Origin of the sequence: Natronogracilivirga saccharolytica, from assembly GCF_017921895.1 — a bacterium.
In the GTDB taxonomy this organism is placed as follows: domain Bacteria; phylum Bacteroidota; class Rhodothermia; order Balneolales; family Natronogracilivirgulaceae; genus Natronogracilivirga; species Natronogracilivirga saccharolytica.
Map to the genome: position 1 here is coordinate 57,672 of NZ_JAFIDN010000011.1, position 57,671 is coordinate 115,342.

At 51.0% G+C, this 57,671-nt stretch carries 45 protein-coding genes and 1 pseudogene (2 of these 46 cut by a window edge); 21 read left to right on the top strand and 25 right to left on the bottom strand.

Features of this window, described 5'->3' with window-relative positions; all coding sequences use genetic code 11:
* A protein-coding gene (locus NATSA_RS12700; protein WP_210512978.1) for an FISUMP domain-containing protein crosses the window boundary here: on the top strand, positions 1-296 show its end. The gene continues 3,139 nt to the left of window position 1, outside the view; only the last 296 of its 3,435 coding nucleotides appear in the window; its start codon lies off the left edge, out of view; the stop codon is at positions 294-296.
* A gap of 44 nt (positions 297-340) precedes the next feature.
* Here NATSA_RS12700 and NATSA_RS12705 read toward each other — a convergent pair whose 3' ends face one another.
* The 3 genes from NATSA_RS12705 to NATSA_RS12715 all read right to left on the bottom strand — a co-directional run bounded on the left by NATSA_RS12705 (position 341) and on the right by NATSA_RS12715 (position 2,053).
* Positions 341-712, bottom strand: coding sequence for a co-chaperone GroES (locus NATSA_RS12705; protein WP_210512979.1), 372 nt, complete (start codon positions 710-712; stop codon positions 341-343).
* A gap of 66 nt (positions 713-778) precedes the next feature.
* On the bottom strand, positions 779-1,522 hold the full coding sequence (locus NATSA_RS12710; protein ID WP_210512980.1) for a sulfite exporter TauE/SafE family protein: 744 nt from the start codon (positions 1,520-1,522) through the stop codon (positions 779-781).
* Between the two features lie 198 nt (positions 1,523-1,720).
* Entirely contained in the window at positions 1,721-2,053 is a 333-nt protein-coding gene (locus tag NATSA_RS12715; RefSeq protein WP_246481821.1) for a rod shape-determining protein, read from the bottom strand.
* Between the two features lie 116 nt (positions 2,054-2,169).
* On the opposite strand from NATSA_RS12715, the gene NATSA_RS12720 reads away from it, so the two are divergent.
* Complete coding sequence (locus NATSA_RS12720; protein ID WP_210512982.1) at positions 2,170-4,131, top strand: fructose-1,6-bisphosphatase; 1,962 nt, start codon at positions 2,170-2,172, stop codon at positions 4,129-4,131.
* Positions 4,132-4,650: 519 nt separating this feature from the next.
* A complete protein-coding gene (locus tag NATSA_RS12725; protein WP_210512983.1) occupies positions 4,651-8,952 on the top strand; it encodes a T9SS type A sorting domain-containing protein in 4,302 nt (1,433 codons plus the stop codon).
* Positions 8,953-8,992: 40 nt separating this feature from the next.
* Here the strand turns inward: NATSA_RS12725 and NATSA_RS12730 are convergent, their stop codons facing one another.
* The 5 genes from NATSA_RS12730 to NATSA_RS12745 all read right to left on the bottom strand — a co-directional run bounded on the left by NATSA_RS12730 (position 8,993) and on the right by NATSA_RS12745 (position 14,637).
* Positions 8,993-9,760, bottom strand: coding sequence for an acyl-[acyl-carrier-protein] thioesterase (locus tag NATSA_RS12730; protein ID WP_210512984.1), 768 nt, complete (start codon positions 9,758-9,760; stop codon positions 8,993-8,995).
* 294 nt (positions 9,761-10,054) lie between these two features.
* Positions 10,055-12,562: a TonB-dependent receptor gene (locus NATSA_RS12735; protein ID WP_210512985.1), complete on the bottom strand. Its 2,508-nt coding sequence runs from the start codon at positions 12,560-12,562 to the stop codon at positions 10,055-10,057.
* A gap of 94 nt (positions 12,563-12,656) precedes the next feature.
* Positions 12,657-12,779, bottom strand: coding sequence for a hypothetical protein (locus tag NATSA_RS15615; RefSeq protein WP_272491782.1), 123 nt, complete (start codon positions 12,777-12,779; stop codon positions 12,657-12,659).
* Positions 12,780-13,011: 232 nt separating this feature from the next.
* A complete protein-coding gene (locus NATSA_RS12740) occupies positions 13,012-14,139 on the bottom strand; it encodes a helix-turn-helix domain-containing protein (RefSeq protein ID WP_210512986.1) in 1,128 nt (375 codons plus the stop codon).
* 279 nt (positions 14,140-14,418) lie between these two features.
* The gene (locus NATSA_RS12745; RefSeq protein ID WP_210512987.1) at positions 14,419-14,637 is read right to left on the bottom strand and encodes a type II toxin-antitoxin system Phd/YefM family antitoxin; all 219 of its coding nucleotides are present in this window, start codon (positions 14,635-14,637) and stop codon (positions 14,419-14,421) included.
* A 229-nt stretch (positions 14,638-14,866) separates the two neighbouring features.
* Here NATSA_RS12745 and NATSA_RS12750 point away from each other — a divergent pair, with 229 nt between their 5' ends.
* Positions 14,867-15,286: a CHRD domain-containing protein gene (locus NATSA_RS12750; RefSeq protein WP_210512988.1), complete on the top strand. Its 420-nt coding sequence runs from the start codon at positions 14,867-14,869 to the stop codon at positions 15,284-15,286.
* A gap of 715 nt (positions 15,287-16,001) precedes the next feature.
* Positions 16,002-17,123, top strand: coding sequence for a hypothetical protein (locus NATSA_RS12755; RefSeq protein WP_210512989.1), 1,122 nt, complete (start codon positions 16,002-16,004; stop codon positions 17,121-17,123).
* A 115-nt stretch (positions 17,124-17,238) separates the two neighbouring features.
* Here the strand turns inward: NATSA_RS12755 and NATSA_RS12760 are convergent, their stop codons facing one another.
* On the bottom strand, positions 17,239-18,366 hold the full coding sequence (locus tag NATSA_RS12760; RefSeq protein WP_210512990.1) for a fatty acid desaturase family protein: 1,128 nt from the start codon (positions 18,364-18,366) through the stop codon (positions 17,239-17,241).
* Between the two features lie 633 nt (positions 18,367-18,999).
* Between NATSA_RS12760 and NATSA_RS12765 the strand changes: the two genes are divergently transcribed.
* The gene (locus NATSA_RS12765; RefSeq protein WP_210512991.1) at positions 19,000-21,225 is read left to right on the top strand and encodes a glycosyltransferase family 4 protein; all 2,226 of its coding nucleotides are present in this window, start codon (positions 19,000-19,002) and stop codon (positions 21,223-21,225) included.
* A gap of 117 nt (positions 21,226-21,342) precedes the next feature.
* The gene (locus NATSA_RS12770) at positions 21,343-22,260 is read left to right on the top strand and encodes a glycoside hydrolase family 130 protein (protein WP_210512992.1); all 918 of its coding nucleotides are present in this window, start codon (positions 21,343-21,345) and stop codon (positions 22,258-22,260) included.
* Positions 22,261-22,308: 48 nt separating this feature from the next.
* On the opposite strand, the gene NATSA_RS12775 is transcribed toward NATSA_RS12770, so the two are convergent.
* Complete coding sequence (locus NATSA_RS12775) at positions 22,309-22,653, bottom strand: four helix bundle protein (protein ID WP_210512993.1); 345 nt, start codon at positions 22,651-22,653, stop codon at positions 22,309-22,311.
* 217 nt (positions 22,654-22,870) lie between these two features.
* Here NATSA_RS12775 and NATSA_RS12780 point away from each other — a divergent pair, with 217 nt between their 5' ends.
* A complete protein-coding gene (locus tag NATSA_RS12780; protein ID WP_210512994.1) occupies positions 22,871-23,887 on the top strand; it encodes a glycosyltransferase family 4 protein in 1,017 nt (338 codons plus the stop codon).
* Here NATSA_RS12780 and NATSA_RS15850 read toward each other — a convergent pair.
* Complete coding sequence (locus NATSA_RS15850; RefSeq protein WP_210513039.1) at positions 23,820-23,987, bottom strand: hypothetical protein; 168 nt, start codon at positions 23,985-23,987, stop codon at positions 23,820-23,822. The genes NATSA_RS12780 and NATSA_RS15850 overlap by 68 nt on opposite strands.
* A 78-nt stretch (positions 23,988-24,065) precedes the next feature.
* On the bottom strand, positions 24,066-25,538 hold the full coding sequence (locus NATSA_RS12790) for a glycoside hydrolase family 130 protein (protein WP_419539892.1): 1,473 nt from the start codon (positions 25,536-25,538) through the stop codon (positions 24,066-24,068).
* Positions 25,539-26,017: 479 nt separating this feature from the next.
* Between NATSA_RS12790 and NATSA_RS12795 the strand changes: the two genes are divergently transcribed.
* On the top strand, positions 26,018-26,380 hold the full coding sequence (locus tag NATSA_RS12795) for a DoxX family protein (protein WP_210512996.1): 363 nt from the start codon (positions 26,018-26,020) through the stop codon (positions 26,378-26,380).
* 25 nt (positions 26,381-26,405) lie between these two features.
* Here the strand turns inward: NATSA_RS12795 and NATSA_RS15500 are convergent, their stop codons facing one another.
* From NATSA_RS15500 to NATSA_RS12810, 3 genes and pseudogenes are all read right to left on the bottom strand, one after another.
* A complete protein-coding gene (locus NATSA_RS15500; protein ID WP_210512997.1) occupies positions 26,406-26,867 on the bottom strand; it encodes a DoxX family protein in 462 nt (153 codons plus the stop codon).
* Between the two features lie 70 nt (positions 26,868-26,937).
* Positions 26,938-27,066: pseudogene (locus NATSA_RS12805) on the bottom strand (DUF805 domain-containing protein); the annotation flags it as partial.
* A 161-nt stretch (positions 27,067-27,227) separates the two neighbouring features.
* On the bottom strand, positions 27,228-27,383 hold the full coding sequence (locus NATSA_RS12810; protein ID WP_210512999.1) for a hypothetical protein: 156 nt from the start codon (positions 27,381-27,383) through the stop codon (positions 27,228-27,230).
* 153 nt (positions 27,384-27,536) lie between these two features.
* On the opposite strand from NATSA_RS12810, the gene NATSA_RS12815 reads away from it, so the two are divergent.
* A complete protein-coding gene (locus NATSA_RS12815; RefSeq protein ID WP_210513000.1) occupies positions 27,537-28,712 on the top strand; it encodes a THUMP domain-containing protein in 1,176 nt (391 codons plus the stop codon).
* A gap of 170 nt (positions 28,713-28,882) precedes the next feature.
* Here NATSA_RS12815 and NATSA_RS12820 read toward each other — a convergent pair whose 3' ends face one another.
* Together NATSA_RS12820 and NATSA_RS12825 are read right to left on the bottom strand one after the other, a co-directional pair.
* Positions 28,883-32,377: a T9SS type A sorting domain-containing protein gene (locus NATSA_RS12820; RefSeq protein WP_210513001.1), complete on the bottom strand. Its 3,495-nt coding sequence runs from the start codon at positions 32,375-32,377 to the stop codon at positions 28,883-28,885.
* A 17-nt stretch (positions 32,378-32,394) separates the two neighbouring features.
* Positions 32,395-33,168, bottom strand: coding sequence for a hypothetical protein (locus tag NATSA_RS12825; RefSeq protein WP_210513002.1), 774 nt, complete (start codon positions 33,166-33,168; stop codon positions 32,395-32,397).
* Positions 33,169-33,729: 561 nt separating this feature from the next.
* Between NATSA_RS12825 and NATSA_RS12830 the strand changes: the two genes are divergently transcribed.
* Both NATSA_RS12830 and NATSA_RS12835 read left to right on the top strand, forming a co-directional pair.
* On the top strand, positions 33,730-34,401 hold the full coding sequence (locus NATSA_RS12830) for a cobalamin B12-binding domain-containing protein (protein ID WP_210513003.1): 672 nt from the start codon (positions 33,730-33,732) through the stop codon (positions 34,399-34,401).
* Positions 34,398-35,594, top strand: coding sequence for a sensor histidine kinase (locus NATSA_RS12835; protein WP_210513004.1), 1,197 nt, complete (start codon positions 34,398-34,400; stop codon positions 35,592-35,594). The genes NATSA_RS12830 and NATSA_RS12835 overlap by 4 nt, the downstream gene beginning before the upstream one ends.
* A 39-nt stretch (positions 35,595-35,633) precedes the next feature.
* Here NATSA_RS12835 and NATSA_RS12840 read toward each other — a convergent pair whose 3' ends face one another.
* From NATSA_RS12840 to NATSA_RS12850, 3 genes are all read right to left on the bottom strand, one after another.
* Entirely contained in the window at positions 35,634-36,122 is a 489-nt protein-coding gene (locus tag NATSA_RS12840) for a YajQ family cyclic di-GMP-binding protein (protein WP_210513005.1), read from the bottom strand.
* 118 nt (positions 36,123-36,240) lie between these two features.
* Positions 36,241-37,593: a serine hydrolase domain-containing protein gene (locus NATSA_RS12845; RefSeq protein ID WP_210513006.1), complete on the bottom strand. Its 1,353-nt coding sequence runs from the start codon at positions 37,591-37,593 to the stop codon at positions 36,241-36,243.
* 105 nt (positions 37,594-37,698) lie between these two features.
* Positions 37,699-40,056, bottom strand: a complete 2,358-nt coding sequence (locus tag NATSA_RS12850; RefSeq protein ID WP_210513007.1) for a beta-galactosidase — start codon at positions 40,054-40,056, stop codon at positions 37,699-37,701.
* 394 nt (positions 40,057-40,450) lie between these two features.
* Here NATSA_RS12850 and NATSA_RS12855 point away from each other — a divergent pair, with 394 nt between their 5' ends.
* Together NATSA_RS12855 and NATSA_RS12860 are read left to right on the top strand one after the other, a co-directional pair.
* The gene (locus NATSA_RS12855) at positions 40,451-43,381 is read left to right on the top strand and encodes a TonB-dependent receptor domain-containing protein (protein WP_210513008.1); all 2,931 of its coding nucleotides are present in this window, start codon (positions 40,451-40,453) and stop codon (positions 43,379-43,381) included.
* Between the two features lie 11 nt (positions 43,382-43,392).
* Positions 43,393-44,715 (top strand): RagB/SusD family nutrient uptake outer membrane protein, encoded by a 1,323-nt coding sequence (locus NATSA_RS12860; protein ID WP_210513009.1) that lies wholly within the window; start codon positions 43,393-43,395, stop codon positions 44,713-44,715.
* Positions 44,716-44,821: 106 nt separating this feature from the next.
* Here the strand turns inward: NATSA_RS12860 and NATSA_RS12865 are convergent, their stop codons facing one another.
* Complete coding sequence (locus tag NATSA_RS12865) at positions 44,822-46,243, bottom strand: SDR family oxidoreductase (RefSeq protein ID WP_210513010.1); 1,422 nt, start codon at positions 46,241-46,243, stop codon at positions 44,822-44,824.
* A gap of 229 nt (positions 46,244-46,472) precedes the next feature.
* Between NATSA_RS12865 and NATSA_RS12870 the strand changes: the two genes are divergently transcribed.
* From NATSA_RS12870 to NATSA_RS15695, 3 genes are read left to right on the top strand one after another with little or no spacing between them, the layout of a single operon-like run.
* Positions 46,473-47,120, top strand: a complete 648-nt coding sequence (locus NATSA_RS12870; RefSeq protein WP_210513011.1) for a porin family protein — start codon at positions 46,473-46,475, stop codon at positions 47,118-47,120.
* Between the two features lie 42 nt (positions 47,121-47,162).
* Positions 47,163-47,813: an outer membrane beta-barrel protein gene (locus NATSA_RS12875; RefSeq protein WP_210513012.1), complete on the top strand. Its 651-nt coding sequence runs from the start codon at positions 47,163-47,165 to the stop codon at positions 47,811-47,813.
* Positions 47,814-47,830: 17 nt separating this feature from the next.
* Positions 47,831-49,144: an MFS transporter gene (locus NATSA_RS15695; protein WP_210513013.1), complete on the top strand. Its 1,314-nt coding sequence runs from the start codon at positions 47,831-47,833 to the stop codon at positions 49,142-49,144.
* A gap of 8 nt (positions 49,145-49,152) precedes the next feature.
* Here NATSA_RS15695 and rimO read toward each other — a convergent pair whose 3' ends face one another.
* The 3 genes from rimO to NATSA_RS12895 form a co-directional block, all read right to left on the bottom strand.
* Positions 49,153-50,469 (bottom strand): 30S ribosomal protein S12 methylthiotransferase RimO, encoded by a 1,317-nt coding sequence (gene rimO, locus NATSA_RS12885; RefSeq protein WP_210513014.1) that lies wholly within the window; start codon positions 50,467-50,469, stop codon positions 49,153-49,155.
* Between the two features lie 146 nt (positions 50,470-50,615).
* On the bottom strand, positions 50,616-52,202 hold the full coding sequence (locus tag NATSA_RS12890) for a methyltransferase RsmF C-terminal domain-like protein (RefSeq protein ID WP_210513015.1): 1,587 nt from the start codon (positions 52,200-52,202) through the stop codon (positions 50,616-50,618).
* 57 nt (positions 52,203-52,259) lie between these two features.
* Positions 52,260-53,264 (bottom strand): mechanosensitive ion channel family protein, encoded by a 1,005-nt coding sequence (locus NATSA_RS12895; RefSeq protein ID WP_246481824.1) that lies wholly within the window; start codon positions 53,262-53,264, stop codon positions 52,260-52,262.
* Between the two features lie 108 nt (positions 53,265-53,372).
* Between NATSA_RS12895 and secG the strand changes: the two genes are divergently transcribed.
* Positions 53,373-53,780 (top strand): preprotein translocase subunit SecG, encoded by a 408-nt coding sequence (gene secG / locus NATSA_RS12900; RefSeq protein WP_210513016.1) that lies wholly within the window; start codon positions 53,373-53,375, stop codon positions 53,778-53,780.
* A 133-nt stretch (positions 53,781-53,913) separates the two neighbouring features.
* On the opposite strand, the gene NATSA_RS12905 is transcribed toward secG, so the two are convergent.
* Complete coding sequence (locus tag NATSA_RS12905) at positions 53,914-54,594, bottom strand: SOS response-associated peptidase (protein ID WP_210513017.1); 681 nt, start codon at positions 54,592-54,594, stop codon at positions 53,914-53,916.
* A 90-nt stretch (positions 54,595-54,684) separates the two neighbouring features.
* Here NATSA_RS12905 and NATSA_RS12910 point away from each other — a divergent pair, with 90 nt between their 5' ends.
* The 3 genes from NATSA_RS12910 to NATSA_RS12920 form a co-directional block, all read left to right on the top strand.
* Positions 54,685-55,611 carry a CPBP family intramembrane glutamic endopeptidase gene (locus tag NATSA_RS12910; protein WP_210513018.1) on the top strand — a complete coding sequence of 309 codons (927 nt, stop codon included), beginning with the start codon at positions 54,685-54,687 and terminating at the stop codon, positions 55,609-55,611.
* Between the two features lie 103 nt (positions 55,612-55,714).
* Complete coding sequence (locus NATSA_RS12915; protein ID WP_210513019.1) at positions 55,715-57,478, top strand: DEAD/DEAH box helicase; 1,764 nt, start codon at positions 55,715-55,717, stop codon at positions 57,476-57,478.
* A gap of 21 nt (positions 57,479-57,499) precedes the next feature.
* Positions 57,500-57,671, top strand: the start of a protein-coding gene (locus tag NATSA_RS12920; protein WP_210513020.1) for a M48 family metallopeptidase. It continues 1,067 nt past the right edge of the window; 172 of the gene's 1,239 nt are visible here — the first part of the coding sequence; its start codon is at positions 57,500-57,502; the stop codon falls past the right edge of the window.

Here is a 57,671-nt window from a genome sequence, read left to right on the forward strand (position 1 = left end):
TGGAACTCGGCGAAAGAGAGGTAGCCGGGGAAAAGATGAAAAGCACCCATGGCTGGATACATAACGGCAACGGCACCAACGAAAGCGGTTATAATGGTCTTCCGGGCGGACTCCGGCTCGCAAACGGCACCTTCAGCGGCAAGAGTTACTACGGCTTCTGGTGGACTGATACCGATGGTTTTGGTTCCCGGCCACACGAAGCCTGGTATTACCGGCTTTATTATGGAGATTCTGAGATTCTGGGAAGAGACGGGGACAAGACGGCCGGATTGTCGGTGCGGTGCGTCAGGCAGTAAGCCGGGCTTGGCCCGGTTCGTGTCGTGTTGTCCTGTGGATCACATCAGAACTCCTCACGGATGAACATCAGAATGGCTGAATGAGGCACAATAACATAGTTTTCCTTGCCGAATTCGATCTCGTGGGCATGATCCTGCAGATAAATGGCAAGGTCGCCTTCGTGCGCCTGCAGCGGGATATACTGCACCTTCTCGTTATTCTGCTTCCATGGCTCATTATCCTCCAGTCCGGCCATGGTCGGGTAGCCGGGGCCGGCTTTGATAACGTATCCGCTGTGAATTTTTTCCTTCTTCCCAACTCCCGGAGGCAGATACAGACCTGACTCGGTACGGCTGTCCATTTCGCGTGGCTTCAGCAGTACACGGTCGCCGACTATGACAAATTTATTTACATCGTTATGATAAGATTGAATCATATCCTCAAAACGTTCTGTTCGGAAAGTTGTTTTTTTCATCCCGAAAATAACGATTTGCAGAAGTAATTAAATGATCAGCAGCACGGCAAACAGAATCAGCACCGTACCGACAACTCTGCTGAACAGAACTTCATCAATTTTCAGGAAAACCCGGTTGCCGATATACAACCCTGCTAAGAGGCCCGGCATTCCGGCAGCAAAAAACGTCACCGCCTCGGTGGTAACCAGTCCGGCAACCGAAAATGATACAATTCGTGCAACAGCGGCAAAAACAAAAACCACAATAAGCAGATCCCGGAAAACGTGCATCTGAAAGCGCCGGCCGAGGTGCCAGATGATAGGCGGCCCGCTGATGCCGAAGAGTCCGCCTAATACACCCGAAGCACCTGCAAAACCAATATCCTTGCGGTCGCATTTTTCGGGAAGTTGCGCCTCAAGTTTTCCCGGGGACATTTTGGTACGGAAAACGGCGAACCACAGCCCAAGGATAAAAACCGCCAGGCCCAGCAGAACACGAAAAGTATCCGCCGGGAAATAACTGAGCAGGAATACGCCGGCAGCGGTTCCCGCGGCCATGGCTGCAATGATCCCGGCCAGGAACGGAAGGCTTTGCACGCTGCGGACCGTCCGCCACATCAAAAGCCCAGCTATCAGATCCAGAAACGAGCTTGCCACAATAACAGATTGCGGGGCAAAAAACAGCGCACCGACAGGAATAAAAATCAGTGCCGGACCAAATCCGGTCAGCCCCTTGATGAAGAAGGCAGCGGCGGCAATTGCAGTAATGATCAGGAAAAAAAGGCTGTCCAATGGCTTTTGTACCAGTGAGGAACCGGTACGTGTTTTATACGGATGTATTGGTGAAGGTGACTGTACGCACCCGGGAATATACGGCAATTCAGTCAGAATGGCGCTTTGATTGGGAAATTCCACAACTGCATGGTGGATAATGCGATTACCAAACAGGGCACAGTAAGCAAAACGCATTTGCCGGATGCCCTGTCTGAATCAAACGAGCACGGCTCTGTAGTACTCCAGGTCGTCCAGCACGGCGCCGGTTCCCCGAACCACGACCGCCAGCGCGTCTTCCGCTAGGTTAACTGGCAGGCCGGTCCGCTCTGCAACACGCTTGTCAAGATTTTTCAGCAGGGCTCCGCCTCCGGCAAGCACAATTCCTTCTTCCAGGATATCGCCGGCAAAACCAATATCCTTGCGGCTGCACTTGTCCGGAAGCTGCTCTTTTAGCCGGTCGAAGGATGTTTTGGTGCGAAACAGGGCATGGCAAAGTCCCGGGATGAAAAAGGTACCAGCCAGCAGGATACCGGGTAAGTATGCAACCAACGGTAATCTCGGCATCACTCTTCAGGCTGCAGGGATCTCGCCACAAACCGTTTGATATTTATGCAAATCAAACGTAATTAAGAGGGTACATATAACGCGAATAACAGAATCCTGTAATGAACAGCAGTAAAACAGACCTGCAATACCTGCAGCTTCTATCAAGGCAGTACCCGACCATCAGTGCGGCGTCCACAGAAATCATTACCCTCAGCCCGATTTTACAGCTTCCAAAGGGTACCGAGCATTTTGTATCGGATATCCACGGGGAGTATGAGTCGTTCATACATGTGCTGCGAAACGGTTCGGGTTCCATAAAAAGAAGAATCGATGAGATTTACGGGGCCACACTCACGGACCAGGAGAGGCGGAATCTTGCCACCATTATCTACTATCCGGAGCAGAAAATTCCTCTGATGATGAAAGATCTGGATGATCCGGCTGACTGGTGCCGGAGAATTTTGTTCCAGCTTGTCAGGCTGTGCCGCATATTCTCATCCAAGTATACCCGGAACCGGGTAAAGCAAATTCTGCCCGAAGATTTTCATTATATCATCGAAGAGCTGCTCCATGAACAGGAGAGTGCCAAAAACCGGCAGGATTATTTTAACTCCATCATCCGGACCATTATCGAAACGGGAAGGGCAGTGACATTCATGACTGCACTTGCACGGCTTATTCAGCGGCTGACCATTTCCCGGTTGCATGTGATAGGGGATGTGTACGACCGGGGACCCGGTGCCCACATTATCATGGATACGCTGCTTGAGCATCACGCCGTGGATTTCCAGTGGGGCAATCACGATATCGTGTGGATGGGGGCCGCGGCCGGCAGTGAGGCGTGCATGGCCAATGTGATCCGCGTTTCGCTGCGCTACTCCAATATGGAAACTCTTGAAAACGGCTATGCTATCTCCATGCTGCCGCTGGTCTCACTCGCTATGGATGAGTATGGTGACGACCCCTGTACGCAGTTTCGTCTAAAGAATGCCGGGAGCGAGCTTACCGAAAACGATCAGCTGCTGATGGCAAGGATGCACAAGGCGATCACTATCATCCAGCTGAAGCTCGAAGGGCAGGTCATAAAAAGACGATCGCAGTACAAGATGCAAGACCGGCTGCTGCTGGACAGGATTGACTTCGGCAAGGGAGTGATCAGCATCGACGGGAAAGAGCATGCACTGATCGATACCCATTTTCCCACCATTGATCCGGATAACCCTAACAGGCTTTCTGACCATGAAAAATCAGTGATGGATAAAATCGGCCAGTCTTTCACCAACAGTGAGCGGCTTAAAAAACATGTACGGTTTCTCTTTTCAAAGGGCAGCATGTACCTCACTTACAACAACAACCTGCTCTACCACGGCTGCATACCCATGACTTCAGACGGCAAATTGTTCCGTTTCAAGCTCAACGGGAAATATCTGAGTCCGAAAGCGTTCATGGACCACCTTGAACGGCTCGCGCGACAAGGTTTTTTTGCCAAACATGATCCGGAAAAAAAGCAGCATGGCCAGGATACCATGTGGTATCTCTGGAGCGGGGCGCAGTCTCCGCTGTTCGGAAAGGAAAAGATGGCCACATTTGAACGCTATTTCATCGATGATCCGGAAACCCACAAGGAAAAGATGAATCCCTATTATGAATTCAGAACCCGCAGGAATGTGGCCGAAGAGATTCTCAGGGAGTTCGGGCTGGATCCCCGAAAGGGGCATATCATCAACGGTCATGTCCCGGTAAAGGTGAAGAAAGGGGAGAACCCGGTGAAGGCCGGCGGCAAGCTGATTGTGATTGACGGCGGGTTTGCCAAAGCTTATCAGGAGAAAACCGGGATAGCCGGTTACACGTTGATTTTCAATTCATACGGACTCCTGTTGGCAGCACACCAGCCGTTTGAGTCAACCCGCAAGGCAATCCAGTCGGAAGAAGACATCCACTCCACGACGAAAATCCTGGAGCAGAACACGAAAAGAATCCGCATGCGCGACACCGACGACGGTAAAGAGATACAAAAACGCATCGACGATCTTAAAAAGCTGATGGAGGCGTACCGCTCGGGCCTGATCAAGGAATCTTGAGCCGGAAAGCCAACTTGTTTATGTATGCGCTCCCGGGCGTACTGACAATGAAGCTTATGGTACTTACAATCATTTCGAACCATTACCGGTGTGACTTACATGCAGAGCGTTCACCAGAGACCCCACGGCTTTCCATTTTTATTTGCAGGCATTTATTCAGAAATTAATTCCGGAATGCCGCTTAGAAGGAAGCTCAGAGCGGCTCATCCGAATGACCTGTTCAGATTATTATTTTCCTGACTCTCCTTAATCTTTATTCCACCATGTACATCGGGCTGCAGCACCTGCACTCTTTTTTATCCTACCTTGTGATAGCCGGACTGATACTGACCCGCATCCCCTGGGCAGCCTGGCCGTAAGTACGCTTTATCAGTCTGAAGCATGTGCAGTTGCAGATATTTATGACGAAGCAGCAGACAGGCAGCGGGATACACGCAAATAAATAAAATTGTTGACTTTTGTTTGCGCGAACACGAGATTTGGAGCTTGTTTTAAAAGAGAGCACCAAACACAATGACTATGCGCAAACGATACAACTGGTTATCTTTTCTTTCCCTTCTTTTTTTCTTCTTTCTGCATACTTCCGCGGACGCACAGACGCAATGGCAAGGCGAATTCGGCCTGGGGCTTTCGAATGAAGGTTATGCCATGGTGGAAGGACCTGACGGGGATATTTACGTCGGTGGTGAATTTGATCAGGCAGGACCATATACCACATCCGGACTTGCCCGCTGGGACGGAGAACACTGGCATCCGGTCGCCGATTTTGACGGGGATCTGCGGGCGCTGCACATCCACGGAGACATGCTCTATGCGGGCGGAAATTTTGACTCTGTAACACCGCACGGCGATGCCGAAATAACAACTTCGAATATTGTCCGGAAAAACCTTGATACAGGCAGCTGGTCCGAAATGGACGGCGGACTCCAAGGCGGCAGTGTGGAAACCTTTGCAGATGATGCCGATAACAGCTTGTATGCCGGCGGATGTTTTCGTGAAAATGATGGCCGTTCTCTTGACCGTATTGCCCGCTGGGACGGAAACAACTGGCGCCCGCTTAAGGCCGGTACGGATGATCGGAACGGTGTCAGTGCCTGTGTTTATGACATGCAGTATGATGAAGATAATGGACGGCTGTATCTCGGCGGCAACTTTCGGGCGGCCGTGAATTATGATGCCATAGAGGATGAGAATCAGACCATAGTTATTGGCGGAGTGGCCTACTACGATGGGCGCTGGCGACAAATCGGCGGTGGAATCAGTGATGAGTATCCCGGGCTTCCCAATCCGCGGGTCAGCTCCATTCATCTGCATGATAACGGTAATCTCTATGTAGGCGGAACGCTCTGGAAAGCATATAACGATGCAGACCGGGAGGTGGAAGTGGAAATCCGCACCTTCGCCCGCTGGGACGGATCAGAATGGCAGAGTATTTTCGATCAAAACTATGGCACCATGCATGTTATTGTCGCATCAGGTGACATACTTCATCTCGGCGGTTACTTTGAAAATGCCGGAACGGACGGACAAGAGACTTTCAAGGTCAATTCATATGCGCAGTATAACACACAAACCGGCGAACTGCTGACCAATGAGGTTGACGAGAGTCCTTTTGGCGAAGGATTCACCGATGCCGACGGAACGATTCGGCGGCAGGGCTTGATCCGCGACATTCTTATACCGGAGAACGGGGATGATGTCTTTGTAACCGGACGTTTCGATCGTGCTCATATTGATGACGGTCTCACGGATCAGCGTGAAATTGACCGGATCGCCCGCTGGGACGGCGATACCTGGCATGCGCTTGGCACCGGTTTCTCCGACGAGGTCACCAGTCTGGATGCCGTGGGTGACACCTTGTTCATAGCCGGCGGGTTCCATCATATCGCGAACCGCGGTGAGATGTTTGCATCCCCGCACCTTGCGGTTTTCGACCGGAGTACAGGGCTGTTTGTGCCTTCTGAAACGGCTGCAACCCCTTACGACGGCGGACGCGGTTATGAGGTGACTACCGATCCGGTCACCGGAACAGCTTATGCCGCCCTCAGCACCCGCACGATCACCCTGCCGGACGGCGAGACCGAAAGCGGGAATATCCTGAAGTGGAATCCTGTCGCCGAACGATGGGACCCGCTTGGCCGCGTTCGGCAAAGCCAGCAGCAGGACCACTGGATACGCGATATGGAGTTTGCCGGCGGACAGCTCTATGTCGCCGGACGATTTGCCACACTATTCGGACAAGATACACCCGCCGGCCGTGCCGACCTGGTTCGTTACAACCCGGATACAGATGCGCTTGACTGGCCGGATACACGTGGTCTGATTGCACCTGATCACCGCCGGGCCGATGCGCTTGCCCATGATGAAGAGTGTCTGTATGCGCTGTTCTGGGTAAACTCAAATTTCAGAGAACATACCACAGGCAATATCATGTGCCTGGATTTTGAGACCGATGAACCGCATTGGTATCCGGGATACCTGTCATCTTCGCAGGGCGGCTCCGTAGACCTCCTGAAAAGCAATGAATTCCTGTATATCGCCCACAGCGCCAGCGGCTGGGTTCGCTTTTTTGATGATGACGGTGAAGTTACCTCTGAAAAGGATTTGTCCAACAATATCTCGTTGCTGCATCCGCAAACCGAAAGCTGGCTTTCATGGCCGGGCGAATACGGTGCCTGGGTCAGTAGTTTGGCCAAACATGAAAATGCTCTCTATGTGGCCGGAAGAAACACGGAGATTGACGACATTGAGTTTGACGGAATATCACTTTATGATAAAGGTAGCGCTCAATGGGTGGCAGTAGGGGACGCCCTGCAGCAATCCTTTACTTCACGGAATGACAGAAGCGGGGTTGCGGTAATTGATGATGAAATCTGGACCTGGGGTGATTTCCGGTTTACCGGAAGCTCAGGAAGCGCCTTCCTGGCACGCTATCCGGAAGTATCTGAGGGCACGCCGGGACCGGCAGCGGCCTATCATACGCCTGATCTCACCCTCGCTCTTCAACAGGATCAGTCCGTTGAGATCCCCGTATATATTCCCAACATCGGAAATGAAAATCTGGACTGGTCACTCACAGTAGATCAGTCCGGGGAGTCTATTCATGGCAAAGCCGGCATAACCGGTACTTCAGAGAGCAGTTCAATGAGCGGGTCAGTTACCGATGAACCATGGATAACCACTGATGCGACCTCCGGAACAGCTCCGGCAGGATCAGTCGACTCCGTCGTCGTAACTCTGGATCCGTCATCATTGCAAACAGGCGAGTATGAGGGTGTTATCGAAATCACGGGAAGTGATGCCGTATCTGAAACCAACGAAATCCCCGTCTCGCTGACGGTCAATCCGCTGCAGCCGGCTACCGGTCCTTATCCTGAAGATGATCAGAACAATGTTCCGGCCATTCCGTCACTTACCTGGGAAAACCAGCGCTTTCCTGATGAAGTGACCGTGTATCTCGGGACATCGGAAATGCTGGATGAAGATGACATTCTTTATCAGGGAGCGCCGGTCGATTCCCTGCCGGCAGATTCAGTTGCTGCTTTGCTTGACGCCCCGCTGGAAGCTTTCGGAACATATTACTGGCGGGTTGATCAGTCCAACGCCGTTTCTGAAGCCGAAGGCGAGGTTTGGAGCTTCAGAACAGCCGCAGGAGAAAATAAAATTGCCATTGGTGACCAGGAGTACGGTATAGATTACTATCCGGTATACCCCTCAAACAATCCGGCCTGGATTCAGACGCTCTTCCCGGGTAACGAAATTGGCCGCTCGGGCACCATAACCTCACTGGCCTATTATTATCTCGGTGAAGCGGACGCCACTCTGGATGTATCAATCTACATGGAAACTACTGCGGACGAGTCCTTCGAGGATAACGAATCATGGGTCCCGGAACCCGAGCTGACTCTGGTTTATGAGGGCGAGCTGGAAATGGAGGAGACCGGAGAAGCTTATTGGCTGGACCTTGAACTGGAGCAACCGTTTGAATATGATGCCGGTGAAAATCTCGTCATTGGTGTGTTCAGCGATGATGACCGTGACCTTGGCGATGCCATGCCGGGTATTCGTTTCTACAGCACAGACCGGGATGAGCCACTTTCGCTCTTCTGGTATGGCGAAGAAGAGGTGGATCCGGAAAATGCGGCCGGCAACGGGTATAACTGGCGGGAGCTGCCGGATATCCGACTGACATTTGGTGAGGCCGATGATGATCCTGGAGTTGTGGAGCCCGGTATAGCGTCGCTGACTAATCCGGAAAACGGTGCGGAAAACCTGACGGCCGGAGATGTCGTGCTTGAATGGGAACACCCGGCAGAAGCCGACAGTGTCGAACTGCAGGTGGCGGAACACTCTGAATTTGAAGGAGACCTCGCCGTTTCGGCTGTTCTGGAAGGCGGATCGGAATCGGGTACGTACGAGCCTGATGATTTGCAGGATGAAATGACATACTACTGGCGGATTCGTGTCTGGGAAGAAGATACGGTCGGCGAGTGGTCGGATACCTGGTCATTTTCAACGGGCATCCCAACCGCTGCAGATGCAACCGCAGATGTTCCGGATAAAGTGGAGCTCAGGCAGAACTATCCGAATCCATTCAATCCGGATACCCGGATCCGCTATGGAGTTCCGGAGTCCGGGCAGGTCCGGCTAACCGTCTATAACGCGCTCGGACAGCATGTGGCCACGCTGGTGAACGAAAATCAGTCAGAGGGCTGGCATGAGGTGCGATTTGATGCCGGAAGCTTGTCCAGCGGTGTATACATTTATGAGATCACCGCAGGTGATGTGGTAGAGACACGTGCGATGATGCTGGTGAAATAATTTCACCAGCATTTGCCGGAGTGCATTCTTCTGCCGGAGGCTATTCTTCTACGGGCTGTGTCCGCGGTTTCCACAGGGTTTCGGCAGATGCACAGACATTGTCGTTTGACTCGGTTTTGATGGAGTGCGAATAAGCGTGTTCATCGGAGGGGTGCCGGCGGGTAAAAGAGACCAGCGAGTCACCGTACTGTGCTTCGCTCACAAAACGGCCGTCGATGGAGTGCAGATAGCAGCTGTTCTTCACATCCTCCGGCATTGACTCCATCAGCCAGGCCAGATAGCGGATATTGTTCACGTGGCCGTAGGCATCCACGTCATACTTGTTGATGGTGAAGCGGCGTGACATATCGGATGAAAGCACCGGTTTGATTTTCCGGGTGATGTTATGGTCGATACACATCTCATCGCGGAACGACCACTTCTGCATGATGTCCTCAAAAATATTGGCCGGGCGCCTTTTTTCGATATCGAAGAAAAGCCAGAGACCGCGGGCGCGGCCGATGATATTGCGGTTTCCGTCATAGATGATATTTTCGCGGTACCCCCGGATGGATGTGTACGTGGAGAGCCAGGTGCGAATGGTGATGTTCTCCTTGTAGACGGGATAACGCTCCATCTGCATGTAACCGGAAAGCAGTATCCATCCGATGTTCTTTCGTTTCAGTTCGTACAAACTGTGGCCGATGGAATGACAGTGATCCGCGGCGGCCTCCTCCAGCAGTGTTAATATTGTGGTGGGAGAAGCTTCGCCAAAGTCATTCATCTCAAAATATCTTAATTGAAATGACCGGTCAAAATAAGTATTCATGATATTGCCGATAATGCATTATTGGATAATCTGATGATACCTGTACAAAAAATAAAATAATCACATATCAGATATATTTTTTTTATCAGAATACTGGAAATGTAATGAATTATGTGTTCCGGTCACAAAGAATGCCAGAGCAGCAAATGGTCTGCGGAGACCAGCCTGACCTTCCCGATGGCACGGATCTGCATGGTCAAAGCCGGCTATCGTATCTCCGACCGCAGTGAGCTGGGATTCGGCACCGCCTGTATTTCATCGAAAAAAAGTGTACGGCTTTTCCAGGCCCGGGACCTAAAACTCGATCTTGTAGCTGATGCTCGGGACCACGATCACGCTCTTGTCCAGCTCCACGCTTTCGGTTTTGTAGTTGTAATTGTACCCCTCCGCCGTGGCCCTGCCGAGCATGTTTTTCACCTGCAGGGCCCAGATGCTCGAATACCCCGGACGGTTCATGCGCCAGGTGACCGAAAGGTCGGCGTACACGGTGGAGGCCAGCTGGTTGCTGAACGCCCGAGTCTCATCAAAGAACACCAGTTCGCGTTCCCTGGACTTCTCCTCCAGCACCGGACTGACCCGCTCGCCGCCTATGAAATTGAGCCGGGTGTTCACGCCCAGTATCCTGCGGCTGTCCCGGAAGGCAAACTCCCTTCCGACCAGCGCATTGGCCACGTAACCCTTGTTGAAACGGGTGTTGCGCCATACGCCGTCACCGCCTTTGTAGCGCGAGGAGAACACCGATCCGGTAACCAGGAAGTAGTAGCCCCGGTGCAGGAACCGCTCGAAGGTCACATCCAGCCCCACGTTCCTGCCGATACTGTTGTTTTCAAGGACGTCGCTGAAGGCCCAGTCCTGCTGGTAGTTGATCATGGAGAAGGAGCTGTCCGCGATGCCGGGAGCGTCGAAAAGGAACTGGGCATAGGGCTCGATCTTGAGGCGCATGTTGTCGCTGACCTGCCAGTCCCAGGCCAGCACAAAATGGTGCGCCCCGGAAAGCCGGAGGTCCACGTTCGGGAGCGTGCTGGAGTTCAGCTGGATATCGGCGTTCGCAAGTGCAGATGGGTTCGAGTGGATATCGGTGTCCGCGAGCGCAGATGAGTTCGAGTGGATATCGGTGTCCGCGAGCGCATCGGATCTGTTCGCTTCGGCTCTGACCAGATAAACCTTGAGCTCTTCACGCTGGCTGTGCCTGCCATACCCGAGGCTCACGGAATGGCTTCCGGAAAGGTTCAGGCGCAGCGCGATCCTCGGATCCACCCAGAAGGCCTCGTTCAGGGCAAAGTATCCGGTGTTCACCCCGGCGTTCAGCAACAGGTTTTGTGACAGGCTCCAGCGCGACTGCGTATAAAACTCCACCACGTGACTGTGGTCGCGTTCATCAACCAAATTGCGGTACGTTGACGGATCGCTTTCGAGGGTGCTGTTGATGTCGAGGTTGTATTGCAGCCTTTTGACGGTCAGCCCGGTCTGTGTGGTGAACCTCGGGCTGAACGTGTGGCTGATGTAGGAGCCGATACTCAGATTGCCCGAGTTGTCGATCGCAGACAGGTCATCGTGGGCCACCAGGTCATCATCCTGCCGCACGGTCTCCATTCGGTTGCGGATGCCCGTTGCGGCCAGCGTGGTGTTGACATACGTCCTTTTTCCGGTCAGGATGCGGTGCGAGAGTCCGACCGCGCCCATTTCAATGCCCCAGTCGAAGGAGACCCGGTCCCAGTCGTTATCCCACATCTGCGGATCGGTCTGGAGCGGCTCGAAGGCCTTGTCGATGCCGCCGACCCCCCACAAGGAGAAGGTGCCGGCATTCCGGGTGGGCATGTTGAACTTGAAGGAGAGGTCCTGGTACCGGAACTCCTGATCGGTCGGAATCAAATTGAGGTCGGTGAGCAGCCCCAGCGTCGAATACCGGTAATTGAACAGGTAGGATGCGCTGGATCCGGGCACGACGGGTCCCTCGGATGCGATGTCCAGCCCCATGGTTCCGGCCTGGAAAGTGTGCTGGTGGACCGTGCTGTTTCCGGTGCGCAGGTTCATGTCGAACACCCCGGCCAGCGCATTGCCGTACTCGGCGGGGAAGGCACTGGTATGGAAATCGGAGTTGTCCAGCATCTGACTGCTGAAGAGCGTCACAATTCCTCCGCCGGCCACGTTGCCCCCGGCAAAATGGTGCGGTGTCGGGATTTCCACGCCTTCCACCCGCCAGGATATACCCTTCGGACTGTTTCCCCGCACGATGATGGCATTGTTCTGGACGTTTCCCACCGCAACGCCGGCGTAGGCGGACACCAGCCGGGCCGGATCGTCCATGCCGCCCGCATACCGCCGCGTCTCCTCGACACTGAACGACCGGGAGCTCACCGTGGCCATGGAATTCAACGGCTTGTTTTTCACGATTTCCGGGGTGATGATGACCTCGCCCAATTCGGATATGGATTGCCGCAGTCCGATATCCACCACAACCTCCCTGCCGGATGTGGCCATCACCTCGGGGATGATTACCGGTTCGTAGCCGATGTAATTTACCTGAAGCGAATGCCGGCCCAGCGGAACCCTGGAAATGTGGAAGTTGCCCCGGGCATCGGTCGATGCTCCCAACAGGGGCTCACTATCGCGAATAATGACGGTAGCACCGATGAGAGGCTCCATGGTCTGGGCGTCGTAGACGTTGCCCTTGATGGTTTGAGTGATCGGGGTGGTTTGGGTCTGTGTGCTTTGGGCGACCGGTTGCGAATTGGACTTCGGGACAATGAAGAGCATCAGTATTGCCGCCAGCAGGAAGTTGAAGAGCTGTATTCGATTCATGATATTTCGTGACATGATTTTGGGTGATGGAAAAGGTATGAAGGATAGGGTTGGAAAAAGGTCGATGGACATCGGTCGATGCACAAATGGAGGATCAGCCAAAGCTGTTGCTGAGGTGTATCCAGAGGATGAATGCCATGATCGCAATGCTGATCAGGCAGAGGACTCCGTACAGCAGGGACGGGATGATTTTTTTGAGGATATTTTGTCGTTTCATAGTGCAGGTTTCCGGTTTGTGTTCCACGGATGGTGTGGTAACTGCGATAAATATCGGAAGGCGGGCTCTCCTGGTCGTCCGGACCTGCAGGTGTGTACTACCGGACCGGCCCACTCCTGCAGGATTGGACGCTGCCCTGTGCACGACGGAAGGGAATGAATGGCACGATCAGGGCTTATGCTTCCGCACCATGGCTGGTATCCGACTCATGCCTGAGTTTCCGGTGCATTTCCTAAGCATCCGACACATACTGGGTCGGAGTTTTGCCCGTGATCTTTTTGAACACCTGGTTGAAGGATGACTTGGAGTTGAATCCGGAATCCAGTGCAATGGCAAGGATGCTGTAATTGCTGTTGTCCGGATCGGCGACCCTCTGCTTGAACTCCTCCACACGGTATGTGTTGACAAAATCGAAGAAGTTCTTGTCCTCGTATTGATTGATGATCTGCGAAAGGTGGTTGGCGGTGATCCCCAGTTCATCGGCCAAGTTGCCGAGGGACAATTTCGGCTCAAGGTAGGGCTTCTTCGTGTTCATCAGCGCAATCAGTTTCCCGTGGTACTGCTGCGCGAGTTCCGCCTTGAGTCCCGACCTGAGGTACTCCCCGGAAGGTTTCGGTTCCACTATCTGCTGGATCTGGCTGGTTCCATCAGCGAAAACATTCCTGTGCCTGATGCCGGAGTATCCCAGAAACAGGATGAAGCCGACGAGCGGCACGTACAGGACCAGGTCGGTGTTGAATCCGAAGTGTACCCCCAGCCCCCACTCCAGCATGACCACAATACCGGAAATCAGGAAAATCATCCCGATGCCCCAGATGAAATATTTCAGCCAGCTCAGGTCGATTGATTCCTTGTAGGCGAAATTCTGGTTCCTCAGGTCTTCGTACCAGCCCAGCAGCCGGTAGGAAGCAATGGCATAGCCGATGCCGGAGGCGAAGAACGCGAACAGCGAAAAGATGATGAAGGCGGTATAGTCATCCAACTCCCCGTGATTTACCATCAGTTTTTCTTCCGCGGAGTAGAAAAAAAAGAACGGGATCATGTAGATATAGAAAAGCGCCGCCGGTCCGAAATGCAGATAGTTCTTCCAGTGGAAACGCTGGTCGCTTTTCATGGAAAAAAGCACGTAAAGGTACAGAAATGGGCCGTGCAGAAGGGGGAAAGGGTGGTGGATGCCGGACATGTGCGGATATTTCTCCCAGAATCCCAGATAGTAGAGATAGTAGCTGAACAGATGGAGGCCGATCACGAACATCCACACGGCCAGGATCCGGTCGGATGTGGGCGCCTTCTTTTTGGTCAGCAGCAGAAACTGAAGGAAGAAACAGAGGAAGATCCCGATAGTGAAAACGGTGTTCATTGGGGTGGTTTCAAACAGCTGGTTTTAATGCCATTACTGGACTGGATTATTTCTGCGACAATGTGAAAAAGTAGCTATATGAGGTGTATTAACCAATCGCTAATTGGCAGCGCGACCGGTGTCATTCCAACAACTTTTTAAATTGATTTTCCGGTGTTGTGGTGGGATTTTTTCACCATAGAGTGCGCACGTGCCTGTACATCCTGATCCGATCGTCGGTGGTAACCAGGGTGGCTCCGAGCGAAATAGCGCTCACGGCCAGCTCGTCGGCCGATGCGATTACCTCGCGGGCGGCTTCGGAGAGATGAGATCACCCTCATTGACCACAGAGCCTTTCAGCGGATTTTCATGCCCCTGCGCCTTTTCAACGGGCTGCAGGATCGCAACGATTTCATCGCGCTTTGTTATGGTGTAGGAAACCTCCTCATCGTGCACCCGGCGCTCAATATCCAGGCATTTTGCCTTGAATTCGGTGACGGATATGGTATGGTTTTTCATATAATGACTATTATAAAATAATAATGGTCATTTAAAATAGATCATAATGATCTTTGTGTGCAATAAGCCCGGGGGGATGCGGTACTTATTCGAATCTTGAATCGTGGGAAAAAAGCCTTGTTAATGTTGCATCTTCCTGTTCAAAATTTTCCAGAAACGCGGCCGCACACGCGAGACCATCGTTCCGATTCATTGGGATCCGCCCATCACCGGCTCGCAACGTTATCTGATGCCTGACCTCATCATCGAGCGGGACGAGGTCAGCTGTATTGTGGATGCCAAGTATAAGGACCACTGGGAGGATCTGAATGTGGATAGCTGGATGCGACTCGAAGAGGAGATTCGCAATCGGCATCGACATGATGTGCACCAGATTTTGGCTTATGCGGTGACGCACGAGGCGGGAGTGATCGGTGCAATTAACTCTTCTGGCGAATATTTATTCGATACATCAGACAGAAAATCGATTATTTGTTGTCTCATGTACCCATGCACCCGTGAAACCTGGCTTTCGTTGGTCAGCCGCAATCGCCACATTCACGAAGCCGAATTGGGGCACTCCGGTCAAAATATCCGTTTAATGCTTACAGCCATGCCTTTTCAACTACCGGATGAGGAGCTGAAGCATTTGCTGAGGGTTTTGGGGTGATTGAGAAAAAAATTATAGGTGTAACTTTGTGATCCAGAACCTATGACTCCTGTCGGTGTTTTGTTACATTGTCCATCATGACACGTCTCGATACGCGCATAGTGACCAACTTGCTGTCTCCAGAGACAGCAAGATCGCTATGTGCAAGTTCGTCCTGCTATCCAGGGACAGCAAGGGATGCAACGTACAAGTTCGCCCTGCTGCGGGCAGGCAGTTTCTTCATACAAATAGTGTAAGCTTCCCGTTTCCTCAAGTTTATCGAGCCAGAAATTGGTGTGGCAACAAGTGCATTTGCTTAAAACAGGAACTGCCGGTTGTCGCCAATATTCTTATACTGCTCATGAAGCTGTTCCTGAAGCAACCTGACAGCAATTTGGTGCAATCTGAAGCAACATTAAATTTCATGAAGTAACACGAAGCAGCATAAAGCTGTTCCTGAAGCAACATGAAATAACTTGAAGTAACGCGAGATTAATCTGAAGCAACCAGAAGCAACCTCAAGTTCAAACTTGTGAGCAGCAAAAACGCGCCCGATTTGTTTTATGGTGATGGCGGATGGCTGCCCTGGCGTGTTTATTGGAAGGATGGACTGGAGCTGAGGTAGCGTTAATTGAGGTAACTATCACGTTTCGGTGGTTTCAGAGCAAGCGATGCGAGCCTTGTAAATGGTAAAAACAAGTTGTTATGAAAGACCTTACATCCAAAAACTGTCATAATGAAACTGACAAAAAATGAATTTATCCGACGCTTGAATCTGATATCGTCAGCAACCAGCGTAACGGGAAAGACGTACAGAGCCATTCGTGTGGAAGGCCGGTACGTCACGTTTATCCGGCGGGGAAAATTTTCCCCGGAAGAAATCCATATAGATGAATTGTATGACCTGTATGTGCATGAAGATGTAAGAAACCCAACCATTGCCAAAAAGTACATCTCGGGCCGCAGCCAGTCACCTGCCGCCGCTATCCTGGATGTTTTGGATAAGCATATCGAGCAGGAGAGCATTCAGGGACCCGGCGAAGAAGCAACTGCGGATGGAACGGATATCCCAAAACCGAAGACTCTTGCCGGGACCAAAAAAAAGAGAACTAAAGATGAGGCCCGGTTTTTCCAAGCATTTTCAGCATTGGCAGGCAAGGAATTCATCGTTTCAAAAAGTATTGGCAAACCAATAACCCAATCAGATGTATTTCTGTCTGATAACTATCTGGACTACGACTTTGATCATCACGTTATCGACTGCTACAAGAGTATATTGCAAGCCCTGAACTCTGACGGATCTTTTTCGTCAGCAAGCTTGTCCCGCTATGTTGACGGACTTGTCATCGGTCATCCGGTTTTGGGAACAAGAATAGTGGAATTTGATGAGGAACAGCACTTTACCCCTGCCCGAAAAGACACCCTGAAGTTTTTGAAAACGATTCTTCCAGACATCTATGTATCGGAGTACCTTAACATATGCAATGATCCGGATTATCTGAATGATGCCGTCCTGAAAAAGAACCGAATTAAAAATCGATTGTCCATCCTGCCGGATACCCATAACGAGTTCATCCAGTGGCTTCAGGAATCCGACGAAAGAATATCCGGTTATATTGAACCCAAAAAAGGATTTGATTATCCGGGAGGCCGAATTGCCCAAAGAGCATATTACGACTCTCTCAGGGATACAGCTCACTTGTCCCCAAAAAACAAATCATTTCAAGCTCCTCTGAGATTCGCCAAAAAACAATTTGAGGACGTATATAACCAAAACTTCAAAGATCTATCTATCGATCAGCTCAGGTATGTCCTTATGAATCAGCTGAATGCGAGATATGAACTGAAGCTGTTTTAGTAACAGCCATCTGGTATTGTTTACCTGTCTGTTCATCGGTATTGTTGACAAGGTAATTTTTATGGCGGCAGCACGGTATTGAGAGTAAGTTGTACTATGAGTCAATGCTGCTCTGTTACCCGATCCCGTCGTTCAAGCTGGGCAGCTTTCCGATACGGATCATGTATCTGACATGTGATTTCAAAGCGGCGGCCAGTGATTCATGTTCCTGATAGGTGATATCAAACTCCCGGGCCGTCTCCCTGACGATTTCGGAAACCTCCGGATGGTGAACGTGGCATATTCCAGGGAAAAGGTGATGTTCCACCTGGAAATTCAATCCGCCAAGATACCAGGAAAGCCATCTGTTTTTTGGAGCGAAATTAACGGTGGTCTCCATCTGATGGATGGCCCAGGCATTCTGGATCTTGCCTTCATCATCCGGAACCGGAAACTCGGTCTCATCCACCGAATGGGCCAGCTGGAAAACGGTGGTGAGAATGATCCCGGCGACAAAGTGCATCAACAGAAAACCGAATATTACATGGGAAAAGGGGATGCCGATCAGAGTGGGAACTCCAAGAAGCACAATGAAATAGGCTGCCTTCATCGTGACGATTCCGAGCAGCAGCTTTATATTTTGGAAGCGTGTATTCGGATTCACTCCATCTCTGGTATACAGGACAAACTGTGCGAAATCCTTCAGGGTGACCCAGTAAAGGGTCAGGAGGCCGTAGAAAAAGAACGCATACACCGGCTGCAGTTTATGGTACCATTTCAAGGGTGTGTGCGGTGAAAAACGGAGTACCGTTTTGTCGGCAATGTCATCATCCATGTGGGTGATGTTGGTGTAGGTATGGTGCAGAATGTTGTGTTGCAGCCGCCAGTTGTGCTTTGATCCCCCCACCAGATTGAGCGTAAAACCCAGCATTTTGTTAACAACGCTGCTGGAGGAATACGCGCCGTGGATGGCATCGTGCATGATGGTCATACCCACACCGGCCATGCCTGTGCCCATGACAAGCCACAGCACCAGCGACGGCAGCAAGGGCGGTTGGAAGTAGAGGAGGTAGATGAAGGGGACGGTGTAGACGGCCAGTATGACAATGGTCTTCACCACCATCTGGGCATTGGCATGTCTGGAAATGCCGCGATCTTTGAAATGCCGGTCAACTCTCTTTTTCAGCGTTTTGAAAAAGATATTTTTGTCTTTTCCTGCAAATGTGACTCTTGGTCTTTGTTTCATGGTTTTGAGGTACTCCATCCGGATGTGTAACATGAAAGCCTGGAAACACCGGATGTCAGATGAGCATGGTCATGATGCGCACTTTTACTTACCGGGCTTTATCCAAAATTCATTCAAAAATAAAGATAATGTTTCCTGATCTGTAAGTTGTTACAAATGTATCAGGAAAATGTTATATGTTTTACGGTTTCTCAGCATCATAACTATCTTTTCCCATGTTACGTTCATTTACTCATATGTTTAAATCGTCATAAGCATTTCTGGATATCCTATTGCTGAAAATCTGTAACATGTGTAAGGGTGAAAATCTGTAACCTGTGTAACAAAAATGCAGAGAATTGTAACACTACTTTGCCGGGGTTTGTCCATATTCTGTTTTTATCGACAGTTATTTTCCGATTGTTTTCCAAATTATAGTCAGGTAACCGACGCCAATCCATGCTTTTACGGACAGGACCTCAAAGTAATTGAAAACATATGAATCTGCTCCTGTTTGAACTTGAACCGTCAAAAGCACTTCATGTCGTTCATAAATACATTTCAGGTTTCTGATCCGATAGTAATGAAACGCTGACGGAAAGTTGACGGGATACTGATTTTCGGGAATACTCGCGGTACGGCATGACGTAATAAATCAAAAACGGTAAGCAGATGAAACTGGCATACATCGGAACATATCCCCCAAGAGAGTGCGGTATTGGTACCTTTACCCAAAACCTTTTCAATTCCACGGTTACAAATTATGAATCAGAGACGCTCAATAAAGGGTTGGTGATTGCCCTGAACGACCATGAGCAAACATATACTTATCCCGAAGAAGTCAAACTGACCATTCGACAGGAGCATCAACGCGATTATCTGAAGGCGGCAAAGTTTATAAACATCAGCGGGGCGGATCTCTGTGTTCTTGAACATGAATTCGGAATCTATGGCGGACAAAATGGAGCTTATATCCTTCCCTTGCTTTACCGGCTGGAAATCCCCCTTGTCGTAACGCTTCATACCATCCTGAAAACGCCCTCTTACAACGAAAAGGCGGTATTGCAGGAAATATGCAAAATGGCGCACAAAGTAGTTGTAATGAGCCACAAAGCCATTGAGTTTCTTACAACGATATACGACGTGGATGAAGAAAAAATCGAGTATATCGAACACGGGGTGCCGGACATTCAGTTCGACCAGCTCCAGAGCAAGAAAGAGTTCAAGCTCGACAATAAAAAGTTTCTCCTGACTTTCGGTTTCATAGGCCGGAATAAAGGGATTGAAACCGTAATAAATGCGTTGCCCAAGGTTGTTGAAAAGCATCCGGAAGTATTATACTTGGTATTAGGCAAAACGCATCCGAATGTCCTTCGCCAATCCGGTGAAGAATACCGAAATTACCTGCAGCGTTTGGTGAAGAGCCTCAGACTGGATGGCCATGTTCTGTTTCTGAATGAATTTGTCAACGAGGAGGAGCTGTTCAAATATCTTTCCGCATCCGACATCTATATTACTCCCTACCTGAATGAAGCTCAGATTACCAGCGGAACACTTGCCTATGCCATAGGAGTCGGATCGGCTGTCATTTCAACGCCGTACTGGCATGCCGCGGAATTACTGGCGGATGGAAGAGGAAAGCTCTTCGACTTTGGTAATTCTGATGAGCTCTCAAATATTTTTATGGATCTGCTGGATAATCCGAAAGCACGAATGGATCTGCGTGAAAAGGCCCATGATTATGGCAGAACCATTACATGGCCAAAATCGGGTGCAAAATATGTTGCACTTGCAGAAAGAATTCTTGAAGGCAAGCCAAAAGCTTTGCCCCTAAAAGAGGCCGCTATTGACCCGCTTGTGCTTCCTCCATTTTCACTGGCTCACATCAAGCGGTTAACCGACGATACGGGAATCATTCAGCATGCAAAGTTTGGTATCCCCAACCTGAAAGAAGGCTACTGCCTGGATGATAATGCACGAGCTTTAGTAATGGCTCTTATGGCATATCGGCAAAAAAAGGATACGCTTGCTCTGGAATTGGCCCCCATATACATGAGCTATATCCACTATATGCAAAACAAAGACGGGACGTTCAGGAATTTCCTCAGTTTCAGCCGTAGTTTTCTGGATGAAACAGGTTCTGAAGATTCCTTCGGAAGAGCCATCTGGGCACTCGGATTTCTGCTTGCCCAAGCTCCCAGCGATGCGTATTACCAAACCGGGAAACTGGTGTTTTTTGATGCTTCCCCAAATTTCGAAAAACTGCAATCTATCAGAGCCATTGCCAATACAATGATAGGTATCAGCTATTATCTGAAGAGCAATCCCGGTGATGACGCAATGACCGAGCGATTGCGCAATCTTGCCGGAAAATTAATCCATCACTATAAAGAAGTCAGAACGCCCGACTGGAGATGGTTTGAGAGCTTGCTGGCATACGATAATGGAATGCTGCCACTTGCTCTTTTACATTCGGCAGAAATACTTCACGACGACAGGGTATACGAGGTGGCAATGGAATCCATGAACTTCCTTACAGAAAAAAGCCTCAAGGATGGATATTTGTCGATTATTGGTAATGAAAACTGGTTTAAAAAAGAGGGTAAACGTTCGATGTACGCCCAACAGCCTGTAGATGCCCTTGCAATGGTTTTAATGTATCATCAGGCATTTCATGTAACGAATGACAAAGATTACCTGAAAAAATTATTCACCTGTTTCATGTGGTTCCTTGGTGAAAATGATATACGGCTGAGCTTATTTGATTTTGAAACCAAAGGCTGCTGCGATGGTATTGAGAGATATGGGATTAACAGAAACCAGGGTGCCGAAAGTTCACTGGCATATTTGATTTCGCACTTGACCGTCCTGCAGGCATTTGAGGAATTTGAAAGTTGAAAGTTGAAAGTTGAAAGTTGAAAGTTGAAAGTTGAAGGTTGAAAGTTGAAAGTTGAAGGTTTGTAAAGTTGAAAGTTGGTTATTTTAACCTTTCAGGATTGTCAAATAATCGAAAACATGTCTATTAAACGGTATCATAATAACCCGATCCTCACAAAGGATGATGTGCCTTATCCGGTGACTACCGTGCATAATGCAGGGGTAGTAAAATGCAACGGTAAATACATCATGATTTTCCGTGCCCACAGGCGAAACGGAAGAAGCATTTTGGGTAAAGCGGTCAGTGATGACGGGTTTCATTTTGAAGTGGATGAGGAACCCTTCATGGTTCCTGCCGTCGAAGGAATATTCAAGGAATACGAGGAGTACGGGGTGGAGGATCCCCGGATCGTTTTTCTGGAGGATGAGTACCTGATAACGTACAGTGCTTATTCCCGGCATGGTGTGCGTATAGGTCTTGCAAAAACCAGAGATTTTGATACGGTTGAACGCTTTTCACTGATAACAGAAGCTGATTACCGTAATGTTGTGATCTTTCCGGAAAAGTTTAACGGATTGTATGCCAGGCTAGACCGGCCGCATTCTGAAATATCGCCCTGGTCCATCTGGATTTCATGGTCACCTGACCTGAAATATTGGGGTGAATCCAAAATTGTCATGAAGCCCTTGCAGTACCACTGGGACGAAATGAAAATTGGGCCCGGGGCCCCTCCGATCAAAACTCCCCGGGGCTGGTTGCACATTTATCACGGCGTATTTCCTACCATGGATGGATGCGTTTACAGATTGGGCGTTGTTTTGCATCATCTCGAAGATCCTTCTCAAATTATTGCTATAGGTGATGAGTGGATTCTGCAACCGGAGGAAACATATGAAATTACCGGTTATGTGCATAATGTGGTGTTCTCCTGTGGGGTGGTCCCGGAAGATGACGGAAGTATAAAAATCTACTGGGGTGGCGCCGACAGTGTGATGTGCGTGGGAACAGCAGATATCGAAGAACTGGTTGATCACTGTCTGGATAACCCGAGGTAGGTTGGAAGTTTTTAAAGTTGAAAGTTGAAGGTTGAAAGTTGAAGGTTTTTAGAGTTTTTTTATGAGGCCTGATAGTAGTTTGGATATTTCTATTGTCACTTCTTGCAGCTTTTTGAAATCATTATCTGAAATACTTCCCATGTCTTTTGCGAGGTAGAGCATGGACCTGACTTCCGCACTGGAGCCTTTTGCGACAAATAAAAAATATCTGAATTCATTATTCGTCTGACGTTCAAATCCTTCTGCAATATTATTCATAATAGAAACGGATGCTCTTTCTATCTGATTCCGAAATCCAAAATCATTGCTTCTTTCAAACAGTTTGTAAATCAAAAGACTTAACTCCCTTGATTTCTGCCATGATTTAATCTCCTCAAAACGGTCTATCCTCATCTCCACCCCTCTCCTTTAGGTCTGACAACTTTACAAACCTTGAACTCTAAGAACTTTCAACTTTCAACAATTACCCGCCCTACCCTAAGAGCTCTTAACCCTGCAAACCTTACACTTTAAGAACTTTCAACTTTCAACCTTCAACTTTCAACTTTCAACCTTCAACTTTCAACTTTCAACCTTCAACTTTCAACTTTCAACCTTCAACTTTCAACCAATGAACATAGCCATACTGTCACCCGTCGCCTGGCGAACTCCTCCCCGTAAGTACGGGCCGTGGGAACAGGTGGCTTCCAATATTGCCGAAGGGCTGATTGAACTGGGAGAGGATGTCACGTTGTTTGCCACTGCTGATTCAATCACAAAAGGCAAGCTGGAGTCTGTTTGTGAATACGGCTATGCGGAACACCCTGAAATGGATCCGAAAGTGTCCGAGTGCCTCCATATAAGTCATCTGATGGAGCAGGCTGACAAGTTCGATATCATCCACAATCATTTCGATTTTCTTCCGCTCACCTGGTCGCGTCTGATCCGCACACCGATGGTTACCACCATTCATGGATTTTCTTCCCCGAAAATCCTGCCCGTCTATAAAAAGTATGATAACACCTGTCATTATGTTTCAATCAGTGATTCTGACCGCAGCCCGGATCTTGATTATATTGCCACCGTCTATAATGGAATTAATCCCAGTGAATTTTCATTCCAACCCAGACCAAAAGATTATCTGCTTTTTTTCGGAAGGATCCATCCTGACAAGGGGACTTCTGAAGCTATTCAGATCGCAAAAGAGTCCGGGCGAAAGTTGATCATTTCTGGTATTATCCAGGATCAGGAATACTTTGACCGTGAGATTCAGCCATTCATCAATGATGATGATATCATTTATGTGGGTAATTCGGGACCAAAGGAGAGAGACCAGCTCATTGGGGAAGCGTATGCGCTGCTGCATCCGATCCGTTTCAGGGAACCTTTCGGGCTGAGTGTTGCGGAATCCATGTTGTGCGGTACGCCCGTTATTGCATTCAACAAAGGCTCCATGCCGGAACTGATCCGTGATGGAGAGACCGGTTTTTTAGTACATGATATTGACGAAGCAGTAGCCGCAATAAAAAAAATACCCTTGATTAATCGGAAGTTTTGCCGGGAATATGCGACTTCAAAATTCAGCCAATCAAAAATGGTTGAAGGGTATATGGAGGTTTACAGAAAAGCTTTGGATAGGAAGTCATGACAGGACAAGTCGTAGCAGGACAGGTTGCGGCAGGACAGATTGTAGCAGGACAGATTGTAGCAGAACAGATTGTGGCAGGACAAGTTGTAGCAGGACAGATTGTGGCAGGACAAGTCGTGACAGGAGAAGTCGTAACAGGATAGGTTGTGGCTGCACGGGGTCCAGCAGCACAAGGCGTCTAATTCGGTTTTTTTAGCTCGGTCAATAGTTCCGACAGATCAACCGTAGCATAGGTGGATGCATAATCAGACATGGCATAAGGAATAATGAGATATCCGTTGTGAATTATGGATCCGCAAGAGTAAACAACATTGGGCACATATCCTTCTCGTTCATCCGCGTTGGGTGTCAGTAATGGAGTCTTCAGTCTGCCTATTTCCTTTTCAGGATTATCCAGTTCATATAATGATGCACCCAATGCATACTCCCTCATGGGTCCAACCCCGTGCGTGATTACCAGCCATCCTTCTTCTGTCTCAATGGGCGAACCACAATTCCCAATCTGTAGCAGCTCCCAGGGGTACTCCGGCTTCTGAATCAGTGTAGCTTCGTTCCAGATATTGATATTATCTGAGTAAGATATGTAATTATTTACGCCATCGGTCCTGCAGAGCATGGCATATTTTCCATTTATTTTTCTCGGGAATAATGCCATGCCTTTGTTATGCACAAGTTCACCATGGACAGGCATCCCTTTGAAATGATAAAAGTCTTTGGTTTCAAGCAGCTTCGATAATATGGTTTTGCCGTCATAAGCAGTATATGTCGCATAGTATGTTACTTCACCGTTATCATCAGTAAATTTGACAAAACGGGCATCCTCAATACCACTTTTTTCACTTTTGCCAATAGGGAAAATAACTCTTTCGGACAGTGCTGAATCAAGTGAAAAGTCAATTTCATAATGTGATCGGGCCAGCCACATCATTTGATTGATAATCAATTCCTTGCTGGATGAAAGCTGGTGCACTCTTCTTGTTTCTTCTACGGCTGTTTTTAAATCACCATAAGTAAAAAGGTCGCTCAGATTTTCCAGTACAAATACGGAAGAAATGTCATTTTCGATATCATACATTTCCTTTAGTTCATTTATAAAAGTTTTTTTCTTGTATTTATGCCTTTTGATTCGTTCTGCTTCTGCCAGCATATTCCCGACTGGTTCGACTCTCATATTGCCATTCCTGTCTATAACAGCGGAACGAAAGACAATAGATGATATGTGCCCTTCACCAGTCGCCCTGAAACTTAAAATCACTCTTTTTTCACCCGGTGCCAATTTCGATTGATAGGGATCTTCTACAATAGACGGATTGAAAAAAGCAGCTGATTCTATAGAATATTCCTTTGTAAAACAGGAACCTATCAGTGCCTTTCGCGATGAGCCAATCTTTTCCTTCTCTACTCCCAATTCATCAAATAAGTTCGACAATTTGTTGAAATGTATTCCTAAAGTTCTTGAAATATTTCTGTGACGCTTGGAAAACTCTCTTAGCACCTGATTTAATTCAACGCCGATCTCACTGTCCGACATTGCCAATATCTTCCGGATAATATTTTTGCTTCTTTCATCGGAAGTATAAAGAAAGCGAGCTATGACCCTTCTGGGATCTGGGAGAAAAGTGCTCTTTTTTCTGGTTATAGTAAGCTGCATATGTGACATTTATTAAATAAAAATATATTAGTAAATGTACCCATTATCTGTTTCAAATTTTTATAAATTGAGGCAATGTATGTGGAAAGTTTTATCAGGTTTCGCGTTACTCTAGCCTGACCTAATGAATGTATATCATTTTGGACCTTGCTGGCATCGGTCACGTGATAAAGAACCTGCAGTTGCCCGGATTTTGAATGATGCCGCCGGTGTCTTCCAACCGGATGAAAAAACTGGTTGCCGATGCGGAAGGAGACTTGTTTGCGGCGGAAGGGTGGGACCGGACCGGAGGTAATTTGAATGTAACCCTGTTTCCGTGACAGGTCTGTAAAGAGATATCAATCTCTTATCTTGCTCTGAGAGAATGTTTTTTATATTCTGGAAGCACGAGTGGTACAGTATCAGCGAGCCAGACAGGCATTTCTTACGAGCGTTTCTCAACACAAAGAACCGTCAGTTACGACTAAAGGAACTTGATTATGGAATATTTGATGATAGTTTTAAAACTAATCGTTGGTTTGAGTATTCTCAACGTTTGGCTTGTCCGTTCAAAAAAATCCACATCGTGGAGAGGCGGTGATGCAAATAATATCGAGGAGGAGTTCAAAGCCTATGGACTCCCGGTATGGTTTATGTGGGTGGTTGGTTCAATAAAGGTCGTTCTTGCTCTTCTGCTCCTGATTTCTATCTATTATTCACAATTTGAAGCCATTGCAGCTTATGGAATCGCCATTTTAATGCTGGGAGCGGTCTCTATGCATATAAAAATCGGCGATCCTCTTAAGAAGTCATTTCCGGCTTTTACTTTTCTGGTTATTTCACTCGTTATTGCACTTCTCTGAAGTCTCGTTTGAAAAATCTGATGTCTCATTTCAGAAGTTCGTAAAACGCGATCGTCAACCAGGCGTTAATCAGCATAAAAAAAAGAGCGGGTGCAGATTGAACAAAACTGTCTTTTATTTTTATGCGAACGATGAAGCCCAGAAACATCATGGCAGTGAATCCTGCAGATGCCAGCAGACCAATGAGTGGGTAAACGAAACCGGTCAGGAGGCCGGCTGACCCTGCTATTTGCAAACCTCCTGTCAGTTTGCGCTGCGTATCAGTCAGGCCGAATCGATTGAATTCCTCTATCATCCTGCGGGAATGTAAGGCCTGAAACCCGTAGAGTAGAAAAAAAACAGCGTTTAATATTACTAAAAATTGAATCGTTGCAGTCAAGGGCCTGTAAATTGATGTTCCTGAAAATTGATGTTTTGGATAATCATCTTGGTGTTCTTCAATGCAATTACAATCTTCAAAAAGAAAACAGATAAACCAATAAACCAAATATTACACCATCTTCGCCCTCGGGACCGGGTTTGTTGATGCTTTATTGGCACTCCCGCACCAACTGTTTTTACAATGTCATCTCTTTCGGATTCGGCCCGTATTGGTTCTGACCCGGCGTGCTGTCTTGCACCATGAAAATAATCAGTACGATGGCGCCAATGAGCGGAATCAGGGAGATAAACAGCCACCATCCGCTGAAGACCGCATATTTCCTCAAAACCTCCAGGTACCAATTCATACTCCCTCCTCTTGTTATCAATTTATAGCATATGTACGCCCGGAACGCTTGTTGCCGGCGATTCCGGATTAACTAAATGATAATTACGGTAAATGTAAAACGCGACTTGCTATTGTAATTCAGGTTTTTTTCTGGAATATCAGATCCTCTACGCCCTCCATTGGTAGAGGTACCTCTTCGTCAAACATCTTACCGTCAGTTGGATCTTCGGGCTGTTCTTCGCATGCGTCGATTCCAATGGATGAAAAAGTAAACAGGAAAAGGAAAAATTTCACTGTTCTAAACACAGTTTCGCTTCTCTGAACATAATGTAACCCCGTTAATTAACATTGCAGCTGACTGTATTTGTTTCTTTATCTTCAACAAGCAGAGATAAATGGCTGTTCCTGAAAAGTGATCAGCAGCAAAACACAAAACATTGTATCCGTTTGTATTCCAATCAGAATAGAAAATGTGAGGTAGTGGTTGCCTGTGAGCGGGGGACGGAGGGTATTGCTGCGCAGGAGCTGAGGTCTTTTGGATGGAGGCCCGAAATTCTGAAACGATCCAAGCTCTACATCCCGGATGTGACCGAAACCGATCTGGCCAGGCTGAATATGGAGGTGCATACCATCAGCCGGGTGTACCTGCTTCTCGCGCGGTTCCGGGTCTCCGGACTCACAGAGGTGCGACAGGCCGCAGAAAGCATCGACTATACCCGCTTTCTCAAGCCCGGGCAGCGTTTCGGTGTGTGGGGCAAACGCGAGGGCACGCATGATTTCATCTCTCAGGATATCGGACGGGAGACAGGTACAGCCATTACCCGGCAATTTGCCGGTTGCCCGGAAGACCAGCGACCTTGGGTTCATCTAAATGACCCGGATGTCCAGTTCGTGGCCGAGCTGTCAGATAAGGATCTGCTGCTGATGATAAATACATCCGGCCGACCACTGCATCACCGGATGCCCCGGCCCTTCATTCATTCGGCCGGACTCAAGCCCGCGCTGGCAGCTGCGCTGCTTCGGGTATCATCCTGGCAGTCGATGGGAGGATTTCTGGATCCTTTTGCCGGCGGTGGCACCATCCCGCTGGCAGCTCATTTGATGTGTACCGGCCGGGCAGCTGGAAGCTATGATGATCCTGACCGGTTTCTGCTGCGGAACCTGATGTTCCTTGATCAGGAAGCCATCGCCCGGACATTCCGGGAAATCACCGGCAAGTCCGTCCGCCCGTGCGGCGTAGCAATCCATGCCGCCGATCGGTTTATGAAAAGTATTGACGGGATGAAGGCCAATATTGATCATTTAGGTCTTCGGGGCAAGGTGACCATCCATCACGGAATTGCTGAAAAACTGAATTACCTGCCGGATGATACCGTCCGGTGTGTGATAACCAATCCGCCGTACGGGCTGCGGATCGGCAGGCCTTTCGTTATCGATCTGATATACAAAAACTTTGCACTTGCCTGCGCCCGGAAAGGCATTCACGAAGTCACTGCGCTTACGCCGCGAAAAAGATCCTGGGTATCCGCATTTGAAAACGCCGGGTACACGGAGGAGGTGTGCATGAAGATCGTATTCGGACGTCTTCAGGTATTTTTACTGAAGGTTGCACGAAAACCGTAGTCTCTTTTATTGTTGCCGAATAAAAATCGCCCTCCGTTCCGCACTGTTTGGAAAGCGGGTGCTGTCCGGAAAATGGCACTGTCCGGAATGCGGGTCACATTTCCGGACAGTGTTTAGTGTCAGAAACTATGCTGAAGTAAGGCCGGGTCGCAGCCGGCAAACTGCCGGTTCTATTTCATCAGCAGGAGCTTTTTGGATGCAACATAATCCCCGGCGCGCATGACATAGACGTACACGCCGCTGGACAGGCCTTCGGCATCAAACTGCGCTTCATGCATTCCGGCGTCCAGTTGTTCGTCGACAAGCGTATGCACGTGCCGGCCAAGGGCATCATAGATAACCAGCTCTACGTGGGATGCCTCCGGAAGCTCATACCGGATTGTGGTCTGGTTGTTGAACGGATTGGGATAATTCTGCTTGAGTCCGAACTCGTCGGGCGTATCCGGCTCATAACCCTGCTCGCCGGATGTCGCCACATTTTCAAGCGTCTGCGACTCATCGAAGTTCCCGTCCATATCGGAGTCGACATGTAGCGTGACCTCCTGGTCCTGCAGCTCATCCCAGTCATCGATTTCCACCCGGTAGGCACTGCCTTCCTCAAAGGTCACACCCTCGTGCCGGAAATAATCGGTATCACTGTAATCAGTGCGCAATTCGAGATCTAGTTCGGTCGACTCACCGTAGTTGGATACAGCAAGTCTGCCGTCGTTTTCCAGCTGGAAATCAATAGAATCTTCAGCAGAGATGCTCACATCCCGCAGGGCATACATTCGCTGCCGGGTGTCGTTGTCTTCCATGACCTCCATGTCGAACTCGTGGTCGTTTCCATATACCGAAATCGAGTTGCCGTAGCGCAGGCGGTCATCCGTATCTTGCTGACCGTCGTGATTGCGGTAGGTGTACACGGTATCACCGGAAAAGGTTTGAAAAAGTCCCTCACCACCATTGGGATAGCTCAGTTCGACATCATATTCCACATCGACCAGAAAGTACCCCATGGGATTCTGTTCGCCACCGACAAGCGGCACAATGGGAAATGATCCGGGAATGTCGCTGGTGGTCCGGTCATTTTGAAGGGATGCTTCATTGTTCATTTCGTCGGTAATGCGTATGTCGTTTTCATTTCCGAAGAATGTGTACATAAACCCGACATCGTCAAGATCGTCGATTTGATCGACCGGATTGTCCTGATCTGCGACGGTTTTCTGTTTAAGCAGGGTCGACTCGGATGCATAGCCAATGACCCGGTCGCTCAGGAACAGTCCGTGATTTCCTTCGAAGCGAACATTGCCTCCAGGTTCGGTATAGCTGTAGTAATCCTCATCCAGATCGACTTCCACATAAGTGTTAGTATTATCCGGATGGTTACTGTCGTGGATGTAGAGTCTCCAGATATCGGGATCCGATTCACTTTGCTCAGCCTTGTAAACGAGAACAGAATGGGCTCCCATCACATCCCCTTCGGGGAACATAAGAAGTGCCCGCTGATATTCCTGATCGGCCGGAGTGTCAAGCATGTCGCGTATGTCGCCCAGCGTCTGGGATGGTGATGCCAGGTACAGATCCACATCCAGAAAGTCATCCAGCGTCACATTTTGCCCGTCTTCAATCAGGTCAAGCAGATCCCAAAGCAAGTTCCTGTTCAGGGTGTTCAGGAAATTTTCAATAAAATGGTCCCGTGACCACTGCTGAACCCAGGCCGTATTGATATTTTTCCGGATTTCGTGAGTTGGTTCCTGTTTGTACAGACTGTCTTCCTCAATTACGGAGTCCAGCGCACTAAATCCGTCTGAAAACGCCAGCAGACTTTTGACGGCAAATCCGTGGCAGACTCCGTTGAATCCCATGTTGGTGAGCACGGGCCAGGCAATCGAGGCCCGGAGTGTCGGGATAATATTGTTGAATATGGGAGTATGTCCTGTAATAGTATCATCCTCTCCAAAGGCCCGGATCAGAGAATCAAAGCTTGGGAACATCCAGGGATCGCCATTGAAAGGCCTCCTGGAAAGAGGTCCTTCGTATTCAATATCATCCCACTTTGATTCCGGCCACATGTTGGCCTCGGTGTTACTGAAATTCCATCCATCCCGCATGGGATCGTAAAGTGTGAATGAGCCGTCGGGATTTTCCGTGCGAAGATGATAAAAGGGTTCGTCGGGGTTGATCACCGGTATGGGTTCGGATTCGTCGCTTATGTCATCATTGTCATCGTAGGAAATCCGGAAAGTGATGTCACCGGTGTGCTGATCGGGTGCCGGCAGTTCAAATGTGCGTGATGTTTGGGAAGTGTCCATTCCAGCTTCTATCACCTGCCGGGGTTCGTTATCAATCCGGTAACTCAGCGTTGTACTGCGGACCCTGGGCCCGGCGTCCCAGCTCAGGGTCACTTCATCACCGGCCTCGTAATGCGACTCCGGATCCGGTGTGTCGGTGAATTCCAGGTAAACCTGATTCAGGCTGCCTGCACCGCCATCGATGACATTGAATGTACCGGCGAGCCATTTGTTCTGGAGGTCATCAATGGTCATCCATGACAGATATTGAAAGTACTGATCTGTTTGGGCAACGGTGTTCCATTGTTCTCCGGTGTATTCAGCCAGGAAACCGAAACCGGGGTCATCCTCATCGCTTCCGAATCCGCCGGAGCCGAATGCGGCCCAGACAAAACCGTTATCTTCGATGGCGTGGATGCGGTTCTCTTCAGAGGGAAGGCCGTCAGCAGTGGTATGCACATCCCATTGACCGGAATCCAGCTGCGACAGTGAGCCTTCGCCTGCCTCACCGGGCATGGTGCTGATCCAGAGCGACCCGTCCGGCCCGTCCAGCAGGGAAACGACCAGATCGGAAGTCAGATCCGAATTTTCCGCCGTGTACACCTGCCAGTCGTCATTGTATTTCCGGATGAGTCCGTCGCCGTCACGATGGGTGGTGATCCAGAGTGAATCCTCTGTGACCGCGAGATGGCGGGCCGGAAGCTCCGTGCCGATTCCGGGATCTTCATCCGGTTCCGGCATTGCGCTGTTTTCGTAATCGTAAACTTCGTAATCCCCTTCCGGATCGCCAAAAGAAGCAAGCCTTGGATAGCTGTACAAAATCCAGTTCACATTGTCCTCGTCCCGGATAATATCCACCATTTGCTCATCTTCATAGGCCGGTTCGGGCATTCCGGAGCTTTCCGGAGTATATTCAAGGATATCTCCATGGGAATACCTTCTGAGGTTGTATCCGTCAGAGTAGTAAACGTTAAACTGTGAGACCACCAGAAGAGGCAGCGCCTTTATCACAGATGAGTCTTCGGTTGCGATTTCAAACCGGTCTACGACCTCCCATTCATCGTCCTGGTAACGGAACAGCAATCCCTCATAATCGCCTGCCATGGTACGGGCCCCGCCGAGTGCCCAGATATTGTCGTCGGAATCTGATTCAATGCGGGACATGTGCAGGGTTTCGAGATTCTCAGATGGCTCTACCGTCAGAAAGAAATCGTGAAACTGCCACCCGGAAGTGAGTTCATCTGAGAGTTCTTCCCACACCTCTTGCTGCCACTGTTCGGGACCGGCGGCATCCTGTGCCGGTGCGGATGGTGCCACTGCCATTAAAATCAGCAGACAAACGGCACTTGTCACCCGGGCTGCAATATTTTGTAGCCTGACGAAGTCATTCATCTTTTACCTCCTCTGAGTTAACGGCGTATCTGTATTATTTCCAGTTTTTCAACGGATTCATCAGTTTCCTCTACCTCAAAATCCTCGGGCCATTCGGTCAGCTCTGCAAACTGCTGTCCGTCATCGAAAGAGCGTCCGGTTCCCTCCGGAATAACATCATCCCGGTCGGCATCATCCAGTATAATGATGGCGAGGTGCGGATCTTGAATTCCATCCGGGGTGACTTCGCCACTGAAAACTTCGCTGATGACGACCACATCACCATCCCTGTCCTGTTCAAGTTCAGCAAATATGGTAAATTCCATGTCGTCGCCGATGATATACCCTCCGGCTCCGGTGGCGGTTTCGGCAACGACCTGTCCGCGATCGATATCAATTGTCAGATTGTCCATATCCAGATTGCGCATACGGAAGTAGGTATCCACAAATGAGCGGTCTCCAGGCTCTTCACCGGGTACGAGTGTTTCAACCATTTGCATGGGACTCATAACCACGGTGCGGCCCTCAAGGTCATCAGACTGGATCTCGCTTTCCCGGCCGGAATTATCGCTGCCCAGCACGGACATTACATCGGGAGGACTGTCGCCCCGGTGGATAGGCATTTTCAGACTGTCTTCCAGTATTGACAGAGTTTGGTCATCGATAAATTCGCGGATGTCGACACTGATTCCGTCTTCGAAATCATCGTCTGAGTCATCACTGTCAAAAATTCCGCAGGATGCGGTGAAAAATGACAGCAAAAGGAAGGACGAAATCAGAATGTGTGTATCGGGCAATTTGAAATGTGGCATAGGGCATGAGTGATGATTTATTGATTTTTAAAATGAAGGGCAGCATAATGCAGCAGCTGATCCGGGAAAACAGGCGGACCGGGGGATGAGTTTGCTTTCTCTGGTCTCTCGTGTGCAGTCAGACAATCCCGTTATCGTATTCTGACCTGCTGGCGAAAAGCATTTGCGGTAATCGCTTTTCCTCCGGCACCACTTTCAGTGCCGCCCTGTTTTGTCACATGTTGTGTTTTATAGGGACTTTATTGATGCGGTGTTATTTATCAATTACTTATGCTCAAGATAAAAAAAATAAGACTGGGAGCAACCGGCAGGTAAATAACTTATTTTCAGTATTCATCATGCCCCGGCAACAGCGTCCTGCAGCATTTTGAGCAGAAAATTGAAACTTTTGAACGTGAAGGCATTCCCTTGCACATACTTTATGCAGTGATCCGGCGTTTTTGTGGATATGCTTGCGGAAACGTGCTGTTCTTGTAGCCAAATGGGCGGAAGCATTATATAAAACCTTGAATAGCAATAGAAAATAGAATAGTTATTACCGATTACCAGCATATCAAAACCATGAGCTTTGAAGATCAGCTGATGCCGGATCAACCGGATTCATTTGCAAGCAAGACATTCCTGGAAATGTTACTTGAGGGAAACAGGAGTGGCTGTCTGGCTTTTGCCCGGAACTACATGTCGCAGCGCGGATCCATTAAAGATCTTTACGAGAATATTTTGAAATCATCGCTGTATGAGGTAGGTGAACTTTGGGAAAAAAACAAGATTACCGTTGCAACCGAGCATATGGCATCAGCCATAGTTGAACATGTGCTTAACGAGTTTTATTACGATATTGCCGTTGGCGAAAAGCATAATCAAAAGGTGGTGGTGGCATGCGTGGAAAATGAATATCATCAGATCGGCATCAAAATGATCAGCGACATATTCGAAATGCATGGATGGGAGTCGTTTTTTCTTGGTGCCAATGTTCCGGCCAGTGATCTGATTGCGTTCATCAAAAAGCACAAACCGGATGTTCTGGCTATATCACTGAGTATTTATTTTCATCTGCCGGTACTTGAAAACATGATTGCGATGATACGGGAAGAGTTTCCGGATCTTTTGATTATGGTGGGGGGACAGGCCTTCCGCCATGGCGGAAAAGAGTCGATATCACAATTTGAACACGTGGTCTATCAGCCGGATATCAAAAGCACAGAAAAATTCATTAAAAGTATTACAATATGATCCATACCATATTGTCGGAGTGGCCGAAGGAGGTTGGTGATGCGATCGTAAATACCCGCTCACTTTGTGTGGCGCTGTTTGCAACAGACAAAACGCTGCTCTATGCCAATCAGGCCATGTCAGCACTGTTAAGGGAAAATCCTTCCGAAACGTTGATCAATCCGACTTTTGATCAGCTTATTTCTGCGGATCAGAAAGAAAACCTGATTTTCGAGGGCTATGTAACCCTTGGTGATTATGATTATGTCAATGCATCCATCAGTGCCCGCGTATACCGGAAAGGAAACCAAATTTTGATTATGGGAGGTGCAGATGCCGGACAACTGTTTGAGCAGAACGAAAAACTGCACCAGATGAACAGGGATGTCGCCAACCTGCAGCGACAGCTGATGAAGGAGAAAGCGCAGCTGGAAAAGACCGTATCACAGCTCAACAAAAAGAACGAAGAGCTGAAGACGCTGAATGCAACCAAGGACAAGTTTTTCTCGATCATTGCACACGATCTCAGGAGTCCGTTTAACGCTATTATCGGGTTCAGTGACCTGCTTGTCAGTCAGGTGAAAGAGCAGGACTATGAGGGCATAGGCGAACACGCCGAAATTGTCCAGAAACTCTCCATGCGGACCATGAACCTGCTTTCCAACCTGATTGCATGGTCCCGCTCGCAAACCGGCCGGCTGGAATATAAACCTGTAACTTTCAACCTCAGCACGTTCCTGAATGAGATTATTCTCATGTTTGCTGATATCGCCAGACAAAAATCCATCCATATAAGGGATCATATCCCGGATAATGTTCAGATTCATGCTGACCAGGATATGCTGGGAACCGTACTCAGAAACCTGATTTCAAACGCCATCAAGTATACCCGTGAAAATGGTGTAATTACTGTCAGTGTCGATAATCTCCCGGAGGCGCTTCGCGTTTCTGTAAGCGATAACGGAGTCGGGATTCCGGAAGACAAGGTGGGCAAGCTGTTCGATCTGACCCGGAGTTTTTCTACCGTCGGGACGCACAAAGAAAAAGGAACCGGCCTGGGCCTGATTCTGTGCAGGAATTTTGTGGCCAGGCACGGAGGGGAAATCCGGGTTGAAAGCGAAGAGGGAGAAGGATCAACATTTTATTTTACCATTCCGAATACCGCATCCAAAGTGACAGAGCAAGAGGAATCTGCTGCAACGGCTGTACAGTGAAAACCGGCCTTGTGCATAAAGGACCTCACAAGACAGTTCCTACTTCATATTTATGAACTGCAGGGGAACCGAAAACTTTTTGGCTTTCAGCAGCCCGATAACCTCCTGAAGATCATCAATTTTCTTTCCGGTTACACGCACCTGGTCATCCATGATGGCAGGCTGCACCTTCAGTTTTGTGTTTTTGATCTCCTTGACGATTTTTTTTGCCGTTTCACGGTCAATCCCCTCGCGGATCACAGCACTCTGTTTTACCGCTCCGGAGCTTGTTCCTTCTTCCTCGCCGAACTCCAGTACTTTCGGATCCAGTCCTCGCTTGATGAAATTGCGTGTCAGCATTTCCTTGACGGCCTTGAGCTTCATGCTTTCGGCGGCAAGCAGGTCGATGCGGCTGGTCTTTTTTGAGAAGCTTACCTCCGTATGCAGCCCTTTGAAATCATAGCGTGTACTGATCTCCTTGAGCGTGTTGTTTACCGCGTTGTCGACTTCCTGATGGTTGAGCTGGTTTACAATGTCAAATGATGGCATGGTCGGTTATGTTCTGATTTATAAAGTGTGTAGAGAAAATGGAGGTCATGTTGATGCTGCGCATTCCTTCTGCTCCCGCGCACATCCTTTACGGGTAAAAGGTACGCAAAGTGCCGGATTATTTTCTCTTGAAAAGATATTCCTGTCCGGCCTGAGTCAGGGTGAAACTGCGGAATGACTTTTCCTCATTTTCTTCATCGGGATGAAACTCAATGACAAGACCGGCCCGGTCAAACCGAAAAAGAGTCGGACTGCTTGCTTCCATTGCGACGGGCGGCTGACCCGTAGCCTGGATGATGAGTGTGCCGTTTCTTTGCGATATCGTGATGCCAAGCGGAATTTGTTCCGATTCATATTCTCCGGCAAGCAGCTTGAGGTGCTTTTCGGGCAGTTCCACAATCCCGAAATCCGGGAGCGAAACCGGTTCACCATGCCAGGCATCGAGCATGGCAATCATCAGCTCATTGCCGGAATAGGACATTGCGTTGGCTGTAAATGCCATGTAAAGCTCGTCATCCGGAAAGATCGCAAGATTTGCCTGAAAACCATCGATGCCGCCGGAATGGCCGAAGCCGGATTGGTCATGATATACATTGCGCATCAGTCCCATCCCGAAATTGCCCTGCAAGTCTGTCATTTTCCTCAGCCCGTTTTCATCAAGTAATTCTCCGGAAAACAGAGCGCGGCCGAACCGGACGAGATCTGAAGGGGTGGAAATCAGAGCACCGGCTCCGTGCGGGATACTCATATCGGTCTGCGGTTGTTTTTTCCATTCATCGGAAAACGCATACGAAAAGGCTTCGCTGCCATCAGTGGCTGTTTCCCGCCCATAAAATGTGTCCGAAAGTCCAAGCGGACCGGTAATGCGGGTTTCCAGTGCTTCCTGGTAGCTGCCGCCGGTGACCTCCTCGATGATAAAACCAAGCAGGATATAGTTTGTGTTGCTGTACTCCGTACCGGTACCGGGATCAAACTGCAGATCGTACTGCATGGTCAGATCCAGCAGCTCATCCCGGGTTTTCGGTTCGGTCATCCAGCTGGTGTATTCCGGATCATTGGTGAAATTGAACAGGCCGCTCCGATGGTACAGCAAGTGTTCCAGCGTGATGTCATCTGCGGAGGGAAAGCCATCGAAGAAGTCCGAGAGCGGCTGCTGCAGATCAAGTTTCTCTTCATTGGCGAGTTGCAGCATGATCACAGCCGTAAACGGTTTGGTGACCGAGCCGATGCGGTGCCGGGTGTCCGGCCTGTTCGGAATGCTATTGTCAATATCGGCATAGCCCCGGGAGCCGTCGTAGACCAGGCTGTCGCCCGAAAGTATGGCCACCGAACCCATGAACCGCTGATGTTCGGTCAGGTGATCAAAAAACGCATCCAGATCAGACTGCCGGAACTCCTGCGCAAAGGCACCCGCCGTACCGGTCAGCACGGGGAAAAGATACAGGCATGATATCAGTGCAAGAAGCTTCATCTGGATGCAGTTACTTAATAATATCCTCAGAGATAACGTCATGACTGTATATAAACATGTGTTCTTGTCAAAAGCTGATGGCCGTTCATGCAACAATCCGTATTGTCAGAACTCCCGCCGGTCAATATGCATCACACGGACATCCCTGGCACCTACCTCTGGTTCGATGGTCAGCGTCAGGGTATCATCATCACCGGCGGCCGTTTGCAATATCCGTTCACGGGTGATCAGCCCCTGAATACGGTAGGTGCCGGGTTGGTCGACCGAAACCGTCACTTCAGGGGTTACATCCGATGTGCCGTGATTGATCAGAAAAAGCAGGTAATCGCCGTCACCGGTCCGTTGCACCCGCGCTGCCAGCGGTTCATCTGATACCCTGTCGAGTGACGTGGTCACCGGCTTGTGCACATCCGCCCATTCGGCAAGGCCTAACATGAATGTGGTGTTAATCGGATGGGGATCCGGGAAATTGGCTTTGCCCATGAACGTACCGATGAAGATGGTCTGCCCGTCGCCGTATGAGTTGGCAACAATGGCCGGATCGCCGGTCATTCTCAAGTTGGAAAGTACCTCGGCATCGTCACTGATCAGCTCCACCGATTTGCCGTAAAGTGTTCCGGAAAGGGTATCTTCGGGAGTCGGACGGTGTGCCGCCGCCATCTGGCCGGGATCATAGAACACATCCCATACCGGATGATCTCCTTTTTCCAGGGAGAAACCGATACCACGTTCACGCATGTAAACTTCGTTTTCACGGACACCAAAGACATCATGCAGGCCCATGCCGGGGATCTGATCGGAGGCGTATCCGCGATCGTCATTCCAGGCCATCCGGGCTTCACCGACCGCATGGCCGCCATCCGCCACAAACTGTCTGAGTCCGTCTGCCGCCTGCTGTGTGAGCATCATCGACCATGGGAGAATGATCAGTTTGTATTGCGAAAGGTCGCCGGACTCGAGTTCTTTGCGGTGGATGAAATCGACGGGGATATTATTTTCGGCAAATACCCGGTAATAGCCGATCAGTGAATTATGGTGAGCCATGGGGAAGTCGTCCCGCCGCTGGGCACCGCCCACCATCTGCGAAAGGGGATTGTAAACGATGGCCACTTCGGAGGGTTCCGGCTGTGCATCCAGAAACAGCTGCTGGTGGCGATCGACCATCGAAGCCAGGTATCCTGCCTGCATGGCACGATCCGTCAAAGAACCATCCTGGTTCACCAGGCCGTATCCGCCCGATTCATACCCTGATGACATCGGGTGCCAGGCATAGATGTTCACGGCCTTTGCTCCCTTGGCGATGGCCGACCAGATCCAGACGCGGTGGTCACCCGGCGTAACCGGATCGCTGACAATCAGTGCAATGGTACCTTTGCCGGCCTGAAGCTCGCCGACATACCAGCCGTCATTGTTGCGGTTGGCGCTGCGGGCGAAATCCATCATATTCATGACGCGCCACGCCGGCCAGTGCCGGTCGGGATGATTGTGTTTCGGGTACAGAGAGACGCCATAGAAATCGACCGATTCGGACATCAGAAAATCGTCGGTTGCTCCGACGCCCAGATGCGGGGAAATGATGATCGACGACACGGCAGCATGTGAGGTGATCACATGTTCAGGATCGGATTCCCGCACGGCGTCATAGCGCATGCGCAGATCATCGGCCAGCTTTTCGTAGATAAACGTTTTCCAGTCCAGGTAATCGGTATAGCTCAGGATGGTGCTGAACCGTGGCGGGCTGACATCATCCCATTCCAGAAAACCGCGGTGCCAAGCCGTGTTAAGTGCATCGAGTGTTCCGTATTTGTCGCGAAGCCACTCCCGGAACCGCTCCTGTGTGGAAGGGCAGTAGCAGAACTGGGCGTTGGCGACGTAGTCGATATTGGCCCAGTTGATGATGTGGGGTTCGCTCCACAAGTCCCATCCGTAGAAATTGTCGTATTCATTGGCGACGCGCGCCGTTTCGGTGTAGAAGCCGAGCACCGACTCCCTGACAGCATCATGGTCGGTGCAGTAGCCCGGTGCAGACTGGGATACGATTTCCGTGCCGTCCTGTGCGACAAATTTTCCGTCGGGATGCTGTTTACCGACCCATTCCGGCGCGGAGTCAACATAGAACTGGATGAACACTTTCAGTCCGACCTCCTCAGCCAGCTCCATAAGCAGCCGAAGGTTTTCAAAATTGTACTCACCCGGACGCGGTTCGGCCCGCTGCCATTCAACCCAGGTCCGGACAGTATTGAACCCCAGGTCCTTGATCCGTGCTAGATCCCTTCGCCATTCCTGAGGTGAATCTTCGGTTATTTCGGAAAGCATCGGTGCCCGTGCATCACCGCCGCTGTACCATACCGAAAAGGGAAAGAAATCGGGTTCGTAAGGGTTATCGGGTGTTTGCTGGGCTTTGACCGTATGGAAGATGAAAAAAACTGATAACGTTATGAGCAACAATGATCTGGCAGTCATAATACCCCTCCGTATTATTGGCAGTGCTGTGTGTTTGTATACCCTGTAAACTATTGTTAGATAATCACTTCTATAATTATCTCAAATTGTTTGATTAATACTGTTTTACATTTGTTGCGGGTAGTGCTATCATTGAGTATGTGAAAAATGCAACCTTTCAGTAAAGGTGCACATTTTTTTGCTGCATCGCAAAGTAGCAGTACAGATATAATTTAACCTGACTTTACATCCGGATCATCCGGTTCTGTCAGCCGGCCGGTATTATCACCGGTTTGGTTCAGACCCGCTGCCGGAGTAAACAGGGATCATTATTAAAGCCATTGCTGCAAAATCATTCAATGCATTGCATGCTCTCATGCATTACTACAACCAACCACAACTAACCCAACCGTATATGACTGGTAAATACTATGCCTTTCTGGGGCTGCTGTTGTTCGCGTTTCATACGTCGCTTCTGGCACAACCCCGGGATTATGAAATCACAGGCTCGGTCATTGACAGCCGAACCTCGGAGTCGCTTATAGGGACCAACCTGCAGATTCAGAACACCCCTCATGGTGCTACAACCAATCCCGAGGGCGAATTCCAAATCAGCGCCCGGCTCGAGCCCGGCGAGTACAGACTCATGGTCCGTTACGTCGGATATCAGAGTAAAAATGTTGATATCACACTTGGTGACCAGATGAGTATTGATCTTGGCGTACTGGAGCTGCGGGAAGACATGCTTGGACTGGACGAGGTCGTCGTGACCGGTACGACCGTACCGACCCGCCGGCGTGAACTCGGTAATGCCGTTTCCACTACCCGTATGGATGACGTGGAACTTACCGGGGCAACCAGTGTGGATCAGGCTCTTTCCGGACGGATTTCCGGAGCTCAGGTCTCGGTCAACAGCGGTCGGCCTGACGGCGGTATTTCCATCCGCCTGCGGGGAACCAGCACTGTTCTTGGTGCGGCCGATCCGCTTTATATTGTCGACGGTGTCATCGTCAACAATGACTCACCGGAGCTGGTCGATGTGGGCGGAGGAAGCTCCAACCGCTTGTCAGACATCAATCCCCAGGATATCGAGCGTATCGAGGTAGTTAAAGGTGCGGCAGCCGCAGCATTGTATGGATCACGAGCCAACAACGGGGTCGTGCAGATTTTTACCCGCCGTGGTCAAAGCGGCGCGCCCAGGGTGACGTACAACACCCGTTTCATGACCGACAAGATTCGCAATACACTGGATGTGAACATGCATCCCACTGATGCGGCCGGCAATGAGGTGGAGCGCTACGATCACCAGGAATTCATCTTCCGCCGCGGTTACGGAAACGAACAGAATCTTTCGATTTCGGGAGGGACCGATGAGACGACCTATTATCTGTCCGGATCGTATCTGTTTCGCGAAGGGATTTCCAAAGGCAACGATTACACACGCGGAACCGGAAGGATTCGCCTGGATCAGACCATTACCGACTGGGCCAGTGCCACGATGAGCGCCCAGTATGTCAACAGTCATACCAATGACGTGCCGCATGGTGGTATTGCTGCCAACTATGGCTCACTGACCGGTTTTATTTTCGGGCCGAATACGTATGATCCCCGTCCGGTCGACGGTGTCTACCCTGACAATGGGGTACTGGCAAATCCGGTAGAAGTGATCGACCGGTTTGATTTCACAAATGACGTCAGCCGGTTCATCGGAAGCTTTCAGCTGAACCTCACCCCGATCCGGGACCTCGGTATTGACTACACTCTTGGATTCGATACCCATTCCCAGACCGGCAAGGCTTTCATTCCTCCGGGAAATGTGGCACCGGGTGTTGGTACAGGTTTCTCCCGCCGGTCGACAAGAGAAGTTCAGCAGATGAACAACGATCTGAATTTGCGGTATGAATATCGTCCCAGCGACTGGCTGACATCACGGACCCTGGTTGGCGGAACCATGCAATACGAGCAGCGTGAAGTGCTTACCGGCGAATCATCCAATCTGCCTCCGGTGACAAGGATCTCCTCGGCCGGAAGTGACCAGACCCTCGGTGAGAGCCGCAGCGAACTGGTGGTTTACGGTGCCTTTCTGCAGCAGACGTTTTCCATACAAAACAGGCTGTTCCTGACCGGTGCCGCACGGGTGGACGGTTCTTCCTCGTTTGCCGATGATGAGCGCTGGCAGTTCTATCCGAAAATCAGTGCTTCCTATCTGGTTTCAGAAGAGGATTTCTGGCGTGACAGCGGTATATCTAATATTATCAATGAGTTCAGTGTTCGCGGTTCCCTCGGGGAGTCCGGCGGCCTGACAGCCATCGGTCCCTTTGACCGCTTTACCAACTATCCGCTGGTCAACTACAGCGGGCAGCCGGGACTGATTCCGGGAACCAGCCTGGGTACACCCGATCTGCGTCCGGAGCGTCAGCGCGAACTGGAGCTCGGTTTTGACATGAGCTTCCTGAGCAATCGGATCTACTTCGAATTCACCTGGTATGATCAGCAGACCGAAGACCTGCTGCTTCAGCGGTCCATTGCTCCTTCGACAGGTTTTTCCACGGCACTGGAAAATGTGGGAACCATGGATAATCGCGGTATCGAGATCGTGCTTCGTACCCTGCCGATCAATACACCGAGAACCAGCTGGACCAGCACCTTTACGTTTGCCACTTACAGAAATGAGGTGGACGGTATCGAAGGTGATGTGCTGAGTGTGCCACGGGCTTTCGGCCAGGTTGCCGCTGTTAACGGCGAACCGCTGGGTGTCTACTACAGCACGATGTTTGCCAGGGATGAAAACGGCAATATCCTTGAGGACGACGACGGTATTCCGCTACGGAAGGTGGATGAAGACGGATCTCCTGTCACCGGTGTTATTGGTGATCCCAATCCGGATTTCACCGCTTCTTGGATTAATGACTTGTCGATTGGTGATCGATGGAACGTTCGCTTCCAGCTTGATGCCAGTTACGGCAATGATGTCTTCAATTTCACGCGAAGACTTGCTGCACTTGGTGCATTCGGAACGCTGACCGATTACGAGAAAGAACTTGCCGGCGAGGTTCCGGAAGGATACAACGCCAGAATGTTCAATATTTTCGAAAACTGGGTTGAGGACGGTTCCTTTATCAAGCTTAGGGAATTTTCGGTCTCCTACACGTTCTTCCCCGATGTTCTCGGACTCAACTCGCTTCGGGCAAGTCTTGTGGGCCGAAACCTTTTATCCATTGACAACTACAGCGGATATGATCCCGAAATCAATGTCAGTGGACAAAGCACAGTTGTAAGAGGCTTTGACTTTGTTGAGATTCCCGCACCCCGTACGTTCTCCCTCGGATTAACCGCTAATTTTTAAGACCGAATACTATGAGATTGAACCATTTTAAGAAAACCATAATTCCGGGTCTGCTGCTCTTCGCCTTTACGCTGAGCGGATGTGACCTCGATGTGACAAATCCGAATACCGCTTCGGAAGAAGAGGTCTTGAATACCAGGGAAGGGATCATTAACCTTGCTACTGGTATTCAGGCCTATCATGCCACCTCATTCCTGGAGGCTTCGGTGGTCGATCCCGGTCTGACCACTTTTGAGCTGGCCACAATCACCACATTGGCCAATTATCTGGAAATGGAGTCCGGCGGGACCGACCTCCAGAATGATAACCCCAACGTGCTGCGTGTCTGGTCGCGCTCATACCGGCTTATGAATATGGCCGAACAGCTCATCGAAAACACCGGCGGGGTGGAACTGGCACCCGGCACCCAAAGCGGGATCATCGCACTGGCGCATTTCCACAAGGCAGCTGCTCTGGGTGTTCTTGGTCAGAATTTCGCTGGTGGAGCACTGAATACCGATCAGACGGAAAATGCCGGGATCGTGGATCGCATGGAGCTTTTTGCCGAAGCCGTGAGTCTGCTTGATGATGCGATTGACCTGATCCGGGACACTCCCATATCCGCCGAGTTTGAAAACCGGATCCAGGGAGATGATTTTGATCTGGAAAACACGCTGCTTGCCTACAAAGCCCGCTTCCTGCTGTTTTCCGGTGAATATCAGGCCGCTTACGATGCCGCTGGCGAAGTCGACCTGAGTGCATCCTCCTGGTTCTCGCTGGACGCCCAGAACCGGAACCCCATCTATAATATCTACAGCGTAACCGGACTCGAATATGTTGCTCCGCGCACCGGGTTCGGGACACCGCTTTTAGAGGATGGTGATGCACGGCTGGAGTTCTATATGGAGGAAACAGAGGAGACCAGCGTGAATGACGTTCCGATCGGTGAGCTTCGCGGATTCTTCGAAACCGAATCATCCAACATCCCCGCATATCTGGCCGGTGAGATGATGTTGATTCAAGCCGAGGCCGTTGCCAATCTTCAGAGTCCGGCCGATGCCGTGCCTTACATCGACATGGTGCGAACCAAAACCGCGGACGACGATCCGTATGATCTCGGGGCCGACCTGGACGCCTATGACGGTGACACCGATATGGACAGTATCATGGAGGAGATTTACCGCCAGCGTGCTGCCGAGCTTTATCTCACCGGAATGCGTTTCGAGGACAGCCGGAGACTGGGCCGCCCGGGACCGAATGATGCAAATCCGGAGCGAAATCGCACATTCTATCCCTATCCGGAGCGCGAGCGTCTGAATAATCCGGATAATGTACCTCCAAATCCATCGATTTGATCGCAGTGAATGGATGTCATCAGACCGGTGTCATCAGAAAATGACATCTGCTGATTAACAGGCTATCATTCCGGGTGTTTTTCGCACCCCGGGTGATGGCCTTTTTTTAATCTCTGATCAGCTTGTTGATCATGCCGTTGAAAATGAAGAAGTGAAACGGCAGGACCATGTACCAGTACAGACGCCCCCACACACCGCGCGGGCGGTAGGTTGCCTCCTGAATGAGTTTGTCCCCCTCGATCCGGAACTCAAGCCACGCTTCCCCGGGCAGGCGCATTTCCGCAAAAAGCAGCAGGCGGCCCTGCTCGCGATCCGCAAGCAGCACCCTCCAGAAGTCCAAAGTGTCCCCGGTATTGATGTCATCCACAGAAGTGCGTCCACGCCGCAGCCCGACACCTCCGAACAGTTTGTCGAGAAAACCGCGAATTTTCCACAGCCAGTTGCCGTAATACCAACCGATATCACCGCCGATCGACCAGATGCGGGTCAGGACCTGCTCCCTGTTTCTGATGGTGCGCTCTTTTCGATCCTTGAAACATCCGTTCACCGGCACCTGGATAAACTGAGACAACCCCGTCCGCACTCTGCCGCTGATCAGCGAATCTTTCCAGCTGGAAATGATGGCATTTTGCTCAATGCGCTCAAAGGCGCGTGAAACGGCCTCGGGATAGCTGATAGGTGAGATACCCAGCATGCCGGCAAGCCGGTTGTCGCGGCAGGTCACATCCACCTTCATACTGTCAACCAGCGAAACGGCCAGCGGATAGGACGTCGAAGTCACAAAATAGAGCCAGTACGAGGAGAGTTTCGGAGTGAGCACCGGCACAGTCAGAATAAACCGTTTGAGTCCGCGTGCCTCCGCATACTGCATCAGCATGCCGCGGTAAGTCAGCACTTCCGGACCGCCTATGTCAAAGCTCTGATCGTACGTCTCCTCGTTCAGCAATGTCTTGACCAGAAAAGCGATCACATCGCGGATGGCGATAGGCTGGGATTTTGTTTTGAGCCATCGCGGGGCAATCATGACCGGCAGCTTTTCGACCAGGTCACGGATGATTTCAAACGAGGCGCTGCCTGAACCGATGATGATGCCGGCCCGAAGGGTGGTCAGGGCGTAGTTGCCCTGAGAGAGGATGTCCTCCACCTGCTTGCGCGAGGAGAGGTGCTTGGACAAGTTCTCGTCATTGATGATACCGCTCAGATATACGACATGACGAACCTGTGTGGTATCCATGTAATCCCTGAAGTTCCGGGCTGATGTTTTCTCGAGGTCTTCAAAGTCACCGGCCCGCGACGACATCGAATGAACCAGATAGAAAGCCCCGTCGATATCCTTCGGGATGGAGGCCATTGATTCCGGATCCAGAAAATCGGCCTCCACAACGCACACGCGCGAGGTATCCTTAATATTCAGGTTCAGCCGGTTGCGGTCGCGGACACAGCATACGACATTGTGGCCGTTTTCCAGCAGAACAGGCAGCAGCCGCTTGCCGATATATCCGGTGACACCGGTCAGGAGAATGTTCATGTGCGCAAATTTAAGCGATACCAATAAATTACGTAAACAGACAACAGAAATCCGTGCCCCTTCATTCACCCGTCTGGAACAACCTCGAAGAAGATCAATCTGAAACCACTTTCCGGAACCCGTTTCGGATAACCGGGCAATTGACTACCTTTCTGAAGGCCGGTTGCCTCAGCTGTGCTTCAGCCCGGCCGCATCAAATCACATGTACGAAATAAAAAACTATCCTGCTATGCCACGTATTTCAGCCAGTTCTTACATTTTTACTCTTGCAATATTGCTTGTCACCATGCTTTTCGTCCGTCCCGCCCAGTCCCAGCTCCTGGACTACGGGGTAAAAGGCGGGGTCAATTTTTCGTCCATAACCGAAACGGATAACTCAGATATGCTGACCGGTTTCCATTTCGGAGGCTTTGTGAATATCCGTCCGCCGCTTTCCCCCATTTCCATCCAGCCGGAGGTGCTCTATACCCGCCTGGGCACCAACTTTGAGATCATTCCGTCTCCCGGTGTCAATGACCTGGAACCGGATGTCATTGAAGAGACGCTGACGATCGATTACCTCCAGATTCCGGTGCTGCTGAATTACTATCTGCCGCTTCCCGGCCCCCTGGGCCCGAAACTTTTTGCCGGACCCTATGTCGGTTTCAAGATGGATTCCGAATATGACTCCGAGATCAACGATATTGACCTGACCGATCAGCTGAATGACCTGGATTTCGGACTGGTTTTCGGTGCGGGAACCGATATCAGTCTGCTGCTTGCCACAGTGCATGTGGAAGCGCGGTTCATGCTCGGTCTCGAAAGTGTTTATACCGAAGATTTCGACAATGATGAACGCAACCGGGCGATCATGCTTTCTGCGGGGATTGCTTTCTGATGCAAGCCCTGTAAATCCGGATTCCGTAATAAGAGGTGACAGATGCAATGGCTCGTATCCATCCCGAAAAAACAGGTGTTGCAGCTGGCGGTTTCAGCGGCATTGGTGGCATTATTGACAGTACAGCCTGCCCGGGGTCAGTTTTTTGATTACGGATTCAAGGGCGGCGCACAGGTTGCCTCATTTGCCAATGCCGAGAACACCGACTACCTGACCGATTATCATTTCGGGATGTTTATGAACATACGGCCGTTTGCACTACCGGTCACAATCCGGCCGGAGGTGCTGTACACGAGAATGGGTACCGATTATGCCGCCATCCCGGCCGATCCCGGTTTCCCGACCCCGCCGGGCTCCCTGCATATCAGTTATATTCAGGTACCGCTGCTGATCAATGCCTATATTCCCGTACCCGGACCGCTGCACCCCGGCATTTATGCCGGTCCGTATATTGCTGTGATGACCAGCACCCGGTTTGAGGCAGAAGGGCAGCAGGTGAGAAATATTGATCAGTGGGTGCAGGATAGTGATTACGGGATAATGTTCGGGGCACTGATTGAATGGGATGTGGCAGTAACCCGTCTTCATACGGAACTCCGGTTTGTCTACGGGATGGAATCGGTATTCAGGGAGGATATGAACAGAGATGAGCAGAACAGGGCGATTTCCCTGTCGCTCGGTTTTGCAATTTGAACCAGAAGGGTATTTGCGTGTCAAAACGGACAGAAATTCTAGAAAAAACATACGAAATACTTACTATTGATGATGAGCGTGCCTGCCGCGACATCCCCGACAGTGCCTGCCGGGAAGCGCCGGGCAACTTTTTTCTCAATGCCGGAAACGGGGCGCTGACCAAGCTCGCCGAACAAATTGCGAGCCCCTCGCTAGTGCTGCCATGGCTGCTTGGGGCGATGGGAGCACCGGCATCGCTTAGTGGTTTCCTGGTTCCACTAAGCAAAAGCGGGTCATTGATGCCTCAGCTCCTGGTGTCATCCCGCATCCGCAAGTATTCCCGCCGCAAATATTTCTGGGTGGCGGCCGGATACACCCAGGCTTTGTCGCTGCTTCTGATGATACCGCTCACACTTTTCGTCGGCGGACTCTGGGGCGGAATCGGTATTCTGTTGATGCTCGCTTTGTTCAGCATTTCAAGCGGGGTGGCATCCGTCAGTTTCAAGGATGTGATGGCCAAAACCATCCCGAAAGGCAAACGCGGGACGCTTCTGTCCATTCGTGCCACGGTCGGCGGGGCGCTTGCGCTTGGGGCCGGTGCCTGGCTGATGATCAGCGGCGGCGAAGATGAGCCGATTGCATTTTACGGTGCACTGCTTGCTGTCGCTGCGATATTATGGCTGGTGGCCACAACGCTTTTTGCTTTTATACGTGAGTACCCGGGAGCAACGGACGGCGGACGCAATGCCATTGATGAGGCGCAAAAAGGGTGGCAGCTCCTTACGGAACAGAAAGATTTTCGCAATTTCGTCATCGCCCGCAGCCTTTTGCTCGGCGTACCCCTGGTTATTCCGTTTTACTCGCTTTTTGCACGCGAACTCGGTACCGGACTCAGCGGACTGGGTCTGTTTGTTATGGCCAACAGCCTGGCAATGGTGCTAAGCAGCTACTTTTGGGGCCGGCTGGCCGACCGCTCCAGCAAACATGCCATGGCTTACGGCGGAATGGTCGGCACGGCTGCTGCACTCCTGGCGCTTGGACTTGGTTGGCTGATGGGGGGTGAGTACACCGCCTGGTGGCTGGCAACGGTCATTTTCATCACCGGTTTTGCCCAGGCCGGAACCCGCATGGGACGGAAAACCTATCTGGTGGATGCCGCCCCGAAGGATGAGCGTCCGCTTTATGTAGCCGTGAGCAATACGCTTGTCGGAATTATTTTCCTGTCCTCAGCACTCATCGGGCTTCTGGCCGGATTGATCGGAGTGCAGGGGGTGATTATCGTGTTTACTCTGATGATGGTTGCAGGGTCACTGATGGCGCTCAGATTGCCCGATGCGGGGTTTGAGGCGTAAGCCGGTTTTCAGCTTTCAATCACCCCGAAAAGATCAAACGCCTCGGCATCGGTGATTCGCACCCGGTAAAACGAACCCGCATGCAGATCGCCGGTTGAAAATCCGTCAGCGGCACTCTGGATGATCACTTCGTTGTCCACTTCGGGAGTATCCCACTCGGTGCGGCCGTAGGCAACTCCGTCCTCGATCCGGTCAATCAGCACCGGCAGCACCCGCTCGATCAGCTCCTCATTGTGCTCTCTGGAAATCTCCTCCTGCACGGCCATCAGCTCCTGAACGCGGCGCTGCTTTTCGGCCGCCGGAACCGGATCGCCCAGCTCATAGGCCGTGGTGGCTTCCTCCTGCGAATAGGCAAAACACCCCAGCCGCTCAAACCGGATTTCACGCACAAAATCAATCAGCTCCTCGAAATGCTCCCGCATCTCGGCCGGATATCCGACGATGAGCGTGGTTCTGAGCCGGATTCCCGGCACCTCTTCGCGGATCTGATGAAGCAGCTCCCTCATGCGCTGCCCGCTCATGCCGCGGCGCATCGATTTCAGCACTTCAGTGCTGGCGTGCTGCACCGGCATGTCCAGATAGTTGCAGATGTTGTCCCGGTCGCGGATGACCGGGAGGATGTCCGTCGGGAAGCGGGCCGGATAGGCGTACTGAAGCCGGATCCAGTCAAATCCGACATCCGACAACCGTTCCAGCAGGTCCGAAAGGGTGCGTTTTCCGTACAGGTCGAGCCCGTACCAGGTCAGGTCCTGCCCGATCAGCACCAGCTCACGAACGCCCTTTTCCTTAAGTTTCCGGGCCTCGGTCACAAGCTCATCAGCCGGACGCGAAACATGTCCGCCCCGCATTATCGGAATAGCACAAAACGAACAGCTCTGGTCACATCCCTCCGAAATTTTCAGATAGGCATAATGGGACGGATTGGTCAGCATACGCTCGCCGATCAGCTCCTTCCGGTACCGGCCGCCGAGCTCTTTCAGTACATCAGGAAGGGATGTGTGGCTGCTGCCGAAATACTTGTCCACTTCCGGGATGTCGGCCCGCAGGTCATCGAGATAGCGGTCCGACAGGCACCCCATCACCAGCAGGCGGTCCAGTTTTCCCTGCTGCTTCAGCGAAACCCCCTCCAGAATGTGATTGATCGACTCCTCCTTGGCATCTTCGATGAAGCCGCATGTGTTGATCACCAGCACATTGGCATCGGATATGTCCGATACGATTTCAAATTCGTTGGCACGCGCCTGGGCGATAAACACCTCGGAATCGACCTGGTTTTTTGAGCAGCCGAGGGTGTCGACATAGATGCGCGGAAGCTGTGTTTGCATGTTGGCTGATGGATTTCTGTGTGATTGTGAAGCTGAACTGTTTATCGGGTGATTTAAGGACGGTTACCGGTTGGCTCAGGTTAATTTCGGAAAATTTTTGGTGATTTCGGTTATTTCCGGATGATCAGGTTTGTCGCAGGCCACAGCTATTTCCGGATCCGCCATTCGGCAGGGTGATAGTTGTTCATGCGTCTGCCCACATGCTTCATCCACCCCAGCGGGAGTCCGCGGTGCATGGCAAGATACCAGCCGCCGGATGTGCCATTCTCCGGAACGGGCAGGCTTTCCCTTCTCAGAAACTGCAACGCTTTCTCGCGGTTGCAGGTGATCTGCGGAAAAAACGATGCATCCAGATGGATGTCGAGTGCCGCCGCTGCGGCCGGACGCACCTCGTCGCGGATGACCTTGCCGACTTCCGTGCCGGCATACAGCACCGTCAAAACGGATGAAAGCAGCCTGAGAGAATGCATGTGGTTTCCGTGAAGCCGGAAAAGCCGGTCTCCGATCTGGTACCAGTCGCAGGGTTCATCCGGATACCACTTCCGGACCTGCTCCACCGCCGTACTGCCGGCCGCACCGATTTTATTGCTGCTGTTCCTGCCGCCTCGCTTTGCAGCGCCCCTGCCGCCCGGGGCACTTCCACTGCTTCCGGTGTTTCTGCCGCGCCCGGCTCCTCTGCTGCCCCCGGTGTCTCTGCCACCCCCTGCGTCTCCGATGCCTCCGGTGCTTCTGCTGCTTGCGGCACCTGTGCTGCCAACGGCACCTCCGCTGCCGGGCTTTCGGATAATACTCAGGAAGAATCCTTCGCCGCCGGTTCGGTGAGGCAGGAAGCCGTATCCGGTCACCGGGCCCTCGCGAATTTCGGTTATTTGCTGCATTCCGTTCCGGCTCTCACCCGTCATCCCGTCACGATTGTTTGTATCCAGCCGGACGCATTCACCACCGGTCTGATCCAGCAGCCGGGCGATATTCCGTTCATTTTCATCGGGATTGAATGTGCAGGTGGTATAGATCAGGTATCCGCCCGGACGAAGGGCCGGCCAGATATCGGACAGGATTGACCGCTGGCGCAGCGAACAGTGGCGCGCATTGTCCGGCGTCCATTCGAGGCGGGCATCGGGATCCTTCCGGAAAAGCCCCTCGCCCGAGCAAGGCGCATCGGCAAGAATCAGGTCGAAAAACCCGCCCAATTCGTCGAATCGGAAAGATTCATTGCGGGTGACCGCGATATTTCCGGTACCCCATTTGATGCTGTTTTCCATCAGGGCGGGCACGCGGGAGCGGATGACCTCATTGGCCACGATCATCGCATCGGGGAAATGGGACGCCATCAGGGTGGTCTTGCCGCCCGGCGCAGCACAGGCATCGAGAATCAGTCCGGGGCCCTCATCCGAAGCGTCGTCATCCGGCCACAACTCCGTCAGCACCCGCTCAAGAAACATCGAGCTGGCCTCCTGGACGTAATAACTGCCGGCGTGAAACAGGGGATCCAGCGTGAAGGATGGACGCTTATCGAGGAAAAAGCCGTTCCGCGACCACGCAACCGGCTCCCCCGGCGGCACGGGATCATCGCTTATGCGCTCCCATTTTTGCGGATGGATGCGGATGGAGGTCCGGCCCGGTTCATCAAGCGCACGCAGAAACGCCCCGGCTTCATCAGGAAACTGGCGGGAAATCCGGTCGGCAAAATCGCCGGGCAGCGGTGGATTGTCACATTTCGATGCCGGACGCATACGTTTTTCTTTGGTCTGGATTAGCGGTTGCTTTGACTGGCAATTGCCTTCACGTATCTATTGCCGTGATGCATGACCTTCCGCAGAGCCGGAATTGCTCTGCGGAGAGCCGGGGTCGTCCTGCGGCACACCCCACGGACTGCTGCCCTCACGCGCCCGGTCATAATACCGGATGGTCGGATAGGCAAAGGATATATCCTTGTGTCCGGCCAGCTCGGTGAGCACGTCCTCCCAGATCTGATGTTCGGTGCCGCGGCGGGTGCGCGGATTGGTGAGATAACGGATGGTCAGGATGATGCCGAAGTCTTTGACATCCGTGTAGACAGTGGGGGTGAGGATGCGGTAGGTGATGAGATACGACCGTGCGGCTTTGCGCAGCTGCTGCTTCGCCTCGGTTGAGATGTTGGCGGAGTGCCGGTCGGCTATCTGCTGCAGTATTTTCTTGGCTTTCTTCCAGTTGCTTTCCAGGCTGATCCGCACAGGCAGCTCGTTCCAGATAAAATGGAAGTCGGCGGTGTAATTGGCAATGTTTTCGGTGAAGACCTTGTGGTTTGGGACGTGGATGACCCGGCCGGTGCTCTGGTCGGCATCCACCCAGTTGCCGATCTCCATCAGGCTGAATTTGAAAATCCGCTGGTCAATGACATCGCCGCTTACTCCCGCAATGTCAATCCGGTCACCGATTTCAAACGGCTTGCGCCAGATCAGGAATATCCATCCGGCAAGATCGGCTACGGAATCCTTCAGCGCAATGACGATACCCGCCGACAGCAGTCCGAGAAAGGTGGCGATGGATTGGAATCCCTCAAACCAGGTGCGGCCGAGGATGAGCAGGGCCATGAAAACCAGGACACGCGTAAAATATTTGCGCCACTTGTAGTGCAGCTCGGGGTCACTTGTGTGCCGGAATACCACACGCAGGACAATCGCGCGGACAAGCCAGAACGCAAATATAAGGACGACGCTGAACAGCAGGTTCTGTGTGAAACTGTGGCTCAGATCCGCCATGTCGGCAACCGCCCTGGTAATCCGGTTAACTATATGAACATCTTCCTGAACCATAATGCAGCCGCTGCTTCGGCGTTATAACTTGTGGAAACTGAAGATTTGAAATAAACGAGGAATTCGGTAATTTACGAAAATTGACATGCCAAAAGTAGCGACAAAATTATGCTTTATACACTGACAATCATTCTCATCACCATCATTGCGGTATTGATGGTCATCGTTGTGCTTCTGCAGGCCGGCCAGGGTCAGGGACTTTCAGGCGGAATTGCCGGAGGCGGCGGACTTGCCGGCGGCGCCGGCGGAAATATGATGGGTGCGCGCAGAACAGCCGACTTCCTGTCGAAGTCGACATCGGTTCTTGCTGCACTTTTCCTTACACTCTGCGTCCTCGCGAACTTCTTCATTGATCAGGATACGGTAACCCAGAGTACCATTCAGGACCGTGCCGTTCCGGTGCAGACCGAACAGGCGACACCGGCCATGCCTGATGAAGAAGCGGCACCGCAGCAGCAGGCACCTGTACAAGAGGAAGGCCAGCAACAGCTGCCGGCCCAGCCTGACGAGCAGTAACCAGCTGCCATTATTCCCGCTCTTTGGGGCAGGCTGTTGTCCGTCAACAGCCGAACAGATGCCGACTGCTGTTGACGCAGGCGGTTCAACCAGATAGCGTAAAGCCTCATATTTTTGAGCAGCTCTTGCCGGATCAGCGCATCCGGGGATTGATCAGCTCCGCTCCGTTATTGGAAGCGTTGTTGACATCCGTACTTACCTTGTAGGTGGACATTTCCTCCATCGGGTAGGGTTGCAGCAGCGATTTAAGCATCTCCGGCTGCGGCTTGACCGGATCCAGCCAGATACTGTAGTCATCCTCCCGTAAAATAACCGGCATTCTGTCGTGCAGCGGCTGCATCAGCGCATTCGCCTGGGTTGTAAGTATGGCAAACGTGTGCTGCTCGTTCCCTTCCGAATCCGTGTGCGTTTCGTAAATTCCGGCCATTCCGAACAGTTCCTGATCCAGAAGCCGGATATAAAACGGGATTTTTTTGCCGCCGCCAAAATCTTTCCACTCATAAAAACCGTTTGCCGGAACGACACAGCGTTTGCGCTGAAAGGCTTTCTTGAAGGAGGGTTTTTCGTCAACAGTTTCGCTGCGGGCATTGATCAGCGGTTTCCACTCAGAAGTGTTCTTGACAAATGGCGGAACCAACCCCCATTTCAAGGCACCCATTACCCGGTCCGATGTTCTGTGTGTCAGCACGACCGGCCGGACAGACCCCGGGGCGACATTGTAATCCGGCTCCAGGAGGCCGTCATCCTCCACGGTCACACCGAACTGCTGTTCCACTGTTTTTTTATCCGAATATAGCGTATATCTTCCGCACATAATTTGTAGCTCTGCCTGGTAGTGATTTGTTCCGGACTGATGTGTCAGCCGGAAAGATACACGGATTTAATCAAGAATCACCATACTTCCATGAACGCAATTGACACAATTTTCAACTCTCTGGACGGGAGAGTTAGGGCAGGATGGCGGCTGTTGCTGCAGATCGTGCTCTCGTTCATTTTTCTCATTCCCCTTCAGCTTCTTGCCGGTGCTATAGGCGGTACGCAGCTCCAGATCATAGCAGGCGGCATTGCCATTACCATGGGCGTCTGGGTGGCCGGCCTGATTCTCGACAAGCGCCCGATCCGTGATTTCGGACTGAATATGAATGCGCAGTGGTGGCGTGAATTCGGGATCGGCTTTGCGCTGGCTGCCGTGGTGATGACCCTGATTGCCGGCATTCAGCTGGCGGCGGGATGGATAGAGTTCTCCGGATTCGGATGGGAGCGGGCATCGAGCCGCAACTTTCTGGTTGTGCTGGGAGCGTATATCCTCACGATGGCGGTAGTAGGATTTTATGAAGAGCTCTGGACACGCGGCTATCAGCTGAAGAATCTGACGGAGGGATTCTGTTATGGCGGAAAGCGCAACAGAGCCGGCATTATTGCCATTGCCCTCACATCCATCCTGTTCGGGGTACTCCATCTGGGCAATCCCAACGCCAGTATGATGGGTATGATCGTCATCATGCTGGCCGGTGTGGCACTTGCCATCCCTTATGTGGTGACGGGGCAGCTCGGCATGTCCGTCGGACTCCATTTTGCATGGAATGTTGTACAGGGTGGATTTTACGGACTTCCCGTCAGCGGCATCCCTTTCCGGCAGTCGGTACTTCAGTTTGATATGATGGGGCCGGAACTCTGGACGGGCGGGCGCTTCGGGCCGGAGGGTGGCTTGCTGGGCCTGTTCGGCGTCCTGCTTATGCTGGCTATGACGGTAGCTGTGCTTTACCGCAAGGGGTATTCCATGAGCGTCTCACCGGAAATCACCCGCCCGCCTTCTGACAGGTACACTTAACTTTCACCGGTAAATTTCTTATATTGCAAGATTAGTGAAAAACTACTAATAACCGCTTATTCATATAGAAATAAGCCTTTATTCCAATAAGAAATCAGATATTTTGTCATTTGAAAAATTCAACCTCCACGAAGAGGTATTAAACGGTTTAAGGGATATGGGTTTTGAAAAACCCACCCCTATTCAGGAATCATGCATACCATTGATTATGGAAGGCCGCGATGTGCTGGCCTCGGCGCAGACAGGCACCGGAAAAACAGCTGCATTTGCGATCCCCGTACTTGAAAAACTCTCCGAAAAAAAGAAAGAGAAGAAGGAGGGCATCCGTGCCCTGATCATTACACCGACACGAGAACTGGCCGGACAGGTGGATGAAGCCTTTTTTGCCATCGGTTACCATACCGGACTGTCCACTGCCAAAGTGTATGGCGGAGACGACTGGGGACGCCAGGAAAAAGCCCTCAACCGGGGAACCAACATCATTGTTGCCACACCGGGCCGGCTGCTCGACCATATCAAGATCCATGACATCGACTTCAGCAACCTCGACTTTCTGATCCTTGACGAAGCAGACAGGATGCTGGACATGGGGTTCATCCCTGATATCACGCAGATCGTAAGCAAACTCCCGAAGAAACGACAGACCTTGCTGTTCTCGGCCACACTTCCGCAGAAAATCATCCAGCTGGCAAGAAAGATGATGAATAATCCCGAAAGGGTGAATATGGCTCCGGATAACAGGGCCGCAGAAGGGGTCACCCAGGGGATGTACTATGTGGAAGAGCGCGATAAGCTGCCGCTGGTGCTGAACTTGTACGAAAATGAAAAATGGCCGTCAGCCATCATTTTCATGTCGACCAAGCGCGCCGTGGACAAGCTTTCCCGCGAGCTGAAGAAAAAAGGTGCCAGCGTCACCAGTATTCACGGAGACCGTTCCCAGGCTGAGCGCGAAGCCGCCCTGGAAAGTTTCCGCAAAGGCGAGTACCGGGTCATTGTCGCCACCGATGTCATGGCCCGCGGCATCGACGTCGAAGGTATATCCCACATCATCAACTTCAGTGTCCCCCACGATGTTGAGGACTATGTGCACCGTATCGGACGCACGGCCCGCGCCGAAGCAACCGGTGATGCCATTACACTGGTGTCCGGACAGGATCGCCGCTACATGGAAAATATCATCCGTGAGATGGATTCCGAGATCAAAAAGCTGCAGGTTCCGGATCTGCATGGCGGAAAGCCCGGCCGCAAATCCGGTGATTCCGGTCAGGAACAAAAAGGCAGAAAAGGCAAGCCGGGTCAGAACGGTCGCAAGAAGCCGCAGAAGGAAGAAAAAGACTCCGGTTCCGAAGAGGCCAAAGCTGCTGCCGATGAATCCGGACAGGATCAGAAGCAAGAGCAGCAGTCCGAAAGACCGAAGCGCCGCCGTGGACGAAGGAGGCCGGGTGGAAACCGGCGCAAAGGCAAGAAGCCGCAGCAAGAGCAACAACAGGAACAAGCCGGTCAGCAGCAAGCCGCCGGACAGGATCAGAAAAAGCAGCAAAAAGAAGACAGCGACACCGGATCCGGTCAGCAGCAGGGCCGCAAAAAGCAGCAGGGCCGCAGTAAACAACAGCCCCGCAAAGGTAAGCCTTCCTCTGATGACGGCGGCCGGAAAGGCGGCAGGCAGCGGAAGGGCCCGCCCCGCGGACGCAAGCCGGCCGGACATAAAGCCGGGGCGCGCGGACGAAAGAAACCAACCGGAAAAGAGGCCGAACGCAAGGAGCTTTTTGACAACATCACATCACCCGACATGGCAAAGGTAAATAAGTCGGTGAGCAAAAAGCGCGGCGTATGGTCGAAAATCAAGGGAATATTTGGCGGTGAATAACGGGGGAGGCAAAATCCGGTCATGAACATCTATGCTGTCATCATATTGCTGGCGCTGCTGGTCAACTATGCGATCAATCTGATCTCCGATCTCCTTAATCTCCGGGCTCTGGACAAACAGCTGCCCGAAGAATTCAAGGATGTCTTTGACGAGGAGAAGTACCGCAAATCGCAGGAGTACACCAGGGTCCGGA

Excerpts from the sequence above, each read along its gene's own strand:
- NATSA_RS12895 (WP_246481824.1), bottom strand. The coding sequence starts at position 53,264 with ATGGTTCAGGAAGATGTTCATATAGTTAACCGGATTACCAGGGCGGTT.
- NATSA_RS12890 (WP_210513015.1), bottom strand. The coding sequence starts at position 52,202 with ATGCGTCCGGCATCGAAATGTGACAATCCACCGCTGCCCGGCGATTTT.
- NATSA_RS12865 (WP_210513010.1), bottom strand. The coding sequence starts at position 46,243 with ATGAACATTCTCCTGACCGGTGTCACCGGATATATCGGCAAGCGGCTG.
- NATSA_RS12770 (WP_210512992.1), top strand. The coding sequence starts at position 21,343 with ATGTCTATTAAACGGTATCATAATAACCCGATCCTCACAAAGGATGAT.
- NATSA_RS12835 (WP_210513004.1), top strand. The coding sequence starts at position 34,398 with ATGATCCATACCATATTGTCGGAGTGGCCGAAGGAGGTTGGTGATGCG.
- NATSA_RS12775 (WP_210512993.1), bottom strand. The coding sequence starts at position 22,653 with ATGAGGATAGACCGTTTTGAGGAGATTAAATCATGGCAGAAATCAAGG.
- NATSA_RS12755 (WP_210512989.1), top strand. The coding sequence starts at position 16,002 with ATGAAACTGACAAAAAATGAATTTATCCGACGCTTGAATCTGATATCG.
- NATSA_RS12850 (WP_210513007.1), bottom strand. The coding sequence starts at position 40,056 with ATGACTGCCAGATCATTGTTGCTCATAACGTTATCAGTTTTTTTCATC.
- secG (WP_210513016.1), top strand. The coding sequence starts at position 53,373 with ATGCTTTATACACTGACAATCATTCTCATCACCATCATTGCGGTATTG.
- NATSA_RS12910 (WP_210513018.1), top strand. The coding sequence starts at position 54,685 with ATGAACGCAATTGACACAATTTTCAACTCTCTGGACGGGAGAGTTAGG.
- NATSA_RS12760 (WP_210512990.1), bottom strand. The coding sequence starts at position 18,366 with ATGGAGTACCTCAAAACCATGAAACAAAGACCAAGAGTCACATTTGCA.
- NATSA_RS12705 (WP_210512979.1), bottom strand. The coding sequence starts at position 712 with ATGATTCAATCTTATCATAACGATGTAAATAAATTTGTCATAGTCGGC.
- NATSA_RS12790 (WP_419539892.1), bottom strand. The coding sequence starts at position 25,538 with ATGCAGCTTACTATAACCAGAAAAAAGAGCACTTTTCTCCCAGATCCC.
- NATSA_RS12905 (WP_210513017.1), bottom strand. The coding sequence starts at position 54,594 with ATGTGCGGAAGATATACGCTATATTCGGATAAAAAAACAGTGGAACAG.
- NATSA_RS12720 (WP_210512982.1), top strand. The coding sequence starts at position 2,170 with ATGAACAGCAGTAAAACAGACCTGCAATACCTGCAGCTTCTATCAAGG.
- NATSA_RS15615 (WP_272491782.1), bottom strand. The coding sequence starts at position 12,779 with ATGAAACGACAAAATATCCTCAAAAAAATCATCCCGTCCCTGCTGTAC.
- NATSA_RS12765 (WP_210512991.1), top strand. The coding sequence starts at position 19,000 with ATGAAACTGGCATACATCGGAACATATCCCCCAAGAGAGTGCGGTATT.
- NATSA_RS12875 (WP_210513012.1), top strand. The coding sequence starts at position 47,163 with ATGCAATGGCTCGTATCCATCCCGAAAAAACAGGTGTTGCAGCTGGCG.
- NATSA_RS12845 (WP_210513006.1), bottom strand. The coding sequence starts at position 37,593 with ATGAAGCTTCTTGCACTGATATCATGCCTGTATCTTTTCCCCGTGCTG.
- NATSA_RS12855 (WP_210513008.1), top strand. The coding sequence starts at position 40,451 with ATGACTGGTAAATACTATGCCTTTCTGGGGCTGCTGTTGTTCGCGTTT.
- NATSA_RS12745 (WP_210512987.1), bottom strand. The coding sequence starts at position 14,637 with ATGAAAAACCATACCATATCCGTCACCGAATTCAAGGCAAAATGCCTG.
- rimO (WP_210513014.1), bottom strand. The coding sequence starts at position 50,469 with ATGCAAACACAGCTTCCGCGCATCTATGTCGACACCCTCGGCTGCTCA.
- NATSA_RS12825 (WP_210513002.1), bottom strand. The coding sequence starts at position 33,168 with ATGCCACATTTCAAATTGCCCGATACACACATTCTGATTTCGTCCTTC.
- NATSA_RS12750 (WP_210512988.1), top strand. The coding sequence starts at position 14,867 with ATGCCTGACCTCATCATCGAGCGGGACGAGGTCAGCTGTATTGTGGAT.
- NATSA_RS12795 (WP_210512996.1), top strand. The coding sequence starts at position 26,018 with ATGGAATATTTGATGATAGTTTTAAAACTAATCGTTGGTTTGAGTATT.
- NATSA_RS12735 (WP_210512985.1), bottom strand. The coding sequence starts at position 12,562 with ATGAATCGAATACAGCTCTTCAACTTCCTGCTGGCGGCAATACTGATG.
- NATSA_RS12820 (WP_210513001.1), bottom strand. The coding sequence starts at position 32,377 with ATGAATGACTTCGTCAGGCTACAAAATATTGCAGCCCGGGTGACAAGT.
- NATSA_RS12870 (WP_210513011.1), top strand. The coding sequence starts at position 46,473 with ATGCCACGTATTTCAGCCAGTTCTTACATTTTTACTCTTGCAATATTG.
- NATSA_RS12840 (WP_210513005.1), bottom strand. The coding sequence starts at position 36,122 with ATGCCATCATTTGACATTGTAAACCAGCTCAACCATCAGGAAGTCGAC.
- NATSA_RS12780 (WP_210512994.1), top strand. The coding sequence starts at position 22,871 with ATGAACATAGCCATACTGTCACCCGTCGCCTGGCGAACTCCTCCCCGT.
- NATSA_RS12830 (WP_210513003.1), top strand. The coding sequence starts at position 33,730 with ATGAGCTTTGAAGATCAGCTGATGCCGGATCAACCGGATTCATTTGCA.
- NATSA_RS12860 (WP_210513009.1), top strand. The coding sequence starts at position 43,393 with ATGAGATTGAACCATTTTAAGAAAACCATAATTCCGGGTCTGCTGCTC.
- NATSA_RS12730 (WP_210512984.1), bottom strand. The coding sequence starts at position 9,760 with ATGAATACTTATTTTGACCGGTCATTTCAATTAAGATATTTTGAGATG.
- NATSA_RS12725 (WP_210512983.1), top strand. The coding sequence starts at position 4,651 with ATGCGCAAACGATACAACTGGTTATCTTTTCTTTCCCTTCTTTTTTTC.
- NATSA_RS12740 (WP_210512986.1), bottom strand. The coding sequence starts at position 14,139 with ATGAACACCGTTTTCACTATCGGGATCTTCCTCTGTTTCTTCCTTCAG.